The sequence below is a fragment of the Cellulomonas avistercoris genome (assembly GCF_014836445.1).
GTDB lineage: Bacteria > Actinomycetota > Actinomycetes > Actinomycetales > Cellulomonadaceae > Cellulomonas > Cellulomonas avistercoris.
Window position 1 is genome coordinate 1 of the sequence record NZ_JACSQV010000005.1, and the last position, 45595, is coordinate 45595.

Below are 45595 nucleotides of genomic sequence, written 5' to 3' on the forward strand. Positions count from 1 at the left end.
GGACGGCGCGGCGGCCCCCTCGTCCGACGGCGCGACAGCGGCCACGGGCGCCGGTGCGACGGAGCCCACGACGGACGGCGCGCCCGACGGCCCGCCGCGGCTCGTCGGCGCGCCCGCCCCGACCGGGTCGCTGGCCGCCGCGGCCGGGGCCGCGCTCGCGCTCGCGGTCGCGGTCGCCGCCGCTCCCGTCCTGCTCGTGCCTGCGGTCGTGCTGGTCGCCGTGATCGCCCTCGCGCTGCCGCGCGGCCGCGCCCGGTCGCGGGCCCGTCTCCTCGGTGTGCTCGTGCCCTCGCTCGTCCTCATGGCCCCGCTGCTGCTGGAGGTCGGCACGCGCGGGCTCGACGGCGTGCGGCTGCTCCTCGCCGACGCGGGACCTGCGGCCGTCGTCGCGCCGGCCCCCGCGCCCGCGCGGCTGCTGGGTGTGCCGGCCGACGCGTCGGTGCTCGTGCCCGCGGGCCTGCCCGACGTGCTCGCGTCCGCGTGGCCCTACCTGGCCGGTGGCGTCGTGCTCGTGCTCGCGGTGCTCGGGCTGCTGCGGGGCCGGCCCGTGGCCCGCGCCGTCCGCCTCTGCTGGGTCGTGGCGGCGGTCGGTGCCGCCACGGGTGCCGCCGTCGCGGCCCTGCCGGCCGCCGTGTCCCCGGACGCGGTCGGGCCCGCCTGGACCGGTGCGGCCGTGTCGCTGACCACGCTGGGTCTGCTCGGCGCGGCCGTGCTGGCCAGCGACCGGCTCACCGAGCGCCTCGCGAGCCGCTCGTTCGGCTGGCGGCAGCCCGTCGTCGCGCTGGGGACGGTCGTCGCCGTCGTGGCGGTCGCGTGCGGCGTCGTCGGCTGGGGCTGGACCGCGCGTGTCGGCGAGGCGGTGGCGCTGCGCGCCTCGACCGCACCGGTCGTGCCCGTCGTGGGGCAGCAGGGGGCGTCGTCCGACGCGTCGTCACGCGTGCTGGCCCTCGGGGTGCGGGGCGACGGGTCGGTCGACTGGTCGCTCCTGCGGGCCGACGGCGACCAGCTGGTCGACCACGCCTCCGCGGTCGACCTGCGGCGCCTCACCGGCCCGCTCGACGCACCCACGGCCACGGACCCCGACCGCGCGCACGCCGAGGTGGACGTGCTGGCCGCCCGGCTCGTCCAGGGCGCCGCGGGGGACGTCGCGGCCGACGTCGGTGCGCTGGGGGTCGGTGACGTGCTCGTGCCCGGCGTCGCGGGCGACGACCCCGCGGCGCGTTCGGCACGCGGCCGGCTCGTCGCGGTGCTCGACGCCACGGCCGGGCTGGAGCGCGTGACGCACGACGGCACGGGCACGCTCTGGCGGGTGCGGGGGACCGCGGGGCAGGCCGTCACCAGCTGGGCGCGCCTCGTCGGGTCCGGCGCCGACCCCGCCGACCCGCGGGCCGAGGCGGTGCCGGTCGCCGCCCGGGGCCGCACCGTCGCCACGACGCTGCCCATCGGTGACGGTCCGCGCACGCTGGTGCTGGCCGAGCGGGCCGACGACGGCTGGCGTGCCACGCTCGACGGCCGCGCGCTCGCGCCGGTGGACGTCGGCTGGCGGCAGGCGTTCGACGTGGGCCCGGACGGCGGTCGGCTCGAGGTCCACCACGAGGGTCCGTACCGCACGCCGTGGCTCGCCGCGCTCGGCGCGACCGCGCTCGTCACGTTCCTGCTGGCCCTGCCGTTCCGACGTCGCCGAGGGGTGCGCACGTGACCACCGAGCCCGACGGGCCCGCCGCCCCGCACGAGGGGCGCCCGCGCCGCGCGGCACGCGCCGCGTCCGGCGTCCTGGTGCTCGTGCTCGCGGGCGGCGCGGTCGCCGCGGCCGCGCGCGTCGGTGACGCGCCGACTGTCCCGCTCGCGGCCGTCCGCGTCGAGGTCGCGCCGACGCCCGTCACCCTGCAGTGCCCCGGTCCGGTCCTGCTGCCCGAGCGCACGGTGCGTGGCGACGCGGAGTTCGACCCCGCGCCCGTCCCCGCACAGGTCGCGCTCGACGCCGTGACGGCCGCGGGCGCGGGTGCCGGTCCGCTCGCCGTCGTCGCGACGGGCCCGAGCGACGCCTCCGCCGACGCGCCCGGCGGGGGCGGCAGCCTCCACCTGGGCGATGTGGGGGCGCCGCTCGCCGTGCGGGCGCAGCCGCGCGACACGTCACCCGTCGCCGCCGCGAGCGTCGCGTCGGTCGTCACCGACGGCGACGCGCGCGGGCTCGCCGCAGCCTCGTGCCGGACGCCGTCGAGCGACGACTGGCTGGTCGGCGCAGCCACCTCCGTCGGGTCGACGGCCACGCTCGTCCTGACCAACCCCGGTCTGACCGTCGCGCAGGTCGAGCTCGAGGTCTTCGGCCCCACCGGACCGGTCGACGTCAGCACCACGCAGCACGTCGTCGCCGCCGGCGGCACCAAGCAGGTCGACCTCGGTGGCCTCGCGGCCGACCAGGCGGCGCTCGTCGTGCACGTCAGCGCCTCCGGCGGACAGGTCGCGGCGCACGTGCAGGACACCGCCGTGCGGGGATTCACACCCGCCGGGACCGACCTCGTCGTGCCCGGCGGGGCGCCGTCGACGCGGCAGGTCGTCACGGGGCTGGTGGCCGCGGAGTCGCAGGTCGGGTCGGCCGACGCCCCCGTCCTGCGCCTGCTCGCGCCCCGGGACGCGACGACCGCCCGCGTCGCCCTGCTGGGCGCCGACGGGCCGGTCGTGCTGCCCGGCGCGCAGGACGTGCCGCTGACGCCCGGCGAGGTCACCGACGTCCCGCTCGGTGGCCTGCCCGAGGGCGTGTACACGGTCGTGGTCGACGCCGAGGCCCCCGTCGTCGCCGCCGCGGTCGCCACGAGCGTCGGGCAGCAGGGCGGCCTCGACGACGAGCCGCGCGTCGAGCGCGCCTGGTCCGCGTCGGGCGCGCTCGACGACCACGGCGTGGTGGCCCTGCCGCGCGGGACGGACGCCGCCGTCGTCGTCGGGGCCGTGGGACGTGACGCCGACGACACGCGCGAGGCGACCGCGACGCTGCGTGTGCTGGGACGCGACGGTCGCACGCTCTCGGAGCACGCCGTGCGCGTGGACGCCGGAACGACCGGCGCCTGGCCCGTCGCCGACCTGGCCGAGGGCGCCGTGGGCGTCGAGCTGGTGCCCGAGGGTGACGTCGCCGTCGCCTGGGCGGTGTCCCTCACGCTCGAGCGCGAGGACGGCCCCCTCGTGGCCGTGCTGGGGCCGGTGCCCGTCGCCGGCGCCGCCGACGCGCGCGACGTCCGCGAGGACCCGCGTCCCGCACGAGGCTGACCGGCGGTCCTGCGGCCGGCGCGTGACGCCGGCTCGGCCGAGGACCTAGTCGGTCCCCCCGCGCAGCTGCACCTGCTGGCGCATCCGCAGCCCGAGGCGCAGCGCCGCGCGCAGGGGCGCCTGGTACCAGTGGGGGTAGCGACGCCGCAGGTAGGCGAGCGCGCTCGCGTGGTGCGCCCGGATCATCGGCGCGGGGCGCTCGCGCCACGAGGTCCCGCCGACGTGCGTCACGCGGACGTCGGGCACGTAGAGGTTCTCCCAGCCGGCGCGGGTGAGACGCTCGCCCAGGTCGACGTCCTCGAAGAACATGAAGTACGACTCGTCGAAGCCCCCGATCTGCTCGAAGGCGGTCCGGCGCAGGAGCAGGCACGCACCCGACAGCCAGCCGGCCTCGCGCAGGTAGCCACCGGTCGACTCCTGACGGGCGTGGTAGGCGCGCGTCCAGGGGTTGTGCGGCCACAGCCGGGCGAAGATCGCGTGCCCGGCGCCGAGGCGCAGCGAGGGCAGCGCGCGCGCCGAGGGGTAGGTCGTGCCGTCGGTGTTGAGCAGCATCGGCCCGAGCGCACCGGCGGTGGGCTGCTCGTCGCCCGCGGCGACGAGCCGGTCGAGCGAACCCGGCGACCACTCGATGTCGGGGTTCGCGACCACGAGCCACGGCGTCGTCGCGCCGGCGGCACCACGGTTCGCCGCGGCGCCGTAGCCCAGGTTGGCGCCCGGCACGACGAGCCGCGCGCCCGCCACGCTGCTGGTCACCTCGGAGGCGACCGCGTGGTCGGTGCCGTTGTCGACCACCACGAGCTCGACGGGCAGCGTGGAGGCGGTGGCGAGCGTCGCTGCGAAGCGTGCCAGCTCGTCACCGGGGTGATAGACGACGCACACGACGCGGACGCGGGGCGCACCGCCGGGGGTCGGGGCGTGGAGCTCGGGGGCGGGGGACGTGCTCATCGTCGGCCACCTTAGTGGTCGCGGGCTCAACGTCCGTCGTCGTACCCGGGATCGACCTCCTCCGGGCTGCGCCCGAGGAGGTGGGCGACCTGCTCCACGACGACGTCACGGACCAGGTCCGCGAGGTCGGCCGGGTCGGACGCGCGGGCCTCGACCGGGCGCCGGTACACGACGACCCGGTGCGGCAGCCCGGCGTCCGCCGGGAAGTACCGCCCCAGCGGCACGCCGCCGTGCTCCCACGGCGCGGGGTTGGACGGCGGGACGTCCTCGACGGCGAACTCCGCGCCGTCGAGCTGGCGTGCCCAGCGGCGCTCGAGGTCCTCCACGGCGTCGAGCACGAGGTCGTCGAAGCGCTCGGCACGCGTGCGGTACCCGGGCGTGGTCATCGGCAGGACCGTGCCCCGCATCCCGCGGCCGCGGCGGTCGCGACGGCGCACCGGCCCGGGGGTCGCGGACGGGACCGCGGCGTCCGTCGCGCGACGACGCACGACGGGAGGACGGGCGCCCTCACCGGGCGCGGACGGGCGACGGGGGCCGAGCGGACTCACCCCGTCACTGTAGCCACGCGCCCGCGGACGCACGTGCGGGCACGACACGCCGCCCGGCCGCCTGCCGCGGCACGGGCGGTGGGGGGTACCGTCTGCTCGTGAGATCCGTCCGGCAGTGCTCGCGCACCGCATGCCCGCACGCCGCGGTCGCGACACTGACCTACGTGTACGCCGACTCGACGGCCGTGCTCGGGCCCCTGGCCCAGCTCGCCGAGCCGCACTCGTACGACCTGTGCGTCGAGCACGCCGACCGGCTGACGGCCCCGCGGGGCTGGGAGGTCGTGCGGCTGCTCCCCGACCTGCAGGCGGCGGCACCCAGCCACGACGACCTGGTCGCGCTCGCCGAGGCGGTGCGTGAGGCCGGGCGTCGACGCGTCCCCGAGCCCGCGCCCGCGCTGACGCCCGTCGCGGCACCGGCGCTCGACACGTCACGCCGTCGCGGCCACCTGCGGGTCGTCCCGGGGTCCTCCCAGGACGAGCAGCCGTGAGCGCCGCACGTGACCGTCGCCCGCCGGCGGACGAGCCGCTGGGCTCGATCACCCGGCCCGTGGTCGACGACTCGGCCACCGCGCCCGCCTGCTTCGCGTGCGGCGAGGACGACCTGACCCGGTTGCGCGTCGCGCTGCCCGACGGCCGACCGGCCGTGTTCGCGTCGTGCCCCGGCTGCGAGGCGACCGCCTGGTTCGTCGTCGACGGTGACGGCCGTGCGCTGGGCCCCGACGGTACCGCGCGCGCCTGACGTCAGCACGACCCGCCGCGGCGGGACGACGACACCCACGACCCTGGAGATGCCATGACGGCGACCGACCGCCCCGCGACCGACCTCGAGCCGTGGGCGCGCGCGCTGCTGCGGTGCCCCGTCACGGGGGCCGAGCTCGTCGACGGCGTGGACCCCGACGGGTCCCCGGTGCTGATCTCGACCGACCCCGAGCGGCCGCTGCGCTACCCGGTGCTCGACGGCATCCCGGTCCTGCTGGTGGACGAGGCGCGTCCGGCGACCTGACCCGCCCGGCGCCGCGCGGCGTCAGAGGTCCGGGTCGGGGACGCCGTGGGGCAGCCGACGCAGCAGGACCGCCTCGGCCTGCTCGCGGCGCACGCGCTCCAGCTCGACCAGGGTCTCGCGGCGGCCGCGCTCGGCGAGCACGGCGGACAGGAACGCCTCGGGGTGCGTGCCGGCCGGCGGGGGAGGGCTCACGTACGGCTGCAGGTCGGCGGCGAGGCGGGTGCCCAGCTCGGCGCGCGATCCCGGGTGCAGCAGGGCCGCGCGTCCGAGGAACTGCCGGACGGCGAGCGCCAGACCGTCGGGGAGCCGCGCCACGTCGGCGTTCGCGGCCCAGCCGGCGAGCTGCGGCGGCATGACGGCCGACGAGCGCACCGGTGCCGCGGCCCGCACGCGCGACCCGTAGGTCCCGGCGAGGATGTCACCGACCCGCTTGCCGCGGGGGTGCGCGATCGAGCAGATGACGGCGACGGACCCCAGCGTGAGCCACAGCTCCGCGACACCGGTGAGCGCCCGGACGAAGGCCTGCCGGAGCACGATCGCGCCACCGTCGTCCCGCACGATCCGCACGCCGGCGACCAGCTTGCCGAGCGAGCGGCCCCGGGTCAGCGTCTCGACCGTCGTCGGCAGCACGACGGTCACCAGGACGAGCACGACGATCCCGAGGATCCGGCTCGTGTACTGGTCCAGCTGCAGCGACAGGTTGGACAGGACGATCGTCGCGACGACCAGCAGCACCAGCAGCGCCAGGAGGTCGACGACCGCCGCCAGCAGGCGGGAGGCGACCGACGCGGGCCGCGAGTCGAGCACCACACCCTCGCCGATCACGACGCCGTCGTGCAGCTCGGTCGATCGGGGCGTCGTGGCGGTCACCTGCGCAGACTATCCGGCACCGCGCGCCGTGCGTGGGCCGCACGCGCGGGCCCCGGTCGATGGCAGGCTGGGGCCGTGGACCTCGATGCCTACACCCGCGCGCGCACGCCGACGTGGCAGCGTCTCGACGCCCTCGCGCGCCGCCGCCGCCTGAACGGTGCCGAGGCCGACGAGCTCGTCGCGCTGTACCAGGCGACCGCGACCGACCTGTCCGCGGTGCGCTCGGCCGCCCCGGACCCGGAGACGGTGTCGCGGCTGTCGCAGGTGCTGGTGCGCGCGCGCAGCCGGCTCTCGGGCACGCACGCCCCCTCGTGGTCGGACGTGGTGTCGTTCGTCGTGCTGCGGCTGCCCTCGGCGCTGTACCGCATCCGCTGGTGGACCGTCGCCGTCACCGCGGCGTTCCTGCTCGTCGGCACCGCGACGGGCGTGCTCGTGGCGACGTCGCCCGACGCGCTGGCGCTCATGGGCACCCCGGCCGAGCAGCGGCAGTACGTCGAGCAGGCCTTCGAGGAGTACTACGCGCCCGGTGCGGGCTTCGCCACGATGGTGTGGACCAACAACGCCTGGATCGCGGCGCTGTGCGTGGGCACCGGGATCACGGGGTTCGCGCCGGTCTACGTCCTGTTCAGCAACGCGGTGGGGGTGGGGTCCGCGGGCGGGCTCATGGCGTCGCACGGGCGCCTCGACGTCTTCCTGCAGCTCATCGCGCCGCACGGGCTGCTCGAGCTCACCGCGATCTTCGTGGCGGGTGCCGCCGGGCTGCGGCTGTTCTGGACGTGGGTCGACCCCGGCCCGCGGACCCGCGGCCGGGCGCTCGCGCAGGAGGGGCGCGCGCTGTTCACCGTCGCCATCGGGCTCGTCGGCGTGCTCGCCGTGTCCGGGCTCGTCGAGGGGTTCGTCACCGGCTCGACCCTGCCGTGGCCCGTCAAGGTGGCCGTCGGCGTCGTCGTGCTCGCGGCGTTCTGGACGTACGTGATCGTGCTGGGCCGCCGTGCCGTCGCGGCCGGCCACACGGGGGACCTCGACGCCGACCGGGCCGGGTACACGGTCGCGACCGCCGGCTGACGCCCCGGGCGGCCGCTCAGTCCGCGAAGCGGACCACGTGGGTGTCCGCGTCGTCGGCGAGGAAGCGCACGGCGGGCTCCGCCGCGGCCAGCACGTCGCCACGCTGCGCCGGGCCCAGGGGCTCGAGCGGTGTGATCGTCAGGGTCGCGGCGACCGCGCGGTCCGCGCGTCCGCTCCCGCTGCGCGCGCGCTCGAGCGCCCAGGTCGCGCGCACGCGCCCGTCGACCAGGACCGCCGCGGGCAGGCGACCGTTGGGGGTCTGCAGGCGGCGGCGGTGCTCGTCGTCGATCACGCGGGTGCGCTGGGCGTGCGCGAGCCAGAGGTTGTCGTAGTCGGCGAGCAGCCGGACGGGCGCCGGCACGTCGGGGTCGGGTCGTGGCGCGTCCGGCAGGTCGAGCAGCTCACGCGGACGCCCGCCGGGACGGGCCGGTGCTGCGGGGAGCGTCACGAGGCGGTCGCGCAGCCCCGCCACGACGTCACGCAGGCCGGTCAGCCCCGACCACGCCTGGACGTCCGCGACGCTCGCGGGGCCGAACGCCGCGAGGTAGCGCAGCACGACGCCCTCCAGGGCGCGCCGCTGCGCGTCGGCGGCCGTGAGGTCCCCGGCGGCCGCGACCGCGGCGGGGACCCACGCGTCCAGCGTCGTCCACGTGGTCGCCGCCGAGCGCCGCCACAGCCCGCGCGGCGTGACCTGCACCATCGGCAGCAGCGCACGGGCGAAGGCGGACAGGTCCTGCGGGTGGGCCGCCGGCCACCGCCGTGCCAGGTGCGCGCCGAGGTCGGTCGTCACGCGGGGCTCCGCGCGGACGTACGTGGCCGCGAGCTCGACGAGCAGGTCGAGGTCGACGACGTCCAGGGCCGCGCGCCGTCGCGGGTTGGCACGCAGCTCGCCCGCCATGACCGGGCGTGCGAGCGTCGACAGGACCGGGGCGTCCTCCGCCGTGACGAGGTGGACGGTCGAGCGCATGACGGCCATCCGCAGGACGGTCCTGTCGGTCAGTGCGGTGTCGAGGTCGGCCGTCGTGAAGCCGGCGACCCGGCTCCACAGGCCCAGGAACGGCGACCACGGGTTCTGGGCCTGGAGGCCGACGAGGCGCGCGACGACCGTGGGGACGTCGAGCGACGTGGGCTCGAGCAGGTGCTGGCGCGCCAGGAGGGCGCGGTTGAGGGCACGGTCGTCCAGCACGCACCGAACGTAGCGCGGGGGGCCGACACGGGGTGCGCTACAGCCGCCCCGACGCCTTGAGCGCGAGGTAGGTGTCGGCGAGCCGGGGTGCCAGGTCGTCGGGCGACGCCTCGACCACCTCGACGCCCCGCTGCCGCAACCGCACGGCGACCGCGTCGCGCTCGAGCGACGTGCGCTCCGCGGCGGCCGCGTCGAACACCTCGTCGACCGTTCGCCGCGAGGTCCGCAGCTCCTCGAGCTCGGGGTCCGCGACCGACGCGAGGACCACCTGGTGACGACGCGTCAGGCCGCCCACGACGTCGAGGAGGCCCTGCTCGACCGACGCGGGGTCGAGCGACGTCAGCAGCACCACGAGCGCCCGCCGGCTCAGACGCGAGCGGACCTGCCCGACGAGACCCGGCCAGTCCGTCTCGACGAGGGCCGGCTGCACGCCGGCGAGCGCCTCGGCCAGCGCGGGCAGCACGCGCGAGGAGTGCGAGTCGGCCGCGCGGGCGCGCACCCGGCGGTCGTACGCGAGGAGCTCGACGCGGTCACCCGCGTGCGCCGCCAGGACGCCCAGCAGCAGCGCCGCCTCGACCGACGCCTCGAGCCGGGTGCCGTCGAGGACGCGGGCCGCGCTCGTGCGCGAGGTGTCGACCACGAGCAGCACGTGGCGGTCCCGCTCGGGCCGCCACGTCCGCACCACGACCTCGCGCCGACGTGCGGTCGCCCGCCAGTCGATCGAGCGGACGTCGTCGCCGTCGACGTACTCGCGCAGCGAGTCGAACTCGGTGCCCGCGCCCCGCAGCTGCACGGCGGAACGCCCGTCGAGCTCACGCAGCCGGGCCAGGCGCGACGGCAGGTGACGGCGGGACGCGAACTCGGGGAGCACGCGCAGGCGCCCCGGCACGTCGAGCGTCGCCTGCCGCCCCGCGACGCCGAGCGGTCCGAGCGTGCGGACCGTGACCCGGTCGGCCACGGCGTCACCGCGTCGGGTGGGCACGAGCGTCGTGGTCACGCGCCGCTGCTCGCCCGCGGGCACGTCGACGCGGTGCCGCGGCGTGCGGGCGCCCGTGGGGGCGTCGCCGTCCGGCAGCGTCGACGGCGGCCAGGCGTCGCGCACGAGCGCACGCGACGTGCGCCGGCCCACGTTGCGGAGCGTGAGCACGGCGTCGACCGTGCCCGACAGGCGCACGGACGGCGGCAGGCGGCGCGACACCGCGAGCTCGCGCGGCGACGCGGCGAGCGCGACGTCCACGGCGCACACGGCGACGACGACGAGCGCCCACACGAGGACGGTCAGGGGTGCGGGCAGCAGCGCCACCGGGACGATCCCGGCGAGCGCGACCAGGACCGCGCGCGACGTCAGGGCCACGGGATCAGCGGGGGACCGGGACGGACGCGAGCACCGTGTCCAGGACGGACTCGGCCGAGACGCCCTCGATCTCCGCCTCGGGCCGCAGCTGGACGCGGTGGCGCAGCGTGGGGTGCGCCAGCGCCTGCACGTCGTCGGGGGTCACGTAGTCGCGGCCCGACAGCCAGGCCCACGCGCGCGACGTCGCCAGGAGCGCGGTCGCCCCGCGCGGGGACACGCCGAGGCTCAGGGACGGGGACGTCCGGGTCGCGCGGCAGACGTCGACCACGTAGCCGAGGACCTCCGGCGCGACCTGCACGCGGGCCACCTGCGCCCGCGCACGGGCGAGGTCGTCGACGCCGGCGACGGGCCGCAGACCGGCCGCGGCGAGGTCGCGCGGGTCGAACCCGGCCGCGTGCCGCGCCAGCACCTCGACCTCGTCGGTGCGCTCGGGCAGGGGCAGCAGCAGCTTGAGCAGGAAGCGGTCGAGCTGGGCCTCGGGCAGCGGGTAGGTGCCCTCGTACTCCACGGGGTTCTGCGTGGCGACGACGACGAACGGGTCGGGCAGCATGCGCGCCTCGCCGTCGACGGTGACCTGCCGCTCCTCCATCGCCTCCAGGAGCGAGGCCTGCGTCTTGGGGGGCGTGCGGTTGATCTCGTCCGCCAGCAGCAGGTTGGTGAAGACCGGCCCCTCGCGGAACGAGAACTGCGCCGTGCGGGCGTCGTAGACCAGGGAGCCCGTCACGTCGCCCGGCATGAGGTCGGGCGTGAACTGGACGCGCTTGGTGCCCAGGGACAGGGCGCCGGACAGCGAGCGGACCAGGAGCGTCTTGGCGACCCCGGGGACGCCCTCCAGGAGCACGTGGCCGCGGCAGAGGAGCGCGATGATGAGGCCGGTCACCGCCGCGTCCTGACCGACGACGGCCTTGGCCACCTCGGTCCGGACGGCGGCGAGCGACGCGCGCAGGTCGGCGTCCGTGCTCGTGGCGGTCGGTGCGAGGGGGCCCTGCGGGGCGTCCCAGGTGCTCGGGGGTCGCAGCGTGTCGTCGGTCACGTTCGGTGTACCTCGCTCTCCAGGTGGTGCAGGTCGTCGGCGAGCCGCAGGAGGCCCGCGTCGTCGGTGGGCGGCGGCCCGTAGATCAGGGCCTCGACGTCGCCGGCGCGTCGTCCCGTGGCGCGTGCCAGGGCGTCGACGAGCGCGGGTGCGTCGGCCGACCTCGGCAGGCCCAGCCGGTGCGCCACGCGTGCCGCCGTGCCCGCGCGCAGGGCCGCGGCGGCGTGCCCGTGGGCCCGGGCGCGTCGGTACAGGCGGCCGCGGCCGCGGGCGGTCTCCGCCGAGCGCACCACGACGGGCAGCGGCTCCGCGACGACGGGCCCGAGCCGGCGCGCCCGCCAGACCACCGTGACCACCAGCACCAGCACCAGCCAGCCCGTGACGGGACGGACCCACGGCACGAGGTCGGTCAGGCTCGCGGTGTCGTCGCCGGCGTCCACGGGGCCGAGGTCGTCGATGCTCGGCACGTACCAGACGAGGTGGTCGTGGCGCCCCAGCATGCGCAGCACGAGCGCGGCGTTGCCGTCGGCGTCGACCGCGTCGTTCGTCAGGGGGTGCAGGTCGGACAGCGCGGTGACGCGGCGACCGTCCTGCTCGAGCGTGAGGTAGGCGCCGCCGTCGAGGCCGGGGCCGGTGGGGAAGCACGTCGTGGCCCGGCCCCCGAGGTCGACGTACCCGCCCGCAGCGGTGATGGTGCCCGCGGCGACGGCGTCGGGGTCGTCGCACGCGGCCTCGCGCTGCTCGCGGGTGTTCCCCGTCCCCGCGGTGACGACGTCCGGCGCGATCGTCGAGAGCGCCCACCCGGCGTCGACGAGCACGAGGTCGTCGGGCAGGGCGACGAGCGCGTCGGTCTGCTCCTGGGTCAGCCACTGGTCGCCCACGACGAGGACCGTGCTGTCACCGGTGGCGGCCGCGAGGGCGGCGGCGGTCGTCGTGACGTGCTCGACCGTGACGCCCTGGCGCTCGAGCACCTGGGCCACGGCGCGCGCGCCCGAGGCGCCGGCGTTGTCCGGTGCGCCCGGCGTGGTGCTCGAGGGCGGCGCGGGCAGCGCCAGCACCAGGCCGCCGACGAGCACGACGCCGAGCACCACGAGCCAGGGGCGGGCGCGCCGCCAGCGGCCCGCGGCCCGGGAGCGCCCCGTCGACCCGTCCCCGACGACCTCGACCACTGGCGCCGTCGTCGCGCTCACGCCGTGACCGCCGCGGGCCGTGCCGCGCGGACGGCGGCGTCCAGGCCGCGCATCGTCGCGTCGTCCTCGGCCGTGGCGGACCGTTCGCCGTACACGACGTCGTCGAACAGGTCGCCACCGCGGCGCAGCGCGTCGGCGTGCGCGGGCAGCACCGCGGCGGCGACGCGCGCGGCCTCGTGCGCGGTGCGTCCGGGCCGTTCGTCGAGCAGGCCGCGCTCCTCGAGGTCGCGGACGACCGCCCGGTACCGGTCGGCGACGGCCACGGACCACGTGCCGGCGCGTGCCGCGGCGTCGGCGGCGTCGCGCAGCTGCGCGGCGGTGCGGCGGTCGTCGGCGTGCAGGACGGCGGCGCGCCGACGCCGCGCGCCGGCCCGCACCGGCCCGGCCACGCGCAGCGCGACGAGCACCACGAGGACGGCCACGCCGACGACGACGAGCAGCGCCGTCCGGTTCGACATGCCGAGCGAGGGCAGGTTGTCGAGCTGCTCGGTGAGCCACGCCAGCGCTCGCTGCAGCAGCGAATCCTGGCGGTGGTACGCGGGGTCGAGCATCTCCTCACGGACCCACCGGCGTGCGCCCGCCGCGTCGGGCTCCACCGGCACCCCTGTCAGCACGCGCACGTCACGACCGTCCCGTGCGCGTCACGCGGCACCCGTGGCCGCCCGGGCGAGGTCGAGGTCGAGGCCCTCGCGCCGGATGCGCACGTCGACGTACAGCAGCGCGACCACGGCGGCGAGGAAGGTCGTGGACAGCGTCAGGCCGACGATCTGTCCCAGTGCCGAGACGAGGATCGTCATGTCGTCCGACCCCGACGCGGCCGTGATGAGACCGGCCACCACGGCGGCCGGCACGAGGAAGAGGTACATCAGGATCGAGACCAGCAGGTTCGACAGCAGGTAGATGCCGAGCAACCGCCAGAAGCTGCCGCGCGTCAGCCGCCAGGCGCGCGCGACGGTGGGCCAGAAACGCTTGCCCTCGAGCATGAGCGCGGGCGGCACGAGCAGGGTGCGGGTCGTGACCCACACGAGGAGCGCCCCGAGCGCGAGCCCGCCGAGCAGGCCGACCGCGACGGCCGCCCCGTCCGCGCCGGCCGCGGCCAGCGCGGCGACGGCACCGATCCACAGCGCGACCGCGAGCGTCGACGCGAGCAGCTGCAGGACGGCGAAGCCCACCAGCAGCCACACCCGGCGCGTGCGCCACACCTCGCGCAGCGCGACCCGCTGACCCAGCACCGAGCGGCTGACCGACACGATCAGCAGCCCGGTGAGCACCGACGTCACGGGGATGAGCAGCGGGACGGTCAGCGCCTGCCCGCCGCTCGTGGAGAGCAGCTCGGTGAAGACCGCGGAGTCGGCGGCCGTCATCGCACCGTCGAGCGTCGTGTCGCCCAGCGCGGCGCCGATGAGGCTCGCGACGTAGAGCTGGACGAGCGTCTGCAGCGCGACGGCGACGGTCACCACGACGGCCGACAGCCCGAACATCACGGCCGGGTTCGCCCGCACGGCGCGGACCGCACCGTCGAGGATCTCGCCCAGCCCCAGCGGCCGCAGCGGGATGATCCCGGGCTGCAGCACCGGCACCTGCCACGCCGGTGCCGGTCCCGGCGGCGGTGCGCCCCATCCCGGGGGCACGGAGGGCTGGCCCCACGCGGCCGGCGGCGCCTGGCCCGGCGTCGGCGCGGGGCCGGTGCCCCACGCCGGCGGGGCCGGCGCAGTGCCCCAGCCGACGCCCGGGCCACCGGGTGCGACCGGCGGCGGCGGCGGCACCGGGGCGTGCGAGGGCGTGGCGTCCGCGGGCGGGCCGGCGGGGTGCGCCCAGGGCGCGGGGCCCGTGCCGTCGTCCTGCGGGGAGGTCATGCGTCGGACTCCTCGTGTGTGGCGTGCTCCGGCCCGAGCGCGTCGACGCGTCGGCGGGTCCCATGGTGCCACGGTGCAGGTGAGCGGCGGCGGCGGATCCACACGTCACCCGGCTGCGCGGCGCGCTCGCCGCGGTGCGCGCCCCGTCGATGAGAGGATCACCGCATGAAGGGACGCGTCCTGGTCGTCGACGACGACACCGCCCTGGCCGAGATGATCGGCATCGTGCTGCGCTCCGAGGGTTTCGAGCCGGTCTTCTGCGAGGACGGTGACGAGGCGCTGGGGGTCTTCCGGGCCACGCAGCCGGACCTCGTGCTGCTCGACCTCATGCTGCCCGGCAAGGACGGCACCGAGGTGTGCCGCCAGATCCGCGGCGAGTCCGGCGTGCCCATCGTCATGCTGACGGCCAAGAGCGACACCGTCGACGTCGTGCTCGGGCTCGAGTCCGGCGCCGACGACTACATCTCCAAGCCCTTCAAGCCCAAGGAGCTCGTGGCCCGCGTGCGCGCACGGCTGCGCCGCAGCGACGAGCCGGCTCCCGAGCACCTCGCGATCGGCGACCTGACGATCGACGTCCCGGGTCACCGCGTCGAGCGGGCCGGCCGGTCGATCTCGCTCACGCCGCTCGAGTTCGACCTGCTCGTCGCCCTGGCGCGCAAGCCCTGGCAGGTCTTCACGCGCGAGGTGCTGCTCGAGAAGGTCTGGGGCTACCGGCACGCCGCCGACACGCGGCTGGTCAACGTCCACGTCCAGCGCCTGCGCTCCAAGATCGAGACCGACCCGGAACGTCCGGAGATCGTCGTGACGGTGCGCGGCGTCGGCTACAAGGCGGGCGTCGCGGGGTCGTGACCACGGTGCCCCGGGTGCCCGTGAGCGAGGGTGCGACGCCGTGCCGCGGCTGAGGGCACGGTTCCGGCTCGCCCGCGCGCGTGCGCTGCGGCGCGCGCACGGCCTGGCGCGGCGGTGGCGCTCGTCGCTGCAGCTGCGCGTCCTGGTCTCGACCCTGACGATCGGCCTCGTCGCCCTCGCGGTCATCGGCGGGTACGTCGGCGAGGTGACCCGGGCGGAGCTGTTCGACGAGCGCCTGAAGCAGGTGCTCTTCGAGAGCGCCCGCGCCACCGAGCAGACGCAGGAGGTCCTCGCCGCGTCCACGGCCAGCACCTTCGCGGACGTCGCACGTGACCTGCAGGACGTGACCACCGCGCAGCGCAACGGCGGCTCGGGGGAGCGTGACGTGTTCATGCTGCGGGCACCCGGGCAGACCGGGTCGATCGGCGTGGGCGCGACCGCCACCGACCGCTCGCTGGTCGAGCTCGTGAGCCGCGACCTCAAGCAGGCGGTCGCGGACGGCGGGCAGCACTGGCAGTCGGTCGCGATCCCCGCCGCCGACGGCCGCACCGACCCGGGCATCGTCGTCGGGCAGGAGGTCGACGTCCCGATGGCCGGCACCTACCAGATGTTCTTCCTGTACAGCCTGAAGGCCGAGCAGGACCAGCTCGACTTCCTGCTGCGGACGCTGACGTTCGCCGCCGTCGCGGTCGTCGCGCTCCTGGCGGCGATGACCTGGATGGTGACGCGCCGCACCGTGCACCCCGTGCGGCGGGCGGCCCACGTCGCCGACCGGCTCGCGGACGGTCACCTGTCGGAGCGCATGGTCGTGCACGGGCAGGACGAGATGGCCACGCTCGCGCGCACCTTCAACGAGATGGCGGAGAGCCTGCAGGACCAGATCCGGCGCATGGAGGACCTCTCGCTCCTGCAGCGCCGCTTCGTGTCGGACGTCTCCCACGAGCTGCGCACGCCGCTGACGACGATCCGCATGGCGGGCGAGGTCATCCACGGCGCGCGGGAGGCCTTCGACCCCGCCATCAAGCGGTCCGCCGAGCTGCTCGCGACGCAGCTGGACCGTTTCGAGGACCTGCTGGCCGACCTCCTGGAGATCAGCCGCTTCGACGCGGGCGCCGCGGTGCTGGACGCCGAGGGGCGCGACGTGCGCGACATCGTGGTGCAGGCCGTCGACAACGCCACCCCGCTCGCGGTGCGTCGCGGGTCGTGGCTGCACGTCGACCTGCCGGAGGTGCGCGCCACCGCCGACATCGACCCCCGGCGGGTGGAGCGGGTCCTGCGCAACCTGCTGGTCAACGCCGTCGAGCACGCCGACGGCTCGGCCGTCGAGGTGCGCGTCGGGGTGGACGCGACCGCGGTCGCGGTGACGGTGCGGGACCACGGCGTCGGCATGACGCAGGACGAGGCGCTGCACGTGTTCGACCGCTTCTGGCGGGCGGACCCCGCGCGGGCGCGGACCACCGGCGGGACGGGCCTGGGACTGGCGATCTCGCTCGAGGACGCGCACCTGCACGGCGGTCTGCTCGAGGCGTGGGGGCGCCCCGGCCGCGGCGCCTGCTTCCGGCTCACGCTGCCGCGGCGCGCCGGCATCGTGCTCGACGGGTCCCCGCTGCCGCTCGTCCCGGACCAGGACGACCAGCCCGCGGCGGACGCCCAGCCGCTGCGGAGCACCGACCCCGCGGCGCTGCCCGACCTGCCGCCCATGACGGGGGAGATCGCGATCGTGAGCAACCCGACCGACCCCGTGCGGACCGACGTGCGTCTCGACGACGCCCCGAGCGTGAGCAGCGCCGCCCGGAGGCGGTCGTGACGCGCGGCGCGCGGTCGCGCGCGCTCGGGTGCGCCGCCCTCGTCGTCGCGCTGATGACGGGGTGCGTGGCGATCCCGACCGGCGGGCCGGTCACGGCCGGCGACGGCGGGCAGGTGCGCGAGCAGGACGGCGTCTTCGTCCTGGCGCAGGGCCCGCAGACCGACGCCGAGCCGACTCGCATCGTCGAGGGCTTCCTGCTGGCCATGGACGCCGAGGTCACCGGCGACTTCGACGTCACGCGGCAGTTCCTCGCCGCCGACGAGCGCTCGGAGTGGGACCCGGGCGGCGAGACGATCGTCGCGAGCACGACGAAGGTCGAGCAGACGGGCGACGCCCAGGTCACGGTGTCCCTGGCGGTCAAGGCGAAGGTCGACGTCGACGGCCGGTACCTGGAGGTCCCCGCCGACGCCCTGGAGACGCTGCGCTACGAGCTGGTGCAGGACACGCGGGGGGCCTGGCGCATCGCGTACGCACCCGACGTCCTCGTCGTGGACTCGCGGCGCTTCGCCCAGCAGTTCCGCCCGACGTCCCTGTACTTCCTCACCCCGGACAGCAAGGTGCTCGTCCCGGAGGTGCGGTTCTTCCGCGACCGCAACGTCCCGACGGCCGTGGTGCGTGCGCTGCTGGCGGGACCGTCGCCCTGGCTGCGGGACGCCGTGACGTCCGCGATCCCGCCGGGGACCGAGCTCAAGCCGGAGGCCGTCTCCTTCGAGCGCGGCGGCGTGGCGGAGATGACGCTGGAGCCGGCGCGTGCGGTCCTGGAGGCGGACCGCGGGCTGCTGCTCGCCCAGCTCGACGCGTCGTTGCGGCCCCTGGGCGTGACGACCCTGGTCGTGCGGGCCGGCGCAGGCGGTGCCGTGATCGACGGCGTGCCCGACGAGCTGTCGACCCCCGACGCGGGAGAGCTGGAGGTCCTCGTCGACGGGCAGACGCTGCGGGTCATCGCCGACGCGCCCGCGACCGTCGAGGGTGCGGGCGCTGTCCAGGGCACCGCGCCCGGAAGTCCGGCGCGCTCGGCGGACGGTCTGGTCCGTGTCGCGCTCGCCGACCCCTCGACCCTCGTCACGGTGCCCGTCGGCAGCGCCGAGCAGCGGACCCTGCTGACGGGCCCGGCCCTCGCGGCACCGTCGGTCGACCGTTACGCGTGGGTGTGGACGGCCCGGGGCTCGGGCACGGGGCGGCTCGACGCGGTACGGCTCGACGGCACGGCCGTCGAGGTCACCGCGGACTGGCTGGCGGGACGGACCGTGCAGGCGGTGCGGGTGTCGCGGGACGGCACGCGCGTGGCGATCGTGTCCCGCGGGCCCGACGGCGTGACCCTCAACGTGGCGGGCGTGACGCGCGACGGCGGTGGCGTCCCTCTCACGATCGGCCCGGGCGTGCGCGCCGGTGGCGCGCTCACCCCGGCGGACGCCGCGTCGATCGTGTGGGTCGACGACGTCACGCTCGGCATGCTGGCCGAGGGGGACGCCGGTGCGACGCCGTACTTGGTGCCGGTCTCGGGCAGCAGCACGCCGCTGCCCGCGGTGGCCGACGCCGTCGAGCTCGCCGCCGACCGCGGGTCACGCCTGCTGTACGTCGTCACGGCCGACGGTGACCTCCTGCGCTACGAGGGCGGTACGTGGGTCGCCGTGCCCGGTGTGACGGGCGTGCTCGACGTCGCCGGGGCGGCGTTCCCGGGCTGACGCCGGCGGGCCCTCGACGGTCGCCCAGCCGACCCCAGGTGCACGTGCCGGTGAGGTCGTCCACGGGTCGTCGGTCGGTCCCGGAGGGTGTGCCGTACGCGCGACAGGCTGGCGGCGTGCCCTGCGAACCGCCGACCTCCCCGGCCCCCGACGTGTCCCGGCCGACCACCCGGCGCCGCGGCGCCCTGCGGGCACTCCTCGTCGCGGCGTGCCGCGACCTCGTCGGGCTGGTCGTCCCGGTGGCGTGCGCAGGGTGCGGCTGGCGGGACGTGACGTGGTGCCCGACGTGCGCGCAGACCCTGTGCGGCGCCGCCGTCCGCCGCGACCACGGGGCCGGCCGGCTCGACCTCCTCGACGGCCGGACCCTCCTGCCCGTGTGGGCGCCCGCGGTGTTCGTCGGGCCCGTGCGGCACGCCGTCTCCGCGTGGAAGGACGGCGGACGCAGCGACCTCGACCGGCCGTTCACCGCCGCGACCCGCCGCACGGGAGCGGCGGTCGCCGCCCACCTGCCCGACGCGACCCGTGCGGGGCACCTCCCCGTCCTCGTGGTGGCCGTGCCGTCGACGGCCGCCGCCCGCCGCCGACGCGGGCGCGCGCCGGTGGACGTGCTGGCGGCAGCCGTGACCGCGGGCCTGCGGGACGGTGGCGTGCCGGCGGTGCGGGCCGGTGCGCTGCGGCGGTCCGCGGGCCCCGACCTCGCGGGGCTCGGCGCGCGCGCACGGGGTGCGGCGCTCGGGGGCAGGGTGCGCGCGCACCGGGCCGCGCGCCTCCGCGGCCGGCGGGTCGTGCTCGTGGACGACGTGCTCACCACGGGTGCGACGCTCGCCGCCTGCCACGCCGCCCTCACGGCCGCCGGGGCGTCCGTCCTGGGTGGCGTCGCGCTCGCCGCCACGCCGGCGCCGTCGGGCCGCAGCCCCCTGGGGTCCTCCGTACGGAGCAGCGCACGGGGTCCCGGGCACGCCGAGGACGAATAGCGTGAGATCCTGGGTACGACGCCGTGAGCACCTCCCGCAGCAGTCCGGCGGGGGAAGCGCGGCCGAGGAGGTGATGCCGTCCGCCCCCGTCGTGGGGCCGTAGACGTACGTCTCGTCCGGGCGGGCGCAGCCCGCCCCTGACCTCCCAGGAGGCCCACATGGAGATCGTGGTTGCAGGCCGGCACACCGAGGTGTCCCCGCGGTATCGCGCCCACCTCGAGAGCAAGCTCGCGAAGATCGAGCAGCTGGCCCCGCGCGCGCAGCGCGTCGACGTCCTCGTGTCGCACGAACCGAGTCCGCGCCAGTCCGGCAGCAGCGAGAAGGTCGAGCTGACGGTGGTCGACAAGGGTCCTGTCATCCGGGCGGAGGCGTGCGCCGACGACGCGTACGCCGCCCTGGACGTCGCCCTCGGCCGCCTCCTCGAGCGCCTGCGCCGTGCGCGCGACCGGCGCAAGGACCACCGCAACCACACTCCGCTGGCGCCCGTGGACGTCCGTCCTCCCGCGCCGGAGCCGCCGGCTCCCCAGGCGCCCGAGCCGGGCGAGGACGGGGTCACGGAGACGGCTCTGGGTGACTCCCCGGTCCTCATCCGCGAGAAGGTGCACCGGGCGCAGCCGATGACGGTGGACGACGCGCTGTACGAGATGGAGCTCGTCGGGCACGACTTCTACCTGTTCGTCGACGCGGAGACGGCCCAGCCGGCGGTCGCGTACCGCCGCCGCGGCTGGAGCTACGGAGTCATCAAGCTCGACGCGCCGGTCGTGACCGGCGGGTCGCACCGGGTCGCCGGCTGACGCCAGCGGGACGATGTCACGGGGCGGTGGGCCGGCAGGCCCGCCGCCCCGTGCCGTGCAGGGCCGCCGGCCGGCCCGGCGCGGGCGGCGGTGGAGCCCCGGTGCCGGACGGCGCGGTCCGTCCGGCACCGGGAGTTCGGTCGGTCGTGGCCGCCACGCGTGCCGAGAGCTCGGCGGCCGGGCAACGACGTTCGCCGCCAGGTGCGGTGTGCGTCAAGGTCTGCGAGGAAGTTTCGGAAAACTTTCGGTCACCAGGGCGTCCGCTCTGAAGCGATTCGCCGTCCTGGGCCGCGGTACACCGCTTCAGCAACCGGTCTCAAGCCGGCTGAGCAGCGCGCCTGTTCCACTCCTGCTGCGGTCGGGCGGGCTGGTCGACAGTCCACCCCGCCGTCACGAGCGAAACTTGCGCAGAGGCGCGCGGGCGCGCGTGCCGCGTGCGGGCGTCGCGGCAAGAAAGGATTCAGTCCCGTCGGCGTCGGGCGTCGGCAGACCCGCGCGGCGGTGTCAGGGGGAGCGGGCAGGATCGGGGCATGGTGGACGCCCGGCCCGAGAGGCTGACCCGCTCGCAGGCACGTCGCGCCGTCCTGCACGCCTCCGGCCTGGACCGGCCCCGTCCCGCGCGGTCGGCGCCGGGCGGTGCTCGCGAGCTGCAGCGGGTCGTCGACCGGCTCGGCCTGCTGCAGGTCGACTCGGTCAACGTGCTGGCGCGGGCCCACCTCATGCCCGTCTACTCGCGCGTCGGCGCGTGGGACGTCACGGCGCTGGACCGCGCGACGGCACGGCGGCCGCGCCGCCTGGTCGAGACGTGGGCCCACGAGGCGTCGCTCGTGCCGCCCGCGACGTTCCGTGACCTGGCGTTCAAGCACGCCGGCAACCGTGCGGCGGTGGAGCGGCGGGGGGACGCGCTGCACGGCGTCCCCGTCGGCCGCTCGCCGGAGGTCGCGGCCGTCCGCCGCATCGTCGACGAGCGGGGCCCGGTGACGGCGCGGGAGGTGCAGGAGATCCTCGGGGGCGGCGGCCGGCGCTCGGCGGCGTGGGGGTGGTCGTGGACCGACGCCAAGCGCGCGCTCGAGCACCTCTTCTTCGTGGGGGAGCTCACGACCGCCGGTCGCAACCCGCAGTTCGAGCGTCGCTTCGACCGTCCCGACCGGGTCCTCCCGCCGGACGTGCTCGCGGCGCCGCAGGCCGACGAGGCGACGGCGCGGCGACGGCTGGTCGAGATCGCCGCGCGGGCCCACGGCGTGGCGAGCGTGCGGTGCCTGGCGGACCACTGGCGCACCGCGGTCGCACCGACGAGCACGGTCGTCGCGGAGCTCGTCGCCGACGGGGTGCTCCGGCCGGTCGAGGTCGAGGGCTGGCGCGGTCCGCTCTACCTCCACCGCGACGCGCACGTGCCGCGCCGCGCGCGGGGGCGTGCGCTGCTCAGCCCGTTCGACCCCCTCGTGTGGGAGCGCACGCGCACCGAGGCCCTGTTCGACCTCCGCTACCGCATCGAGATCTACGTCCCGGCCGCGGCGCGGGTCTGGGGGTACTACGTCCTGCCGTTCCTCCTGGGCGAGCGGCTGGTGGCCCTCGTCGACCTCAAGGCGGACCGGCGCGCGGGCGTGCTGCGCGTGCCGGCGGTGCACCGGACGCCGGGCCCGGCGGGGGACGAGGCCCACGGAGCACCCGGCGACGTCGAGGTCGCGCACGAGCTCGCGGCCGAGCTGTGGACGATGGCGGGGTGGTTGGGACTGACCGACGTCCGCGTCGGGCCCGACACGTCCGGCAGCCTCGCCGCCGCGCTCGTGCGCGAGCTCGCCGCTGCCACGGGCTGAACGACGACCCCGTCGGTCCCGCGGCTCGCCTACGATGGTCGGGCCCGGTCGAGCGGTCGGGCGACACGCACGCCCCGACGCCGTGAGCGGACGGGCGCCAACGACGTCGGGAGAGTTGCGTGACGGCGATCCTCGAGAAGGTCCTCCGGCTGGGCGAGGGGCGGATCCTCAAGAAGCTGTCCGGTATCGCGTCCCAGGTCAACGCGCTGGAGGACAGCTTCACGTCGCTGTCCGACGCCGAGCTGCGCGAGGAGACCGACCGGTTCAAGGCGCGGCTCGCCGAGGGTGAGAAGCTCGACGACCTGCTGCCCGAGGCGTTCGCCGCGGTGCGCGAGGCGTCCCGCCGGACACTCGGCCAGCGGCACTTCGACGTCCAGCTCATGGGTGGTGCCGCGCTGCACCTGGGCAACATCGCCGAGATGAAGACCGGTGAGGGCAAGACGCTGGTCGCGACGGCCCCCGCCTACCTCAACGCGCTGACCGGCAAGGGCGTCCACGTCGTCACGGTCAACGACTACCTCGCGGGCTACCAGGCCGACCTCATGGGTCGCGTGTTCCGGTTCCTCGGCATGTCGACGGGCACGATCCTGTCGCAGCTGACGCCCGCCCAGCGCCGGGAGCAGTACGCCGCCGACATCACGTACGGCACGAACAACGAGTTCGGCTTCGACTACCTGCGCGACAACATGGCGTGGAGCGTCGACGACCTCGTGCAGCGCGGACACCACTTCGCGATCGTCGACGAGGTCGACTCCATCCTCATCGACGAGGCCCGCACGCCGCTGATCATCTCGGGCCCCGCCTCGGGTGACGCCAACCGGTGGTACGGCGAGTTCGCCAAGGTCGTGCGGCGTCTCCAGCCGGACCGCGACTACGAGGTCGACGAGAAGAAGCGCACCGTGGGCGTGCTGGAGCCGGGCATCGCGCGGGTCGAGGACTACCTGGGGATCGACAACCTCTACGAGTCGCTCAACACCCCGCTCATCGGCTTCCTCAACAACGCGATCAAGGCCAAGGAGCTCTTCAAGCGCGACAAGGACTACGTCGTGATGAACGGCGAGGTCCTCATCGTCGACGAGCACACGGGCCGCATCCTGGCCGGTCGTCGCTACAACGAGGGCATGCACCAGGCGATCGAGGCGAAGGAGGGCGTGGCGATCAAGGCCGAGAACCAGACGCTCGCCACGATCACGCTGCAGAACTACTTCCGCCTGTACGACAAGCTCGCCGGCATGACCGGTACGGCCGAGACCGAGGCCGCGGAGTTCCAGGGCACCTACAAGCTGGGCGTCGTCCCGATCCCCACCAACCGTCAGATGCAGCGCATCGACGGCAAGGACCTCGTCTACAAGGCCGAGGAGGGCAAGTTCGACGCCGTCGTCGCGGACATCGTCGAGCGGCACGCCAAGGGCCAGCCCGTCCTCGTCGGCACGACCAGCGTCGAGAAGTCGGAGCTGCTCTCGTCCAAGCTCAAGAAGCAGGGCGTCCCGCACGAGGTGCTCAACGCCAAGCAGCACGCGCGTGAGGCGTCGATCGTGGCGCAGGCCGGGCGCAAGGGCGCGGTGACGGTCGCGACCAACATGGCCGGCCGTGGCACCGACATCATGCTCGGTGGCAACGCGGAGTTCATGGCCGTCGCCGAGATGAACGAGCGCGGCCTGGACCCGGCGGAGAACGCGGAGGAGTACGAGGCCGCGTGGCCCGAGGTCCTCGAGAAGGCCAAGCTCGCCGTCGCGGCCGAGCACGACGAGGTCACCGAGCTCGGCGGTCTGTACGTGCTGGGCACCGAGCGCCACGAGTCGCGTCGCATCGACAACCAGCTGCGTGGTCGCTCCGGCCGTCAGGGCGACCCGGGGGAGTCCCGGTTCTACCTGTCGATGCAGGACGACCTCATGCGTCTGTTCAACTCCGGTCTCGCCGAGTCGATGATGACGCGGGCCGGGTTCCCGGAGGACATGCCGCTGGAGTCCAAGATCGTGACCCGGGGCATCCAGTCGGCGCAGTCGCAGGTCGAGGCGCGCAACTTCGAGATCCGCAAGAACGTCCTGAAGTACGACGACGTGATGTCCCGCCAGCGCGAGGTCATCTACGAGCAGCGCCGCCGGGTGCTGCACGGTGAGGACCTGCAGGAGCAGGTCACCCACTTCCGCACGGACGTGCTCTCGGAGTACGTCGCGCTCGCCACGGCCGAGGGGCGTCCCGAGGACTGGGACCTCGAGGCCCTGTGGACCGCCCTGCGGGGCGTGTACCCGGTGTCGATCACCCCGGAGGAGGTCATCGAGGAGGCGGGCGGCCCGACGCGGCTCTCGGCCGAGCTGCTCACGCGCGAGGTGCTGTCGGACGCCGAGCACGCGTACGCCGAGCGCGAGCAGACCCTGGGCGAGGCGAACATGCGTCAGCTGGAGCGGCGCGTGGTGCTCTCGGTCCTCGACCGCAAGTGGCGCGAGCACCTCTACGAGATGGACTACCTCAAGGAGGGCATCGGCCTGCGGGCGATGGCTCAGCGCGACCCGCTGATCGAGTACCAGCGCGAGGGCTTCCAGCTCTTCACGGCCATGACCGACGCCATCAAGGAGGAGTCGGTCCAGTACCTCTACAACCTCGAGGTGCAGGTCGCCCAGCCGTCGGACGCGCCCGTCATCAGCGCCGACTCGGCCGCGCAGGCAGCGGGCTCGGTCGGTGCGGCGGCCGCGGCACCGCGGCCCGTCGACGGGGACGGCGCGTCCGGCGCGCTCGTCGCGAAGGGCATCGACGGTCCCGCCGAGCGCACGCCGCTGCAGTACTCGGCGCCGTCCGCCGACGGTGACGGCGAGGTCGTCACGCGGGCCGACGGTGGCAGTCGTGCCGCACGGCCGGCTGCGGCCTCCTCGGGCAGCGCCAACCGCGCGGACCGGCGCAAGCAGGCCAAGCAGCGCAAGCGCTGACGCCGGTCTCCCGGTCCGTGGCTCGAGGCCACGGACCGGGCCGGTGGCCGGGCCGCACGGGGGACGTTCACCCGATCTCGAGCGTGGTGACGCGCCACGCACCCCGGTGGGCCTCGAGCCGCAGCGCGACGGCGCGCACGCGCGCCCCGTCGTCCACCACGAGGCATGCCTCCGCGGTGTGACGGTCCACCGCGCACACCCGGACCCGGCGCGCCGCCGGACGCCGGGCGTGGGTCAGCACCCCTGCGCGTCGGACCATCTCGGCGGTCTCCTGCAGGGACTCGAGCACCTCGGGTGCGACCCACCGCGCGAGCTGGCCCGGCGGCCGGCGTCCCAGCACGACCTCGACGCACGCGAGCCCGACGCCGTGGGCGAACCGGCCGGCGTCGGTCGCCGGTGCGGCACCGCGGTCGTCGTCCGGCTCGGCCGTCCGTGCGCGGTCGTCCGCCCCGACCTCGCGAGCGCGGTCCCGCAGCAGCGGAGGCACGACCGGCCCCCGGGCGGGTGAGGAGTGGGCCGGCGGAAGCGCCGGCACCAGCCGCAGTCGCGGACGCGGCTCCCGGCGTCGCGGGTCGGCGCCCTCCGCCGGCCCGGGGCCCGGTGCGCTCACGGACGTGAGGCGCCGTTCCGGTGCACGCGCCGGTGGCGGCGGTGCGCCCGCGTCCAGCCGCGCGACGGCGTCCTCGAGAGCCGTGGGCGCCACGTCGTCATCGGGAAGGGTGGTCATCGGGCGCCTCCGTCGGGGTGGGTGGGGACGACCAGCACCTGGCCGGGCTGCAGGACGTCGGGGTCGGGCCCGATGGTCGCGGCGTTCGCCGCGTACCACCGCGGCCACTCGGCGGCGATGGCGGCGTCGGACGCGCCGGGTCCCAGAGCGCGTGCCGCGAGGCCCCACAGCGTGTCGCCGGGTCGGACCTCGACGCTGCCGGCGGGCGCAGCGGCCGCGGCCGCCGCCGTGATCGTGGGCACCTGCGAGGCCACGGGCACGACCTCGGACGACGCCGCCTCGGTGGCGCCCTGCGACGGCGCTGCCGGGTCCGTGGCGGTCGGCGACCAGCCGAGGTCGACGGTGACGACCACGGGGGCCGGGGGCGCGTCGGCGGTGGCGTAGGCACCGGCGGCACCGGTCAGCCCGACGCCTGCCGCCACCGCGACGGCCAGGGCGCGGCGCACGAGGCCCGGCGCCCAGCGGTGCACGGCGACCTCGCCGCCGCGCCAGGCGCCGCCCGCCGAACGGACGGCGGCGCAGGCCCCGGCCACGAGCGCCGACGCGCCCACCCACGCCGCCGCGAGGACGCCGACCACCACGACGAGCGGTGCGACGACCGTCTCGACGCGCCACAGGTCGGTCGAGGCGACGTGGTCGACGACCCACAGGCCGAGCCCGGCCGCGACGGCGAGCCCCGCGGCGCCGGCCAGGACGAGCCCGGCCGCGGTGGCGGCGGGACGCGGCGGGCGCGCGTGCAGGTTCTTCGGTCGGTCGGTCACGTTGCTCCTCGATGATGCAGTTTGACGTCGTTTGATGAAGTCTGGTGGTGACAGGTGTAGTCGAGTCCGTGCGGTATGTCCAGTAAGGTCCGGTCCGTGAGTGACGACGGCCCCGGTGCGCGGCCTCCTGTGCCGTCGCACCGGTGGGAGCAGCTCTTCACGGACCTCGAGGGACAGCTGGCCGCCGGGCGTGCCGAGGAGGCCCGGTGGGACGTCGCCGAGCTGACGCGTGCCGAGCGCGGACGCGTGGCGCTGTCGGACCGCCTGCGCGCCGCGACCGGCGCGCGCCTGCGCATCGTGACGGCGCACGAGGAGCCGCTCGACGGCGTCGTGGTCGACGCCGGCGCGCAGTGGGTGCTGCTGGACCTGGGTGCCGGGCGTCGGGCGGTCGTCCCCACGGCGGCCGTCCGGACCGTCGAGGGGCTGGGGGCGGGCGTGGCGCCGGCCGCCGGTCGGCTCGAGTCGGCGCTCGGCCTCGGTCACGTGCTGCGGGCACTCGCGCGCGACCGGACGGTGGTCACCGTGCGGACCGATGCGGGCGAGGTCACGGGACGGCTCGACCGCGTGGGTGCCGACCACCTCGACCTGACGCAGCTCACGCCGGTGGGCCGGGTCGTCATCGTGCCGTTCGGTGCCCTGCTCGCGGTGGTGTCGCGGTGAGGGGTGCTGCCGCGGGGTCGGTCAGACCGAGCCCTCGGAGGCCGTCCCGTGCGCCGTGCGGGCCCGGGTCTCGGCGTACATGCGCTCGATGTAGCGCTCCAGCTCGGCGGTCTCGACGCGCCACTGCATCCGCCCGCCGATCTGGATCGCGGGCAGCTCGCCGGAGCGGACGAGCGCGTACGCCTGGGGCGCCGAGATGTTGAGGATCTCGGACACGTCGGCGAGCGTCAGGAACCTCGGTGCCATGGTCGAAGTCTCGCACGCCGGGTGCGGCCGGGACCGTTGTCCACAGGCTGCGGACCGACCCCACCGCGCCGCCCCCCGGGCACGCCACACTCGTCCTGCCGTCACCACCGGCCACGGCGGCGCCCGCCCGCCCGACCACGTCCGACGGTGGCGCGCCGCCACCTGCTGCCCCTGCTGACCTGGAGCCTTCCGTGGACACCTCCGTGCTCGACCTGCCCGCCCCGACGGCCGCCCGTCTGCGCCGTCCCGGCTGGCGCGACCCCCGGCTGCTCGTGGGGCTGGCCCTGATCGCGGCGTCCGTCGCGCTCGGGAGCTGGGCCGTCACGACGGCGCAGCGCACCGTCCCCGTGTACGTGGCGCGCGAGGTGCTGGTCCCCGGCGCGGCCCTGACCTCGTCCGCGGTGGTGGTGGCCGACGTCCGGCTCGCCGACCACGTCGACGGCTACCTGCGCGCGGACGAGCCGCTGCCCGACGCGGGCGTGCTGCTGCGCACCGTGGGCGCCGGTGAGCTCGTCCCCGCGGCAGCGGTGGGGGACGCCGCGGACCTGGACGTCCGTGCGGTGCCCGTCACGCTGTCGGGGCCGGCGCCGAGCGGGCTCGTCGCCGGCTCCCGCGTCGACCTGTGGTTCACGCCCGAGGGTGGTTCGGCCCCGCCGGCGGGTGGGGCGGTCGTCGCCGTCACGCCGCACGAGCTCGCCACGGCGCTCACGGTCGCGGAGCTGAGCAGCGCCGACGGGGCGTTCGCGAGCGGCGGCGCCCGCACCGTCCACGTGCTGGTGCCCGTGGAGGACCTCCCGGAGGTCCTCGCCGCGCTCGCCGGCGGCGGCACCGTCGACGTCGTCCCTGTGCCGGGCGCCTGAGATGGGCGTCGGGGTGCTGTGCGCCGTCCAGGGGGCGGCGGAGTCGGCGATCGTGCAGGCCGTGGAGGGCTCGGGCGGACGGCTGTCCGTCACGCGACGCTGCGCCGACCTGACCGAGCTCCTGGCGGCCGCGGAGGCCGGCCTGGGCGGTCTGGCCGTGGTGTCGGGAGACCTCGACAGGCTCGACCGCGAGGCGGTCGCGGTCCTGCACCGGTGCGGTGTGCGCGTCGTCGGCCTGGGCGACCCGTCGCGACCGTGGCTCGCGGAGCGGCTGACCGCCCACGGTGCGGACCTGGTCGTGGACGTCGACGTCGACGGGCGCGTGCCCGACGTCGTGCGCGAGGCGCTCTCCGTGCTCGGCGGCGGGCAGGTGCCGCCGGTGGCGGCACCGCAGCCGGTGTCGCCCACGCGTCACGGGACGACCGTCGCGGTCTGGGGCGCGACCGGTGCGCCGGGGCGCACGTTCGTCGCGGTCAACCTCGCGGCCGAGCTGGCGGCGCTCGGCCGCCGGACGCTCCTCGTGGACGCGGACACCTACGGCGGGGTGGTCGCGCAGGTCCTGGGCGTGCTGGACGAGGCGCCCGGCGTGGCGGCGGCCGCGCGGGCCGCGGGCCAGGGGGCGCTGGACCTGCCGACGCTCGCACGGCTGGCGCCCGTGGTGCTGCCCGAGCTGCGTCTGCTGTCGGGGATCTCGCGCGCCGACCGCTGGCCCGAGCTGCCCGCGAGCTCGCTCGAGCTGGTCCTCTCGCAGGCGCGTGCGCTGGCGGACGTCACGGTGGTCGACACCGGCTTCTGCCTCGAGCAGGACGAGATGCTCAGCTACGACACGCGTGCGCCGGCCCGCAACGCCGCGACGTTGACCGCCCTCGAGCAGGCCGACCTCGTGGTCGTCGTCGGCACCGCCGATCCCGTGGGCGTCCAGCGCCTCGTGCGTGCGCTGGCCGACGTGGCGGACCGTGGCCTGGCCCTGACCCGGCGCGTGGTGGTCAACCGGGTGCGGTCCACCGTGGCGGGGTCACGCCCGGGGGAGGCCGTCGCGGCCGCGCTCGCGCGGTACGCCGGTGTCGAGGACGTCCTGCTCGTGCCCGAGGACCGGTCGGCGGTGGACGCCGCGATGCTCGAGGGTCGCGCGCTGCGCGAGGTGGCGCCCGGCTCGCCCGCGCGGCGCAGCCTGGCCGCACTGGCCGCGGAGGTCGCCGCCACGGTGCGGGCCGACGCGCCGGTGGGCCGCGTACCGGTCGGCTGAGTGCCCGGCAGCGGCACACTGGGCCTGTGCGCGTCTACCTGCCCGTGACCCTCGCCGAGCTCCAGCACGTCTCCCCGGTGCTCCTGGCACCACGGGTCGCGCACGCCGTCACCCCGGCGCTGCGCACCCTGTGGCCCGACGAGGACGAGGAGGGGTGGGAGTATGCCGCCCAGGCGGGTGCCGCCGACGGGTCCCTGCTGCTGCTGGCGGGCAGCCCTGACGCGCCGTCGCTGCGGGTGGTCGTCGCGGCCGACGTGCCCGAGGCCTGCGTGCGCGACCTGGAGGACCCGCCGGTGCCGTCCGCCGTGGAGGTGGTGTGCCGGGTCGAGCTCGGCCAGATGGTCAGCGTCCACGTCGACGAGCCCGCAGCGGCCGCGGACGTCGCGGCGGCCGCCACGGGGGACGAGTTCGCGATCGAGCGCCTGGAGGACCGCGACCTGCTCTGGTACGACGTGACGGAGATCGGCCAGATCCCCGCAGGCTGAGCCCCGCGCCGCCGCGTGACGGGCGCCACCGGGGGCCGGTTGGACCCTGCCCTCCCGCTCAGGTAATGTTCACCGCCGGTACGGGTCCCCGAGACACGTACCGATGGTGCTGCGTACGGACCTCTTCGGGGGTCAGTCACAGCCCGTGGGGTATGGTGTAATTGGCAGCACGACTGATTCTGGTTCAGTTAGTCTAGGTTCGAGTCCTGGTACCCCAGCGTTGTCCGGCGGACGTCAGTCCGGTGGGCAGCACGGATCCCCGCCCTGGTGGCGGGCCCGCGACCGTCGAGATCGATTTCGACTCACGACGGACGTCGGGTACAGTATCCACTCGGCACGCGGCCCACGGGTCGTGCGCAAGGCCCCCGTTGTGTAGCGGCCTAGCACGCCGCCCTCTCACGGCGGTAGCGCCGGTTCGAATCCGGTCGGGGGTACGGTCAAGGCCCGGTCACCACAGGTGACCGGGCCTTCGTCGTCCCATGCCCAGCTCGTGACGCTCGGCTCGCCATGCTCAGGTCGGCCGAGCCGTCGGTGTGCGGCTGCGCGGCACGTCGGAGCCCGGGCCCCGGTGTGCTGCACCGGGGCCCGGGCTCGACGGTGTGCTCAGTCCGCGGTGCGGCGCAGGACCTCGGTGAGGCGGTTCGCGGCGGACACCACGGCCGCGGCGTGCAGCCGGCCGGGCTGGCGCGACAGGCGCTCGAGGGGCCCGGAGACGGACACGGCCGCCACGACGCGTCCCGACGGACCGCGCACGGGCGCGGACACCGACGCGACACCGACCTCGCGCTCGGAGACGGACTGCGCCCAGCCGCGGCGACGGACGCCCGACAGGATGGTGGCGGTGAACTTGGCGCCCTGCAGCCCGCGGTGCAGCCGGTCGGGCTCCTCCCACGCCAGGAGCACCTGGGCGGCGGAGCCGGCCTGCATCGTCAGCGTGGCACCCACGGGGATGGAGTCCCGCAGCCCGATGGGCCGCTCGGCGGCCGCGACGCAGATCCGCTGGTCGCCCTGCCGGCGGTAGAGCTGGGCGCTCTCGCCGGTGTGGTCGCGCAGCAGCGTGAGCACGGGCCCGGCGGCGGCCAGCAGGCGGTCCTCGCCGGCGGCCGTCGCGAGCTCCGACAGGCGCGGCCCGAGGACGAACCTGCCCTGCAGATCACGTGCCACCAGACGGTGGTGCTCGAGCGCGACGGCGAGGCGATGGGCCGTCGGGCGTGCAAGATGGGTGGCGGCGACGAGCTGCGCGAGGGTCGCGGGTCCGGCCTCGAGGGCGCTGAGCACCGATGCGGCCTTGTCCAGGACGCCGACTCCGCTAGAGTTGTCCATAGGTCGATATTGGCGTCTCGAAGGCTGAGATGCAAGCCGGGGGACACACGTGCCTCGGCGGACAGTCATCGGCTCGGTGACCCGGGAGGCCCCCGCCCGGACGAGAGGAACGACGAACATGGCCGGCACGCTGGCGGAGAAGGTCTGGGAAGCGCACGTCGTGCGACGCGGCACGGACGGCGCACCGGACCTGCTGTACATCGACCTGCACCTGGTGCACGAGGTCACGAGCCCGCAGGCCTTCGAGGGCCTGCGCCTGGCCGGTCGCCCGGTCCGTCGCCCCGACCTCACCCTCGCCACCGAGGACCACAACACGCCGACGCTCGACATCGACCGGCCCATCGCCGACCTGACGAGCCGGACGCAGATCCAGACGCTGCGGAACAACGTCGCCGAGTTCGGCGTGCGGATCCACTCGCTGGGCGACGCCGACCAGGGGATCGTGCACCAGGTCGGGCCGCAGCTCGGCCTGACGCAGCCGGGCCTGACGGTCGTCTGCGGCGACTCGCACACCTCGACGCACGGCGCCTTCGGCGCGCTCGCGTTCGGCATCGGCACGAGCGAGGTCGAGCACGTCCTCGCGACGCAGACGCTCCCGCTGGCGCCGTTCAAGACGATGGCGATCACCGTCAACGGCGCCCTGCCGATCGGTGCGAGCGCCAAGGACATCATCCTGGCGATCATCGCCAAGATCGGCACCGGCGGCGGTCAGGGCTACGTCCTGGAGTACCGCGGCGAGGCCATCCGCAACCTCTCGATGGAGGGGCGGATGACCATCTGCAACATGTCGATCGAGGCCGGTGCGCGTGCGGGGATGATCGCGCCGGACGAGACGACGTTCGCGTACCTCAAGGGCCGCCCGCACGCTCCCGAGGGCGCCGACTGGGACGCGGCCGTCGAGTACTGGCGCACGCTGCGCACCGACGACGACGCGGTCTTCGACGCCGAGGTCGTGCTCGAGGCGGCCGACCTCGAGCCGTTCGTGACGTGGGGCACCAACCCCGGCCAGGGCCTGCCGCTGTCCGGCAACGTCCCCGTGCCGGAGCAGATCGCCGACGCCAACGAGCGCGTCGCGGCCGAGCGCGCGATCGAGTACATGGGCCTGGTCCCCGGCCAGCCGCTGCGCGACATCAAGGTCGACACGGTCTTCATCGGCTCGTGCACCAACGGCCGCATCGAGGACCTGCGGGCCGTCGCCAAGCTCGTCAAGGACCGCAAGAAGGCCGACGACGTGCGCGTCCTGGTCGTGCCCGCGTCCGCGCGGGTCCGGCTGCAGGCCGAGGCCGAGGGCCTGGACCAGATCTTCCTCGACTTCGGCGCCGAGTGGCGCAACGCCGGCTGCTCGATGTGCCTGGGCATGAACCCCGACCAGCTCGCGCCGCAGGAGCGCTCGGCGTCGACGTCGAACCGCAACTTCGAGGGCCGGCAGGGCAAGGGCGGACGCACGCACCTCGTCTCGCCGCTGGTCGCCGCCGCCACGGCGATCCGCGGCACGCTGTCGTCGGTCGCGGACCTCGGCGCCGACGTCCCCGTCCCGGACGGCAGCCCGCTGACGCCCGACGACGCGCTGCAGACCGCCTGACGCCCCCCGACACCCCAGGTAGGAACCCATCATGGAGAAGTTCACCCAGCACACCGGGGTCGGCGTCCCGCTGCGTCGCAGCAACGTCGACACCGACCAGATCATCCCCGCCGTGTACCTCAAGCGGGTCACGCGCACGGGCTTCGAGGACGCCCTGTTCGCCGCGTGGCGCGGCGACCCGGACTTCCTGCTCAACCAGGACGCCTACCGCTCCGGGTCGGTCCTCGTGGCCGGTCCCGACTTCGGCACCGGCTCGTCGCGCGAGCACGCCGTGTGGGCGCTCAAGGACTACGGCTTCCGCGTCGTCATCTCGGCGCGGTTCGCCGACATCTTCCGCGGCAACTCCGGCAAGCAGGGACTCCTGGCGGCCCAGGTCGGCCAGGAGGACGTCGAGCTGCTGTGGAAGATCCTCGAGACGCGCCCCGGCACCGAGGTGACGGTCGACCTCGCGTCGCGCACCGTGACGTGCGACGACGTGGTCGTCCCGTTCCAGGTGGACGACTACACGCGCTGGCGCCTCATGGAGGGCCTCGACGACATCGGTCTGACGCTCCAGCACGCCGACGAGATCACCGAGTTCGAGAAGCGCCGCGAGTCCTGGCGCCCCGCGACGCTGCCGGCCAAGCACCTGCCGCCCGTCGACGTGCGCCCCGCCCGTCCCGTCGTGCCGCTGGGTCTCGGCCCGACGCGCGGCGCCTGATCCGAGGGTCGCGCCTCTGACCTGCCGGGGCGTCCGGGGGGGGCGCACGCCACCGGCGAGCGCACGCCCGGAGCCGTTGTGAGGGTTCTGCGAGGGCTGCGCCGACGCGGCCGCAGATGACGTGCGCACACCGCGCGGTGAGGGACGATGTGTCCATGAGCGACCTGCTGTACGTCGACGGTGGCAACCCGCTTCAGGGCGAGATCACCGTCCGAGGGGCCAAGAACTTCGTCTCCAAGGCGATGGTCGCCGCACTCCTGGGCGAGACGCCCAGCGAGCTGCGCAACGTGCCCCAGATCCGCGACGTGACCGTCGTGTCCGGCCTGCTGCGCCTGCACGGCGTGAAGGTCGAGATCGACGAGGACGCCGGCACGATCAGCCTGGACCCGACCGACGTCGAGTCCGCCCACGTGGCGGACATCGACGCGCACGCCGGCTCCAGCCGCATCCCGATCCTGTTCTGCGGACCGCTGCTGCACCGCCTGGGCGAGGCGTTCATCCCCGACCTGGGCGGCTGCCGGATCGGCGACCGGCCGATCAACTTCCACCTCGACATCCTGCGCCAGTTCGGTGCCGTCGTGGACAAGACCCACAACGGCATCCACATCCGGGCGCCGCACCGCCTGCAGGGCACGAAGATCGCGCTGCCCTATCCCAGCGTCGGGGCCACCGAGCAGCTGCTGCTGACCGCCGTGCGCGCCGAGGGCATCACGGAGCTCGCGAACGCGGCGATCGAGCCCGAGATCATGGACCTCATCAACGTCCTGCAGAAGATGGGCGCGATCATCTCGGTCGACACCGACCGCGTCATCCGCATCGAGGGCGTCGACCGGCTCGTGGGCTTCCAGCACACCGCGCTGTCGGACCGCATCGAGGCGGCGTCCTGGGCGTCCGCCGCCCTGGCGACCGGTGGTGACGTCTACGTGCGTGGCGCGACCCAGCCGGAGATGACGACCTTCCTCAACACCTTCCGCAAGGTCGGCGGCGAGTTCACGATCGACGACGGCGGCATCCGGTTCTTCCACCCGGGCGGGGACCTGCGCTCGATCCAGCTCGAGACCGACGTGCACCCCGGGTTCATGACGGACTGGCAGCAGCCGCTCGTCGTGGCGCTCACCCAGGCGCGCGGCCTGTCGATCGTCCACGAGACGGTGTACGAGAACCGTTTCGGGTTCGTCGACGCGCTCGTCGGCATGGGTGCCACCATCCAGGTCTACAAGGAGTGCCTGGGCGGGCGGCCGTGCCGCTTCGGACAGCGCAACTTCTACCACTCGGCCGTGATCTCGGGCCCGACGCCCCTGTCGGCGGCCGAGATCGAGGTCCCGGACCTGCGCGGCGGTTTCAGCCACCTCATCGCGGCGCTGGCGGCCAAGGGCACGTCGGCGGTGCGCGGCATCAGCCTCATCGACCGGGGCTACGAGCGGTTCACCGACAAGCTCGAGGCGCTCGGAGCGCAGTTCAGCCGTGAGGACCACGGGCGGCGCTGACGGGACGGCGGGACGCGCGCCCCGACGGCACGGCTACCATCGGTTCCCGTGCCGTCGCCGTCGCGTTCCAACCTCGTCTACCGCAACGTCGCACGCATCGTGCGCACGTTCCTGTTCGCGACGACTCGCCCCGACTGGCACGGTGCCGAGCACCTGCCCGCCGAGGGCGGGTTCATCGCCGTCGCGAACCACCTCACGGAGGTGGACCCGCTGACGTTCGCGCACTACCTGTGGGACAACGGCCACGTACCCCGCGTGCTGGCCAAGTCCTCGCTCTTCGGCGTGCCCGTCGTCGGACCCGTCCTGCGGGCCACGGGCCAGATCCCGGTGCACCGCGAGACGGCCGCCGCGGGCGACTCGCTGCGGTCCGCGGTGGTCGCGGTCCAGCAGGGCGAGTGCGTCGCCGTCTTCCCCGAGGGGACCCTCACGCGTGACCCGGACCTGTGGCCCATGGCGGGGCGCACCGGGGTGGCCCGGCTCGCGCTGACGACCCGCGCACCCGTCGTGCCCGTGGCGCAGTGGGGCATGCAGGACCTGCTCGCCCGCTACGGCAAGGTCCTCAAGCCGTTCCCCCGCAAGAAGGTCACCGTCGTCGCGGGTCCGCCGGTCGACCTGTCCGACCTCTACGACAGGCCGCACGACACCGCGACGCTGCGCGAGGCGACCGAACGGGTCATGGCGGCGATCACGGTCCTGCTCGAGCAGATCCGCGCCGAGCAGGCACCCGCCGAGCGCTACGACATGCGGCGCAGGCGTGCGACCGGCGACGGGAGCGCGGCATGACGAGCGAGGACACGCCGCTGCGGGCGGCGGTGCTCGGGTCGGGCAGCTGGGGCACGACGTTCGCGGCCGTCCTGGCGGACGCGGGCTGCCAGGTGACCGTCTGGGGGCGGGACGCCGCGACCGTCCAGGAGATCGCCCGCGAGGGGCGCAACACGCGCTACCTGCCGGGGATCGAGCTGCCCGCGGGCGTCACCGCGACCCTCGACGCGCGTGAGGCCGTCGCGGGGGCCGACGTGCTGGCGGTGGCGGTGCCCTCGCAGCGGGCGCGCGACGTGCTGGCCCCGCTCGCGGACGCCGTCCCCGCGCACACCGTCGTCGTGTCGCTCATGAAGGGTGTCGAGCTCGACACCGACCAGCGGATGAGCGAGGTCGTCGCCCAGAGCCTGCGCATCGACGCGAGCCGCGTCGCGGTGCTGTCCGGCCCGAACCTCGCGCGGGAGATCGCGCAGCGTCAGCCCACGGCGACCGTCGTCGCGTCGACCAGCGACGCGACCGCCCGCCTGGTGGCCCGCGCGTGCGCGTCGTCGTACTTCCGTCCGTACACCAACCCGGACGTCGTGGGCGTCGAGCTGTGCGGTGCCGTGAAGAACGTCATCGCGCTCGCCGTGGGCATCTCCCAGGGGCGGGGGATGGGGTTCAACACCATGGCGACCGTCATCACGCGCGGCCTGGTGGAGATCACGCGGCTCGGGCTCGCGCTCGGTGCCGACGCGGACACGTTCCCGGGCCTGGCCGGCATGGGCGACCTCATGGCGACGTGCGCGTCGCCGGACTCGCGCAACCACACCCTCGGCGTGCACATCGGGCGCGGCATGAGCCTCGACGAGGCGATCGTCGCGACGGGCGGCACCGCCGAGGGCGTCAAGTCCTCCCGGTCGGTGCTGGCGCTGGCGACGTCGCTGGGGGTGGACATGCCCATCACCTCGGCGGTCGTGCAGGTGCTGCACGAGGACCTCCCGGTCGAGCACCTGGCCGGGCTCCTCCTGGCGCGGCCCCACAAGGCCGAGGGCGTCTGACCCGAGGCGTCGTGGGCCGGCGCCCTGGCGTCCGCTCAGGCCTGCGCGGTCCGGCTCGCCGCCGTCAGCGCCGCATCGAGGTCGGCCCACAGGTCGTCGACGTCCTCGATCCCGACGGACAGCCGGACGAGGTCCTGCGGCACCGTGGGGGACTCCGTGGCGAAGCGGCGTCGACGCTCGAGCGTCGACTCCACGCCCCCGAGGCTCGTGGCAGGCACCCACAGCCGGACCGTGGCGACGAGCGCGTCGGCGCCGGCCTCACCGCCGGCCGGCCGCAGGCCGACGATCGCACCGAACCCGTCCATCTGGGCGGCGGCACGTGCGTGGCCCGGGTCGCCGGGCAGCCCGGGGTAGCGCACCTCGACGACGTGGGCGTGGTCCGCGAGGCGGCGCGCCAGCTCGGCGGCGTTGGCCTGCGCGCGCTCGACGCGCAGCGCGAGCGTGCGCAGCCCCCGCAGCGCGAGCCACACCTCGAACGGACCGGCGATCGCGCCGTGCGTGGTGCGGTGCGCGACGAGCCGGCCGTGCAGGGCCGGGTCGTCCGCCACGGTGGCACCCAGCACGACGTCCGAGTGCCCCGCGAGGTACTTGGTGACCGAGTGCACGACGACATCCGCGCCGTGCGCGAGCGGCCGCTGGACGAGGGGCGTCGCGAAGGTGCTGTCGACCACGACGAGGGCGTCGACGTCGTGCGCGGCCGCCACCAGGGCGGGGACGTCGGCGACCTCGAGCATCGGGTTGGTGGGGGACTCGAGCCAGAGCATCGCCGCAGGCGTCCCGTCGGCGCCCCGGAGCGCGGCCACGACGGCCTCGGTGTCCGCGACGTCGACCACGTCCAGACGCAGCAGACCGCGCTCCTCCAGCTCGCGCAGGAGCACCAGCGTGACCTGGTAGGCGTGCCGGGGCGCGACCACGCGTCCGCCGACGGGCACGAGGGCGAGCGCGGCGTCGATCGCCGCCATGCCGGACGCGAACACCGTCGCCGGGGGACCGTCCGACGGCAGGCCGAGCGTGGCGTGGTCGAGGCGCTCGAGGGCCGCGAGCGCCTGCTCGAACGGCTCCCAGGCCGGCGTGCCGATCCGGCCGTACAGGTGCTCGCCGGGCGCGGGCGATCCCTGGGAGACGAACGTCGACGACAGCACGACGGGCGGGTTGAGCGATCCGCCGGGCGTGCGGGGCGGGCGCCCGGCGCTGACGACGAGCGTCCGCGGCGAGACCGGTGTCGGGTCGGTGGGCGGGAGGTCCGGGGAGGCGGGCGCCGGGGTCGTCACGGGTGGCAGGTTACGCCCGGGGCCGCCGCCCGCGCGGCCCGCGGGGGCGGCGCGGGAGGGTAGGGTCGGTGCGCGATGGACGCCACGAGGATCCCCCTGACCGACGCTGACGGCCGCACCGACGGTGCCGGCGGACCCGGAGGTCACCGCCCCCGGGTCATGGTGCTCTTCGGAGGACGCTCGGGCGAGCACGCGATCAGCTGCGCGACCGCCGGCGGCGTGCTGCGGGCGATCGACCGGGACCGGTACGACGTCGTCGCGGTGGGGATCACGCGCGCGGGCCAGTGGGTGCTCGCCGACGACGACCCCGACCACTGGGCCATCCGCGACGGCGTGCTGCCGGAGGTCGAGGACACCTCCACCCACGTGCTGCTGCCGCAGGGCACGACCGACCGCGACGTGCGGCTCCTGCGTGACGGCCGGCTCGACGCCCCGCTGGGTGCCGTCGATGTCGTCTTCCCGCTCCTGCACGGGCCCTTCGGCGAGGACGGGACACTCCAGGGGCTCCTCGAGCTGGCGGACGTGCGGTACGTCGGCTCGGGCGTGCTGGCGTCCGCGGTCGGCATGGACAAGCACATGATGAAGCTCGTGCTCGCCGGGTCGGGGCTCATGGTCGGACCGTTCCGGGTGCTGCCCGCCGGTCGTCCCGTCGACGTCGCCACGCTCGACGCGGTCGTCGCGGACCTCGGCCTGCCGCTGTTCGTCAAGCCCGCGCGCGCCGGGTCCAGCCTCGGCATCTCGCGCGTCGACGACGCCGCGGACCTGCCGGCCGCGATCGCGACCGCGCGGGAGCACGACCCCAAGGTGATCGTCGAGGCGGCCCTCGTCGGCCGCGAGATCGAGTGCGGCGTCCTCGGCGGACGTGCAGGCGCGCCGGCACGCGCCTCGCTGCCGGGGGAGATCGTCGTGACCGACTCACGGCACGCGTTCTACGACTTCGAGGCGAAGTACCTCGACGAGGCCGGCGTGACGCTGGCCTGCCCGGCCGACCTCGCCCCGGACGTCGTCGCGCGCGTGCAGGACGTCGCGGTGCGGGCGTTCGACGCCGTCGGGTGCGAGGGCCTCGCCCGCGTCGACGTCTTCGTGACCGACGACGGCGACGTCGTCGTCAACGAGATCAACACGATGCCGGGGTTCACGCCGTTCTCGATGTACCCGCGGCTGTGGGACGTGTCCGGCGTCGACTACGCGGCACTGGTCGACGAGCTCGTCGGTCTCGCGCTCGAGCGGCCCACGGGTCTGCGCTGAGCGTCCCGTGGCGCTGCCCGGCGCTCACGTGCAGGGCACTCACAGGCAGCGCGCTCACAGGCAGCTGCGCTGCTGCTCCGTGAGGGCGACGGCCGGGCCCAGCAGGTCCACGAACGACGTCGAGCGCGACTCGGCGACCTCGCGCGGGACGGTCAGCTCGACCGCGGGCACGCGCCCGTAGGTCGTGAACGTCCAGTCCCCGTCGTCCTCGACGACGACCCAGTCGATCGTCGGACCCTGGGGCGTCGTGACCGACTGGCAGCGTTCGGTGGTCGGGCCCAGCGGCTCGACCCCGCACCGCAGCACGACCGCGGCACGCGGGTCGCCCCACGCGGCTGTCGCCTGGGCGTCGGTGTCGACGCGCTCGAGCCCCTCGCCGAGCGAACGGGGCAGCGCGAGCACGACCGAGGCGCACACGGGGTCGGTCGCGAACGGTGCGACGGTGACCGGCACGGTCGGTGCGCACCCCGACAGGACGAGCAGCGCACCCGCTGCGGCGGTCGTCGCGACGGTGGGGCGGTGGAGCACGCCGCCACGCTACCCGCCGTCGGCGCCGCGCAGGACGCTGTCCACCGCCCGTCGCGTGCGGACGGCGTGCGCGCGACGGTCTAGCGTGGACGCGTGCCTGCCGAGAGCCTCGTCGTCGCCGACCTCGCCGAGCAGGACCTGCTCGACCGCATCTTCCCGCACCTGCCCGTGGGGTCGCGCACGCTCGTGCCCCCGGGTGACGACGCGGCCGTCGTCGTCGCGCCGGACGGCCGCTACGTGGTGACCTGCGACGTGCTCGTCGAGGACGTGCACTTCCGTCGCCGCTGGTCCACGGGTGAGGAGGTCGGGCGCCGGGCCGCCGTGCAGAACCTCGCGGACGTCGCCGCGATGGGCGCCCGCCCGGTCGCGCTGGTCGTGGGGCTCGTGGTCCCCGGCGGCACCCAGGTGGCGTGGGTCGAGGGGCTCGCGCGCGGGCTCGGCGACGCCTGCCGGCCGCTGGACGTCGGGGTCGTCGGGGGAGACCTGTCGTCCGGTCCCGTCGTCGTGGTGTCCGTCACGGCGCACGGCGACCTCGAGGGCCGCGCCCCCGTGCGGCGCAGCGGCGCGCGCGCGGGCGACGTGGTGGCGCACGCGGGCCGGCGCGGCTGGTCGGCGGCGGGTCTCGACCTGCTCACGGCGGGCCTGCGTGACGTCGCGCCGGAGCTCACGGCCGCCTACCGGGCGCCCGACGCGCCGCTGGCCGCGGGCCCCGCGGCCGCGCGCGGCGGGGCGACGGCGATGCTCGACGTCTCGGACGGGCTGCTGCGCGACGCCGCCCGGCTCGCGCGCGCGAGCGGTGTGACGCTCGACCTCGACGCGCCGCTGCAGGCCTTCGCGCAGGACGCCGCGGTGCTGGCCGCAGCGGCCGACGCGCTGGGCCGCGCGGACCTGGAGCGCTGGCTGCTCACGGGCGGCGAGGACCACGGCCTGCTCGCGACCTTCCCGCCGGACGTGCCGCTGCCCGAGCCGTTCCGCCGGGTCGGGGTGGTCTCGACCCGCTCGGACCACCTCGTGCTGGTCGCCGGCGCGCCGCCGCGCGACGCCGCGACGGGCTGGGACCACTTCGGCGCGTAGCGCCGCCCGCCCACCCGGGTGGCCGGGCGTCGTCGCGACGTCAGCCCCGGCGGTACCGCACCTCGAGGAGGTCGGCGCCGCCGACGTTCTCGAGCCGCTCGACACCGTCGGGGGAGAAGCCGTGGCGGCGGTAGAAGTGCCGCGCGCGCGTGTTGTCGGCCAGGACCCACAGGGACATCGGGGTCTGCTCGCCCGCCTCGCTCAGCACGGTGCGGATGAGGTCGCGCGCGACGCCGTGGCCCCACGTCCCGGGGTCGAGGTAGATCGAGTAGATCTCGCGCTCGCCGCGCCGCGCGTCCTCGTCACGGCTCGGGCCGTACGTCGCGAAGCCCAGGACGCGGCCGTCGGACTCGGCGACGTAGGTGCGCACGTGGTCCTCGGGCCCGTGGGCGAGGTGATCGGCCCAGCGCGTGGTGCGCGCCTCGAGGTCGAGCGAGCGCAGGTGGTCGTCGGGGACGATCCCGGCGTACGCCTCCTGCCAGGACCGGATGTGCACGGCAGCGATGCCCGCCGCGTCCTGGGTGGTCGCGGGGCGGATGGTGACCTCGTCGATGTGCTCCACCATGGCGTCCACCCTGCCACAGGTCCTGGGCAGCACGAAGGTCCACGAGCGGATGCTCGTGGACCTTCGGCGTGTCGTTCGTGTGTCCCGTCGCGTCGTGCCCGACGGGGCGTGCGGGACGTCAGGCCGCGCGCTGCACCTTGCCGGCCTTGAGGCACGACGTGCACACGTTGAGGCGCTTCGGGGTGCCGGCGACGACCACCCGCACACGCTGGATGTTCGGGTTCCAGCGCCGCTTCGTACGCACGTGGGAGTGCGAGATGCTGTGCCCGAAGCTCGGGCGCTTGGCGCAGACGTCGCAGTTGGCAGCCACGGTCTTCTCCTGGTTCTGTCCTGTCGCGGGCCGACGGGCGGCCCAGCGGTCGTGCACGTGTCCCGCGCCCCCGCTCGTCGACCCGGCCCGGGGGCCAGGACCGCACGACGGTGCGTCGGAAGGTCTGTGGGGGTCCCGGACGAGGTCCGGGCAACCGGGCAAGACTAGCCCATCGTCGGGGCAGCCCCCAAATGTCGGCGTCGTGCGGCACAGTGGGCGGCGACCGGCAGGCGGTTCCCGGGTCGGCCGGACCGGACCGCGCCGCCGTGGCCAGGACATCCGCGCCGGACCGGTGCGGCCGGCGGAGACGAGGAGATGCGTGTGGAGGTCGCGGCGCGGCAGGTCGTGCTCGACGGGGACGCCGTGCGCGCGTGGGCGCGCGGTGCGCTGACCGCGTGCCGCGCGGCCCGTGAGCGCATCGACGCCGTCAACGTGTTCCCCGTCCCGGACGCGGACACGGGCTCCAACGTCACGCTGACGGTCGCGGGCGGTGCCGAGGCCGTCGCCGCGGACCGCGGCGACGACGGTGCCATGGCACTGCTCACCGCCTTCGCGCGCGGTGCGGCCAGGTCGGCGCGCGGCAACTCGGGGATCATCCTCAGCCAGTGGCTCGTGGGGCTGGCCGCCGGCCTGGCGCAGGACGAGCCTCCTGGTGCGGGCGGTGCTGCGGCGCTGGTCACCGGCCTGGAGCGGGCGGCCGAGGCGGCGCGCGGCGCGGTGCCGGACCCGCAGGAGGGGACCGTCCTGACCGTCGCCCGCGAGGTGGCGGCGCACGCACGGCGCGGCCTGGGTGGCGCGGCGGGCTCGCCCGCCGACGTCCTCGCCGCCGCGACGGACGCCGCGCGCGCGGACCTGGCACGGCTCAGCGCGGGCCACGACGTCCTGCGCGCCGCGCGCGTGGTCGACGCGGGGGCGTGCGCGCTGCTCGTCGTGCTCGACGCGCTCGTGCACACCCTGCGGACGGGAGGCGGCGCGCTGGGGGAGGCCGACCTGGACCTCGACTGGCTGCCCCGGGCGACGCCCGACGTGGTCGCCGGCTGCGGGCCGGCCGTGGGCGGCGCGTACGAGGTGATGATGCTGGTGCGGCCCACGTGGCCCGGTGCCGACGACCTCGCCGGCGCGCTGCAGGAGGTCGGTGACGCGGTCGCCGTCGTCGACGCCGGGGGGTCGCGGCACGCCCACGTGCACTGCGACGACCCCGCCGCGGCGATCGCCCTCGTGCCGCACGCGGCGCGGGAGCAGGTGGTCGTGCGGCGGGTGGACGAGCCGGCGCCCGCCGCCCGCGGGCTCGTCGTGCTCACGGCATCACCCGGCCTGTCGGCCTGGTACGCGACGTGCGGTGCGGTGACGCTCGTCGGTGACGACCCGGGCGCCGAGCAGGTCGCCCGCGCCGCCGTCGACACGCGCGCGGGCCGTGCCGTGGTGGTGGCCGCGGGCGTCGGTGCCACCGGCGGCGCACCCGCCGGTGCACCCGCGGGTGCACCCTTCGACCTGCTGACCACGCCGGGCGACGGGCCCGCGGTCGTGGCGTGCCTCGCGCTCGTCGCCGACGCGCAGCTCTCGCCCGACGCGGGGCGTGACGCGCTGGCGCGCCTGCGGTCGGCCACCCCCGCGGGACGCGGTGCGGTCGGGCACGCGCTGGCCGCCCTGCTCCCGCAGGTACCGGCCGCCCAGGGCGTGACGCTCGTGCACGGGCACGGCGTCGACCCCGCCGCGGCGCGCGCGGCGGCGGACGGGCTGGCCGCGGCGCACCCCCAGCTCGAGGTCGTGGTCGCCGGCCCGGCGGCCGGCGCCGACTGGTGGGTGGGGGTCGACTGACGTGCTCGCCGCCGACCCGCTCACCGTCCCGCTCACGCGCCTGAACGCCCGCACGGCCAAGGCGCTGGGCAAGCTGGGCCTCGTGACGTCCGGGGACCTGCTGCGCCACTACCCCCGCAGGTACGCCGAGCCCGGCACGCTCACCGACATGGCCGGGCTGCGCGTCGGTGAGCACGTGACCGTCGTGGCCGAGGTCGTGCGCACGTCGCTGCGCCCCACGGCGCAGGGGCGCGGCCTCCTGCAGTCGACGATCACGGACGGGCACAGCCGCGTCGAGCTGACGTTCTTCGCGTCCCACGTCAAGAAGCTCGAGTGGCGGCAGGGTCAGCTCCGGCCGGGCCGGCGCGGGCTGTTCACCGGTGAGGTCTCGCTCTACCGGGACACCCTGCAGCTCATGCACCCCGAGTGCCGCCTGTTCGGCGCCGACGACGACGCCCACGAGGAGGACGAGGCGCTGGTCGAGGCGGGGCGCCCGATCCCCGTCTACCCGGCCGTGGCGGGCTTCGAGTCGTGGAAGATCGCGCAGGCCGTGCGCACCGTGCTCGACCCCCTGCGCGAGGAGGACGTGCCCGACCCCGTCCCCGCGCACCTGCGTGAGCGTGACGCGCTCCCGAGCCTCGTCGAGGCGCTGCGCCTCGTCCACGTCCCGCAGGACGAGGCGCAGTGGCAGCAGGGCCGCGCCCGGCTGCGCTACGAGGAGGCCCTCGTCCTGCAGGCCGAGCTCGCACGACGCCGGGCGCGCGTCGCCCGCGAGGAGGCGGTGGCGCGGCCGCCCCGGGCGGGCGGCCTGCTCGACGCGTTCGACGCCCGGCTCCCGTTCACGCTCACGGCCGGCCAGCGGACGGTCGGCGAGGAGGTCGCCGCCGAGCTCGCCGCCCCGCGTCCCATGCAGCGTCTGCTGCAGGGCGAGGTGGGCTCGGGCAAGACCGTGGTCGCGCTGCGCGCCATGCTGCAGGTGGTCGACGCGGGTGGGCAGGCGGCGCTGCTGGCGCCCACCGAGGTGCTCGCCGCACAGCACGCGCGCACGCTGCGCGGCCTGCTGGGCGACCTCGCCGAGGGCGGGTTCCTCGGCGGCGCCGCCCTCGCGACCCGCGTCGCGCTGCTGACCGGGTCGCTGCCCACCGCGGCGCGTCGCAGCGCCATGCTCGACGCCGCGAGCGGCGCCGCCGGGATCGTCGTGGGTACCCACGCACTGCTGTCGCAGGACGTCCAGTTCGCCGACCTGGGCCTGGTCGTGGTGGACGAGCAGCACCGCTTCGGCGTCGAGCAGCGTGACGCGCTGCGCGCGAAGGCGGGCCGCACGCCGCACACCCTCGTGATGACGGCGACCCCCATCCCGCGGACCGTCGCGATGACCGTGTTCGGCGACCTCGAGACGTCGGTGCTCAGCGAGGTCCCCGCCGGTCGTCAGGGCATCACGACGCACGTCGTCCCCGCGGACAACCCGCGCTGGACCGACCGCACGTGGCAGCGCGTGCGGGAGGAGGTCGACGGCGGCGGCCGCGCGTACGTCGTGTGCCCGCGCATCGACGGCGACGCGGCGGCGGACGACGCGGACGGCACGGACCTCGTCGCGGACGCGGAGCCGACGGTCGGCGCGCCGGACGTCGCCGCCCGCCGTCCGCTGCGGGCCGTGCTCGACGTCGCCGACGAGCTGCGCGCCCGGCCCGACCTCGCGGGCGTCGGCGTCGGTGTCCTGCACGGCCGGCTGTCGCCCGCCGAGAAGGGCCGCGCCGTCGCGGCC

General features: G+C 75.8%; 42 protein-coding genes, 2 tRNA genes and 1 pseudogene. 28 read left to right on the plus strand and 17 right to left on the minus strand.

Going from position 1 to position 45595, the window contains the following annotated elements; all coding sequences use genetic code 11:
- Window positions 1-1699: pseudogene (locus H9657_RS06970) on the plus strand (glycosyltransferase family 2 protein); the annotation flags it as partial.
- Window positions 1696-3261: a DUF5719 family protein gene (locus tag H9657_RS06975; protein WP_191781796.1), complete on the plus strand. Its 1566-nt coding sequence runs from the start codon at window positions 1696-1698 to the stop codon at window positions 3259-3261. The pseudogene H9657_RS06970 and the gene H9657_RS06975, both read left to right, overlap by 4 nt.
- 45 nt (window positions 3262-3306) lie before the next feature.
- Here the strand turns inward: H9657_RS06975 and H9657_RS06980 are convergent, their stop codons facing one another.
- Together H9657_RS06980 and H9657_RS06985 are read right to left on the minus strand one after the other, a co-directional pair.
- On the minus strand, window positions 3307-4206 hold the full coding sequence (locus H9657_RS06980; RefSeq protein WP_191781798.1) for a glycosyltransferase family 2 protein: 900 nt from the start codon (window positions 4204-4206) through the stop codon (window positions 3307-3309).
- A gap of 26 nt (window positions 4207-4232) precedes the next feature.
- Window positions 4233-4592 carry a metallopeptidase family protein gene (locus tag H9657_RS06985; protein ID WP_191781800.1) on the minus strand — a complete coding sequence of 120 codons (360 nt, stop codon included), beginning with the start codon at window positions 4590-4592 and terminating at the stop codon, window positions 4233-4235.
- 260 nt (window positions 4593-4852) lie between these two features.
- Here H9657_RS06985 and H9657_RS06990 point away from each other — a divergent pair, with 260 nt between their 5' ends.
- Genes H9657_RS06990 through H9657_RS07000 form a run of 3 tightly spaced genes read left to right on the plus strand, consistent with a single transcriptional unit; the run spans window position 4853 to window position 5757 of the window.
- Entirely contained in the window at window positions 4853-5242 is a 390-nt protein-coding gene (locus H9657_RS06990) for a DUF3499 domain-containing protein (protein WP_191781802.1), read from the plus strand.
- Window positions 5239-5493, plus strand: a complete 255-nt coding sequence (locus tag H9657_RS06995; RefSeq protein WP_191781804.1) for a hypothetical protein — start codon at window positions 5239-5241, stop codon at window positions 5491-5493. Before H9657_RS06990 ends, H9657_RS06995 begins: the two co-directional genes overlap by 4 nt.
- 54 nt (window positions 5494-5547) lie before the next feature.
- Complete coding sequence (locus H9657_RS07000; protein ID WP_191781806.1) at window positions 5548-5757, plus strand: Trm112 family protein; 210 nt, start codon at window positions 5548-5550, stop codon at window positions 5755-5757.
- Between the two features lie 21 nt (window positions 5758-5778).
- Here the strand turns inward: H9657_RS07000 and H9657_RS07005 are convergent, their stop codons facing one another.
- Window positions 5779-6627: an RDD family protein gene (locus H9657_RS07005; protein ID WP_191781808.1), complete on the minus strand. Its 849-nt coding sequence runs from the start codon at window positions 6625-6627 to the stop codon at window positions 5779-5781.
- A 75-nt stretch (window positions 6628-6702) separates the two neighbouring features.
- Here H9657_RS07005 and H9657_RS07010 point away from each other — a divergent pair, with 75 nt between their 5' ends.
- On the plus strand, window positions 6703-7692 hold the full coding sequence (locus tag H9657_RS07010) for a stage II sporulation protein M (RefSeq protein ID WP_191781810.1): 990 nt from the start codon (window positions 6703-6705) through the stop codon (window positions 7690-7692).
- Window positions 7693-7708: 16 nt separating this feature from the next.
- Here the strand turns inward: H9657_RS07010 and H9657_RS07015 are convergent, their stop codons facing one another.
- The 6 genes from H9657_RS07015 to H9657_RS07040 are packed head-to-tail and all read right to left on the minus strand — an operon-like array spanning window position 7709 to window position 14311.
- Complete coding sequence (locus tag H9657_RS07015; RefSeq protein ID WP_191781811.1) at window positions 7709-8878, minus strand: winged helix DNA-binding domain-containing protein; 1170 nt, start codon at window positions 8876-8878, stop codon at window positions 7709-7711.
- Between the two features lie 37 nt (window positions 8879-8915).
- The gene (locus H9657_RS07020; protein WP_191781814.1) at window positions 8916-10232 is read right to left on the minus strand and encodes a DUF58 domain-containing protein; all 1317 of its coding nucleotides are present in this window, start codon (window positions 10230-10232) and stop codon (window positions 8916-8918) included.
- Between the two features lie 4 nt (window positions 10233-10236).
- On the minus strand, window positions 10237-11265 hold the full coding sequence (locus H9657_RS07025; RefSeq protein ID WP_191781816.1) for an AAA family ATPase: 1029 nt from the start codon (window positions 11263-11265) through the stop codon (window positions 10237-10239).
- Window positions 11262-12455 carry a DUF4350 domain-containing protein gene (locus tag H9657_RS07030; RefSeq protein WP_191781818.1) on the minus strand — a complete coding sequence of 398 codons (1194 nt, stop codon included), beginning with the start codon at window positions 12453-12455 and terminating at the stop codon, window positions 11262-11264. The genes H9657_RS07025 and H9657_RS07030 overlap by 4 nt, the downstream gene beginning before the upstream one ends.
- Window positions 12452-13075, minus strand: a complete 624-nt coding sequence (locus tag H9657_RS07035; protein ID WP_318241354.1) for a DUF4129 domain-containing protein — start codon at window positions 13073-13075, stop codon at window positions 12452-12454. Before H9657_RS07035 ends, H9657_RS07030 begins: the two co-directional genes overlap by 4 nt.
- Before the next feature lie 21 nt (window positions 13076-13096).
- On the minus strand, window positions 13097-14311 hold the full coding sequence (locus H9657_RS07040; protein WP_191781820.1) for a hypothetical protein: 1215 nt from the start codon (window positions 14309-14311) through the stop codon (window positions 13097-13099).
- Window positions 14312-14476: 165 nt separating this feature from the next.
- Here H9657_RS07040 and mtrA point away from each other — a divergent pair, with 165 nt between their 5' ends.
- The 7 genes from mtrA to secA all read left to right on the plus strand — a co-directional run bounded on the left by mtrA (window position 14477) and on the right by secA (window position 25161).
- Window positions 14477-15160 carry an MtrAB system response regulator MtrA gene (gene mtrA / locus H9657_RS07045; RefSeq protein ID WP_191781822.1) on the plus strand — a complete coding sequence of 228 codons (684 nt, stop codon included), beginning with the start codon at window positions 14477-14479 and terminating at the stop codon, window positions 15158-15160.
- A 40-nt stretch (window positions 15161-15200) separates the two neighbouring features.
- Complete coding sequence (gene mtrB / locus H9657_RS07050; protein WP_191781824.1) at window positions 15201-16967, plus strand: MtrAB system histidine kinase MtrB; 1767 nt, start codon at window positions 15201-15203, stop codon at window positions 16965-16967.
- Complete coding sequence (locus H9657_RS07055) at window positions 16964-18652, plus strand: LpqB family beta-propeller domain-containing protein (protein WP_191781826.1); 1689 nt, start codon at window positions 16964-16966, stop codon at window positions 18650-18652. Before mtrB ends, H9657_RS07055 begins: the two co-directional genes overlap by 4 nt.
- 116 nt (window positions 18653-18768) lie before the next feature.
- Window positions 18769-19626, plus strand: a complete 858-nt coding sequence (locus tag H9657_RS07060) for a ComF family protein (protein ID WP_318241355.1) — start codon at window positions 18769-18771, stop codon at window positions 19624-19626.
- A gap of 158 nt (window positions 19627-19784) precedes the next feature.
- Window positions 19785-20420 carry a ribosome hibernation-promoting factor, HPF/YfiA family gene (hpf, locus tag H9657_RS07065; protein ID WP_191781828.1) on the plus strand — a complete coding sequence of 212 codons (636 nt, stop codon included), beginning with the start codon at window positions 19785-19787 and terminating at the stop codon, window positions 20418-20420.
- 530 nt (window positions 20421-20950) lie between these two features.
- Window positions 20951-22237 (plus strand): winged helix-turn-helix domain-containing protein, encoded by a 1287-nt coding sequence (locus H9657_RS07070; protein WP_191781830.1) that lies wholly within the window; start codon window positions 20951-20953, stop codon window positions 22235-22237.
- Between the two features lie 119 nt (window positions 22238-22356).
- Window positions 22357-25161: a preprotein translocase subunit SecA gene (secA, locus tag H9657_RS07075; protein ID WP_191781832.1), complete on the plus strand. Its 2805-nt coding sequence runs from the start codon at window positions 22357-22359 to the stop codon at window positions 25159-25161.
- Window positions 25162-25228: 67 nt separating this feature from the next.
- On the opposite strand, the gene H9657_RS07080 is transcribed toward secA, so the two are convergent.
- Window positions 25229-25888, minus strand: a complete 660-nt coding sequence (locus H9657_RS07080) for an Rv3235 family protein (RefSeq protein WP_191781834.1) — start codon at window positions 25886-25888, stop codon at window positions 25229-25231.
- Window positions 25885-26649 (minus strand): LysM peptidoglycan-binding domain-containing protein, encoded by a 765-nt coding sequence (locus tag H9657_RS19605; protein ID WP_318241356.1) that lies wholly within the window; start codon window positions 26647-26649, stop codon window positions 25885-25887. The genes H9657_RS07080 and H9657_RS19605 overlap by 4 nt, the downstream gene beginning before the upstream one ends.
- 96 nt (window positions 26650-26745) lie before the next feature.
- Here H9657_RS19605 and H9657_RS07090 point away from each other — a divergent pair, with 96 nt between their 5' ends.
- Entirely contained in the window at window positions 26746-27309 is a 564-nt protein-coding gene (locus tag H9657_RS07090) for a hypothetical protein (protein WP_318241358.1), read from the plus strand.
- Between the two features lie 21 nt (window positions 27310-27330).
- Here H9657_RS07090 and H9657_RS07095 read toward each other — a convergent pair whose 3' ends face one another.
- Window positions 27331-27555, minus strand: a complete 225-nt coding sequence (locus H9657_RS07095; RefSeq protein ID WP_191781838.1) for a helix-turn-helix domain-containing protein — start codon at window positions 27553-27555, stop codon at window positions 27331-27333.
- 191 nt (window positions 27556-27746) lie between these two features.
- Here H9657_RS07095 and H9657_RS07100 point away from each other — a divergent pair, with 191 nt between their 5' ends.
- The 5 genes from H9657_RS07100 (at window position 27747) to H9657_RS07120 (ending at window position 30580) form a co-directional block, all read left to right on the plus strand.
- Entirely contained in the window at window positions 27747-28415 is a 669-nt protein-coding gene (locus H9657_RS07100; protein ID WP_191781840.1) for a CpaB family protein, read from the plus strand.
- A 1-nt stretch (window position 28416) separates the two neighbouring features.
- Window positions 28417-29661, plus strand: a complete 1245-nt coding sequence (locus H9657_RS07105; RefSeq protein ID WP_191781842.1) for an AAA family ATPase — start codon at window positions 28417-28419, stop codon at window positions 29659-29661.
- Between the two features lie 26 nt (window positions 29662-29687).
- The gene (locus tag H9657_RS07110) at window positions 29688-30146 is read left to right on the plus strand and encodes a DUF6912 family protein (protein WP_191781844.1); all 459 of its coding nucleotides are present in this window, start codon (window positions 29688-29690) and stop codon (window positions 30144-30146) included.
- Window positions 30147-30292: 146 nt separating this feature from the next.
- Window positions 30293-30364: transfer RNA gene (locus H9657_RS07115), tRNA-Gln, on the plus strand.
- Between the two features lie 143 nt (window positions 30365-30507).
- A tRNA-Glu gene (locus tag H9657_RS07120) sits at window positions 30508-30580 on the plus strand.
- A 169-nt stretch (window positions 30581-30749) separates the two neighbouring features.
- On the opposite strand, the gene H9657_RS07125 is transcribed toward H9657_RS07120, so the two are convergent.
- On the minus strand, window positions 30750-31469 hold the full coding sequence (locus tag H9657_RS07125) for an IclR family transcriptional regulator (protein WP_013117541.1): 720 nt from the start codon (window positions 31467-31469) through the stop codon (window positions 30750-30752).
- 118 nt (window positions 31470-31587) lie between these two features.
- Here H9657_RS07125 and leuC point away from each other — a divergent pair, with 118 nt between their 5' ends.
- The 5 genes from leuC to H9657_RS07150 all read left to right on the plus strand — a co-directional run bounded on the left by leuC (window position 31588) and on the right by H9657_RS07150 (window position 37037).
- A complete protein-coding gene (gene leuC / locus H9657_RS07130) occupies window positions 31588-33051 on the plus strand; it encodes a 3-isopropylmalate dehydratase large subunit (RefSeq protein ID WP_191781846.1) in 1464 nt (487 codons plus the stop codon).
- A 31-nt stretch (window positions 33052-33082) separates the two neighbouring features.
- Window positions 33083-33751, plus strand: coding sequence for a 3-isopropylmalate dehydratase small subunit (gene leuD, locus H9657_RS07135; protein WP_191781848.1), 669 nt, complete (start codon window positions 33083-33085; stop codon window positions 33749-33751).
- A gap of 155 nt (window positions 33752-33906) precedes the next feature.
- Window positions 33907-35238: a UDP-N-acetylglucosamine 1-carboxyvinyltransferase gene (gene murA / locus H9657_RS07140; RefSeq protein WP_191781850.1), complete on the plus strand. Its 1332-nt coding sequence runs from the start codon at window positions 33907-33909 to the stop codon at window positions 35236-35238.
- Between the two features lie 48 nt (window positions 35239-35286).
- Window positions 35287-36021 (plus strand): lysophospholipid acyltransferase family protein, encoded by a 735-nt coding sequence (locus H9657_RS07145; protein ID WP_191781852.1) that lies wholly within the window; start codon window positions 35287-35289, stop codon window positions 36019-36021.
- Complete coding sequence (locus tag H9657_RS07150) at window positions 36018-37037, plus strand: NAD(P)H-dependent glycerol-3-phosphate dehydrogenase (RefSeq protein WP_191781854.1); 1020 nt, start codon at window positions 36018-36020, stop codon at window positions 37035-37037. The genes H9657_RS07145 and H9657_RS07150 overlap by 4 nt, the downstream gene beginning before the upstream one ends.
- A gap of 35 nt (window positions 37038-37072) precedes the next feature.
- Here the strand turns inward: H9657_RS07150 and H9657_RS07155 are convergent, their stop codons facing one another.
- A complete protein-coding gene (locus H9657_RS07155; protein WP_191781856.1) occupies window positions 37073-38308 on the minus strand; it encodes a trans-sulfuration enzyme family protein in 1236 nt (411 codons plus the stop codon).
- Window positions 38309-38383: 75 nt separating this feature from the next.
- Here H9657_RS07155 and H9657_RS07160 point away from each other — a divergent pair, with 75 nt between their 5' ends.
- The gene (locus H9657_RS07160) at window positions 38384-39556 is read left to right on the plus strand and encodes a D-alanine--D-alanine ligase family protein (RefSeq protein ID WP_191781859.1); all 1173 of its coding nucleotides are present in this window, start codon (window positions 38384-38386) and stop codon (window positions 39554-39556) included.
- A gap of 54 nt (window positions 39557-39610) precedes the next feature.
- Here H9657_RS07160 and H9657_RS07165 read toward each other — a convergent pair whose 3' ends face one another.
- Window positions 39611-40084 carry a DUF3515 family protein gene (locus H9657_RS07165; RefSeq protein ID WP_191781861.1) on the minus strand — a complete coding sequence of 158 codons (474 nt, stop codon included), beginning with the start codon at window positions 40082-40084 and terminating at the stop codon, window positions 39611-39613.
- A 93-nt stretch (window positions 40085-40177) separates the two neighbouring features.
- Between H9657_RS07165 and H9657_RS07170 the strand changes: the two genes are divergently transcribed.
- Complete coding sequence (locus H9657_RS07170; protein WP_191781863.1) at window positions 40178-41158, plus strand: thiamine-phosphate kinase; 981 nt, start codon at window positions 40178-40180, stop codon at window positions 41156-41158.
- Between the two features lie 40 nt (window positions 41159-41198).
- Here the strand turns inward: H9657_RS07170 and H9657_RS07175 are convergent, their stop codons facing one another.
- The gene (locus tag H9657_RS07175; protein WP_191781864.1) at window positions 41199-41723 is read right to left on the minus strand and encodes a GNAT family N-acetyltransferase; all 525 of its coding nucleotides are present in this window, start codon (window positions 41721-41723) and stop codon (window positions 41199-41201) included.
- Window positions 41724-41841: 118 nt separating this feature from the next.
- Window positions 41842-42033 (minus strand): 50S ribosomal protein L28, encoded by a 192-nt coding sequence (gene rpmB, locus H9657_RS07180; protein ID WP_013117530.1) that lies wholly within the window; start codon window positions 42031-42033, stop codon window positions 41842-41844.
- A 315-nt stretch (window positions 42034-42348) separates the two neighbouring features.
- Here rpmB and H9657_RS07185 point away from each other — a divergent pair, with 315 nt between their 5' ends.
- Window positions 42349-43851: a DAK2 domain-containing protein gene (locus H9657_RS07185; protein ID WP_225214850.1), complete on the plus strand. Its 1503-nt coding sequence runs from the start codon at window positions 42349-42351 to the stop codon at window positions 43849-43851.
- Window position 43852: 1 nt separating this feature from the next.
- Window positions 43853-45595 (plus strand): ATP-dependent DNA helicase RecG (locus H9657_RS07190; protein ID WP_318241360.1); only part of this gene is annotated, 1743 nt, incomplete at its 3' end.

Bases quoted from the DNA above. Each gene is read 5' to 3' on its own strand.
- H9657_RS06980 (WP_191781798.1), bottom strand. From the start codon at position 4,206: ATGAGCACGTCCCCCGCCCCCGAGCTCCACGCCCCGACCCCCGGCGGT.
- H9657_RS06985 (WP_191781800.1), bottom strand. From the start codon at position 4,592: ATGACCACGCCCGGGTACCGCACGCGTGCCGAGCGCTTCGACGACCTC.
- H9657_RS07000 (WP_191781806.1), top strand. From the start codon at position 5,548: ATGACGGCGACCGACCGCCCCGCGACCGACCTCGAGCCGTGGGCGCGC.
- H9657_RS07040 (WP_191781820.1), bottom strand. From the start codon at position 14,311: ATGACCTCCCCGCAGGACGACGGCACGGGCCCCGCGCCCTGGGCGCAC.
- mtrA (WP_191781822.1), top strand. From the start codon at position 14,477: ATGAAGGGACGCGTCCTGGTCGTCGACGACGACACCGCCCTGGCCGAG.
- hpf (WP_191781828.1), top strand. From the start codon at position 19,785: ATGGAGATCGTGGTTGCAGGCCGGCACACCGAGGTGTCCCCGCGGTAT.
- H9657_RS07070 (WP_191781830.1), top strand. From the start codon at position 20,951: ATGGTGGACGCCCGGCCCGAGAGGCTGACCCGCTCGCAGGCACGTCGC.
- H9657_RS07080 (WP_191781834.1), bottom strand. From the start codon at position 25,888: ATGACCACCCTTCCCGATGACGACGTGGCGCCCACGGCTCTCGAGGAC.
- H9657_RS07095 (WP_191781838.1), bottom strand. From the start codon at position 27,555: ATGGCACCGAGGTTCCTGACGCTCGCCGACGTGTCCGAGATCCTCAAC.
- H9657_RS07105 (WP_191781842.1), top strand. From the start codon at position 28,417: ATGGGCGTCGGGGTGCTGTGCGCCGTCCAGGGGGCGGCGGAGTCGGCG.
- H9657_RS07125 (WP_013117541.1), bottom strand. From the start codon at position 31,469: ATGGACAACTCTAGCGGAGTCGGCGTCCTGGACAAGGCCGCATCGGTG.
- leuC (WP_191781846.1), top strand. From the start codon at position 31,588: ATGGCCGGCACGCTGGCGGAGAAGGTCTGGGAAGCGCACGTCGTGCGA.
- leuD (WP_191781848.1), top strand. From the start codon at position 33,083: ATGGAGAAGTTCACCCAGCACACCGGGGTCGGCGTCCCGCTGCGTCGC.
- murA (WP_191781850.1), top strand. From the start codon at position 33,907: ATGAGCGACCTGCTGTACGTCGACGGTGGCAACCCGCTTCAGGGCGAG.
- H9657_RS07150 (WP_191781854.1), top strand. From the start codon at position 36,018: ATGACGAGCGAGGACACGCCGCTGCGGGCGGCGGTGCTCGGGTCGGGC.
- H9657_RS07160 (WP_191781859.1), top strand. From the start codon at position 38,384: ATGGACGCCACGAGGATCCCCCTGACCGACGCTGACGGCCGCACCGAC.
- H9657_RS07175 (WP_191781864.1), bottom strand. From the start codon at position 41,723: ATGGTGGAGCACATCGACGAGGTCACCATCCGCCCCGCGACCACCCAG.
- H9657_RS07185 (WP_225214850.1), top strand. From the start codon at position 42,349: ATGCGTGTGGAGGTCGCGGCGCGGCAGGTCGTGCTCGACGGGGACGCC.